At 44.7% G+C, this 57,671-nt stretch carries 51 protein-coding genes and 1 pseudogene (1 of these 52 only partly in view); 28 read left to right on the top strand and 24 right to left on the bottom strand.

The window, feature by feature from the left end:
- The 14 genes from R7Q09_RS13400 to R7Q09_RS13335 form a co-directional block, all read left to right on the top strand.
- On the top strand, nt 1–160 hold the 3' end of the coding sequence (locus tag R7Q09_RS13400; RefSeq protein ID WP_005375265.1) for a polysaccharide biosynthesis/export family protein. 374 nt of this gene lie to the left of the window's left edge; 160 of the gene's 534 nt are visible here — the last part of the coding sequence; its start codon lies beyond the left edge, outside the window; its stop codon occupies nt 158–160.
- 15 nt (nt 161–175) lie between these two features.
- Nucleotides 176–2,356: a GumC family protein gene (locus R7Q09_RS13395; protein ID WP_171342490.1), complete on the top strand. Its 2,181-nt coding sequence runs from the start codon at nt 176–178 to the stop codon at nt 2,354–2,356.
- Entirely contained in the window at nt 2,334–3,143 is an 810-nt protein-coding gene (locus R7Q09_RS13390; RefSeq protein WP_005375261.1) for a putative capsular polysaccharide synthesis family protein, read from the top strand. Before R7Q09_RS13395 ends, R7Q09_RS13390 begins: the two co-directional genes overlap by 23 nt.
- Nucleotides 3,144–3,145: 2 nt before the next feature.
- Nucleotides 3,146–4,198 (top strand): glycosyltransferase, encoded by a 1,053-nt coding sequence (locus tag R7Q09_RS13385; RefSeq protein WP_005385849.1) that lies wholly within the window; start codon nt 3,146–3,148, stop codon nt 4,196–4,198.
- Nucleotides 4,164–5,411 (top strand): O-antigen ligase family protein, encoded by a 1,248-nt coding sequence (locus R7Q09_RS13380; protein WP_025768520.1) that lies wholly within the window; start codon nt 4,164–4,166, stop codon nt 5,409–5,411. The genes R7Q09_RS13385 and R7Q09_RS13380 overlap by 35 nt, the downstream gene beginning before the upstream one ends.
- A gap of 20 nt (nt 5,412–5,431) precedes the next feature.
- On the top strand, nt 5,432–6,265 hold the full coding sequence (locus R7Q09_RS13375) for a putative capsular polysaccharide synthesis family protein (RefSeq protein ID WP_005375258.1): 834 nt from the start codon (nt 5,432–5,434) through the stop codon (nt 6,263–6,265).
- Nucleotides 6,262–7,293: a glycosyltransferase gene (locus R7Q09_RS13370; RefSeq protein WP_318071156.1), complete on the top strand. Its 1,032-nt coding sequence runs from the start codon at nt 6,262–6,264 to the stop codon at nt 7,291–7,293. Before R7Q09_RS13375 ends, R7Q09_RS13370 begins: the two co-directional genes overlap by 4 nt.
- A gap of 8 nt (nt 7,294–7,301) precedes the next feature.
- Entirely contained in the window at nt 7,302–8,609 is a 1,308-nt protein-coding gene (locus R7Q09_RS13365) for an oligosaccharide flippase family protein (RefSeq protein WP_021707644.1), read from the top strand.
- 2 nt (nt 8,610–8,611) lie between these two features.
- Nucleotides 8,612–9,007, top strand: a complete 396-nt coding sequence (locus tag R7Q09_RS13360; RefSeq protein WP_053350073.1) for a VanZ family protein — start codon at nt 8,612–8,614, stop codon at nt 9,005–9,007.
- Between the two features lie 67 nt (nt 9,008–9,074).
- A complete protein-coding gene (yqfB, locus tag R7Q09_RS13355) occupies nt 9,075–9,395 on the top strand; it encodes a N(4)-acetylcytidine aminohydrolase (protein WP_005385855.1) in 321 nt (106 codons plus the stop codon).
- A 50-nt stretch (nt 9,396–9,445) separates the two neighbouring features.
- Nucleotides 9,446–10,045 (top strand): TetR/AcrR family transcriptional regulator, encoded by a 600-nt coding sequence (locus R7Q09_RS13350; RefSeq protein ID WP_005385858.1) that lies wholly within the window; start codon nt 9,446–9,448, stop codon nt 10,043–10,045.
- Nucleotides 10,046–10,195: 150 nt separating this feature from the next.
- Nucleotides 10,196–11,230, top strand: coding sequence for an NADP-dependent oxidoreductase (locus tag R7Q09_RS13345; RefSeq protein WP_053350072.1), 1,035 nt, complete (start codon nt 10,196–10,198; stop codon nt 11,228–11,230).
- Nucleotides 11,231–11,244: 14 nt separating this feature from the next.
- The gene (locus R7Q09_RS13340) at nt 11,245–11,862 is read left to right on the top strand and encodes a glutathione S-transferase family protein (protein ID WP_005375238.1); all 618 of its coding nucleotides are present in this window, start codon (nt 11,245–11,247) and stop codon (nt 11,860–11,862) included.
- Between the two features lie 290 nt (nt 11,863–12,152).
- Entirely contained in the window at nt 12,153–13,592 is a 1,440-nt protein-coding gene (locus R7Q09_RS13335) for a catalase (RefSeq protein ID WP_318071157.1), read from the top strand.
- A 195-nt stretch (nt 13,593–13,787) separates the two neighbouring features.
- On the opposite strand, the gene R7Q09_RS13330 is transcribed toward R7Q09_RS13335, so the two are convergent.
- From R7Q09_RS13330 to norV, 4 genes are all read right to left on the bottom strand, one after another.
- Nucleotides 13,788–14,666 (bottom strand): NAD(P)-dependent oxidoreductase, encoded by an 879-nt coding sequence (locus R7Q09_RS13330; protein WP_017821261.1) that lies wholly within the window; start codon nt 14,664–14,666, stop codon nt 13,788–13,790.
- Between the two features lie 184 nt (nt 14,667–14,850).
- Nucleotides 14,851–15,189 (bottom strand): DUF1971 domain-containing protein, encoded by a 339-nt coding sequence (locus R7Q09_RS13325; protein WP_005375231.1) that lies wholly within the window; start codon nt 15,187–15,189, stop codon nt 14,851–14,853.
- A gap of 42 nt (nt 15,190–15,231) precedes the next feature.
- A complete protein-coding gene (gene norW / locus R7Q09_RS13320; RefSeq protein ID WP_318071158.1) occupies nt 15,232–16,380 on the bottom strand; it encodes an NADH:flavorubredoxin reductase NorW in 1,149 nt (382 codons plus the stop codon).
- Between the two features lie 10 nt (nt 16,381–16,390).
- The gene (norV, locus tag R7Q09_RS13315) at nt 16,391–17,893 is read right to left on the bottom strand and encodes an anaerobic nitric oxide reductase flavorubredoxin (protein ID WP_318071159.1); all 1,503 of its coding nucleotides are present in this window, start codon (nt 17,891–17,893) and stop codon (nt 16,391–16,393) included.
- A 190-nt stretch (nt 17,894–18,083) separates the two neighbouring features.
- Between norV and norR the strand changes: the two genes are divergently transcribed.
- From norR to azu, 4 genes are all read left to right on the top strand, one after another.
- Entirely contained in the window at nt 18,084–19,616 is a 1,533-nt protein-coding gene (norR, locus tag R7Q09_RS13310) for a nitric oxide reductase transcriptional regulator NorR (protein ID WP_262631743.1), read from the top strand.
- A gap of 398 nt (nt 19,617–20,014) precedes the next feature.
- Nucleotides 20,015–20,533 carry a hypothetical protein gene (locus R7Q09_RS13305; RefSeq protein WP_005375218.1) on the top strand — a complete coding sequence of 173 codons (519 nt, stop codon included), beginning with the start codon at nt 20,015–20,017 and terminating at the stop codon, nt 20,531–20,533.
- Nucleotides 20,534–20,800: 267 nt separating this feature from the next.
- The gene (locus R7Q09_RS13300) at nt 20,801–21,451 is read left to right on the top strand and encodes an HAD family hydrolase (RefSeq protein ID WP_005385872.1); all 651 of its coding nucleotides are present in this window, start codon (nt 20,801–20,803) and stop codon (nt 21,449–21,451) included.
- A gap of 335 nt (nt 21,452–21,786) precedes the next feature.
- Nucleotides 21,787–22,239, top strand: a complete 453-nt coding sequence (gene azu / locus R7Q09_RS13295) for an azurin (RefSeq protein ID WP_005375211.1) — start codon at nt 21,787–21,789, stop codon at nt 22,237–22,239.
- A gap of 226 nt (nt 22,240–22,465) precedes the next feature.
- On the opposite strand, the gene R7Q09_RS13290 is transcribed toward azu, so the two are convergent.
- The 6 genes and pseudogenes from R7Q09_RS13290 to R7Q09_RS13265 form a co-directional block, all read right to left on the bottom strand.
- The gene (locus R7Q09_RS13290; protein ID WP_005375208.1) at nt 22,466–22,816 is read right to left on the bottom strand and encodes an ethanolamine utilization protein EutQ; all 351 of its coding nucleotides are present in this window, start codon (nt 22,814–22,816) and stop codon (nt 22,466–22,468) included.
- Nucleotides 22,813–24,129, bottom strand: a complete 1,317-nt coding sequence (locus R7Q09_RS13285; RefSeq protein WP_005385877.1) for an NAD(P)/FAD-dependent oxidoreductase — start codon at nt 24,127–24,129, stop codon at nt 22,813–22,815. Before R7Q09_RS13285 ends, R7Q09_RS13290 begins: the two co-directional genes overlap by 4 nt.
- Nucleotides 24,130–24,141: 12 nt before the next feature.
- Nucleotides 24,142–25,425, bottom strand: a complete 1,284-nt coding sequence (locus R7Q09_RS13280; protein WP_318071165.1) for an NAD(P)/FAD-dependent oxidoreductase — start codon at nt 25,423–25,425, stop codon at nt 24,142–24,144.
- A pseudogene (locus R7Q09_RS13275) lies at nt 25,414–25,575 on the bottom strand (rubredoxin); the annotation flags it as partial. The pseudogene R7Q09_RS13275 and the gene R7Q09_RS13280, both read right to left, overlap by 12 nt.
- A gap of 142 nt (nt 25,576–25,717) precedes the next feature.
- A complete protein-coding gene (locus R7Q09_RS13270; protein ID WP_053303840.1) occupies nt 25,718–27,154 on the bottom strand; it encodes an aldehyde dehydrogenase family protein in 1,437 nt (478 codons plus the stop codon).
- A gap of 1 nt (nt 27,155) precedes the next feature.
- Complete coding sequence (locus tag R7Q09_RS13265; RefSeq protein WP_318071160.1) at nt 27,156–28,343, bottom strand: aromatic ring-hydroxylating dioxygenase subunit alpha; 1,188 nt, start codon at nt 28,341–28,343, stop codon at nt 27,156–27,158.
- A 318-nt stretch (nt 28,344–28,661) separates the two neighbouring features.
- Here R7Q09_RS13265 and R7Q09_RS13260 point away from each other — a divergent pair, with 318 nt between their 5' ends.
- The gene (locus R7Q09_RS13260) at nt 28,662–30,461 is read left to right on the top strand and encodes a BCCT family transporter (protein ID WP_318071161.1); all 1,800 of its coding nucleotides are present in this window, start codon (nt 28,662–28,664) and stop codon (nt 30,459–30,461) included.
- Between the two features lie 31 nt (nt 30,462–30,492).
- Here the strand turns inward: R7Q09_RS13260 and R7Q09_RS13255 are convergent, their stop codons facing one another.
- The 6 genes from R7Q09_RS13255 to R7Q09_RS13230 form a co-directional block, all read right to left on the bottom strand.
- Nucleotides 30,493–31,419: a LysR substrate-binding domain-containing protein gene (locus R7Q09_RS13255; RefSeq protein ID WP_005385892.1), complete on the bottom strand. Its 927-nt coding sequence runs from the start codon at nt 31,417–31,419 to the stop codon at nt 30,493–30,495.
- A gap of 247 nt (nt 31,420–31,666) precedes the next feature.
- Nucleotides 31,667–33,031, bottom strand: a complete 1,365-nt coding sequence (locus tag R7Q09_RS13250; protein ID WP_138939312.1) for a TrkH family potassium uptake protein — start codon at nt 33,029–33,031, stop codon at nt 31,667–31,669.
- Nucleotide 33,032: 1 nt separating this feature from the next.
- Entirely contained in the window at nt 33,033–33,686 is a 654-nt protein-coding gene (locus R7Q09_RS13245; protein WP_005375180.1) for a potassium channel family protein, read from the bottom strand.
- Nucleotides 33,687–33,837: 151 nt separating this feature from the next.
- Complete coding sequence (locus R7Q09_RS13240; protein ID WP_015313541.1) at nt 33,838–34,536, bottom strand: response regulator transcription factor; 699 nt, start codon at nt 34,534–34,536, stop codon at nt 33,838–33,840.
- Nucleotides 34,533–35,567, bottom strand: a complete 1,035-nt coding sequence (locus R7Q09_RS13235) for an ATP-binding protein (RefSeq protein WP_318071162.1) — start codon at nt 35,565–35,567, stop codon at nt 34,533–34,535. Before R7Q09_RS13235 ends, R7Q09_RS13240 begins: the two co-directional genes overlap by 4 nt.
- Before the next feature lie 237 nt (nt 35,568–35,804).
- Nucleotides 35,805–37,658, bottom strand: coding sequence for an ABC transporter ATP-binding protein (locus R7Q09_RS13230; RefSeq protein WP_042521744.1), 1,854 nt, complete (start codon nt 37,656–37,658; stop codon nt 35,805–35,807).
- A gap of 145 nt (nt 37,659–37,803) precedes the next feature.
- On the opposite strand from R7Q09_RS13230, the gene R7Q09_RS13225 reads away from it, so the two are divergent.
- The 4 genes from R7Q09_RS13225 to fhuB are packed head-to-tail and all read left to right on the top strand — an operon-like array spanning nt 37,804 to nt 43,627.
- Nucleotides 37,804–39,906 (top strand): TonB-dependent siderophore receptor, encoded by a 2,103-nt coding sequence (locus tag R7Q09_RS13225; protein ID WP_213914765.1) that lies wholly within the window; start codon nt 37,804–37,806, stop codon nt 39,904–39,906.
- Nucleotides 39,907–39,957: 51 nt separating this feature from the next.
- Nucleotides 39,958–40,743, top strand: a complete 786-nt coding sequence (locus tag R7Q09_RS13220; RefSeq protein WP_005375174.1) for an ABC transporter ATP-binding protein — start codon at nt 39,958–39,960, stop codon at nt 40,741–40,743.
- The gene (locus R7Q09_RS13215) at nt 40,734–41,663 is read left to right on the top strand and encodes an iron-siderophore ABC transporter substrate-binding protein (protein ID WP_052767716.1); all 930 of its coding nucleotides are present in this window, start codon (nt 40,734–40,736) and stop codon (nt 41,661–41,663) included. The genes R7Q09_RS13220 and R7Q09_RS13215 overlap by 10 nt, the downstream gene beginning before the upstream one ends.
- Nucleotides 41,660–43,627 carry a Fe(3+)-hydroxamate ABC transporter permease FhuB gene (gene fhuB, locus R7Q09_RS13210; protein ID WP_258497757.1) on the top strand — a complete coding sequence of 656 codons (1,968 nt, stop codon included), beginning with the start codon at nt 41,660–41,662 and terminating at the stop codon, nt 43,625–43,627. The genes R7Q09_RS13215 and fhuB overlap by 4 nt, the downstream gene beginning before the upstream one ends.
- 95 nt (nt 43,628–43,722) lie before the next feature.
- Here the strand turns inward: fhuB and R7Q09_RS13205 are convergent, their stop codons facing one another.
- The 8 genes from R7Q09_RS13205 to R7Q09_RS13170 all read right to left on the bottom strand — a co-directional run bounded on the left by R7Q09_RS13205 (nt 43,723) and on the right by R7Q09_RS13170 (nt 52,623).
- Nucleotides 43,723–44,571 carry a mechanosensitive ion channel family protein gene (locus R7Q09_RS13205; RefSeq protein WP_005375171.1) on the bottom strand — a complete coding sequence of 283 codons (849 nt, stop codon included), beginning with the start codon at nt 44,569–44,571 and terminating at the stop codon, nt 43,723–43,725.
- A gap of 95 nt (nt 44,572–44,666) precedes the next feature.
- Nucleotides 44,667–46,007, bottom strand: a complete 1,341-nt coding sequence (locus R7Q09_RS13200) for an HlyD family type I secretion periplasmic adaptor subunit (RefSeq protein ID WP_005383906.1) — start codon at nt 46,005–46,007, stop codon at nt 44,667–44,669.
- Nucleotides 45,982–47,700 carry a type I secretion system permease/ATPase gene (locus tag R7Q09_RS13195; protein WP_005375169.1) on the bottom strand — a complete coding sequence of 573 codons (1,719 nt, stop codon included), beginning with the start codon at nt 47,698–47,700 and terminating at the stop codon, nt 45,982–45,984. The genes R7Q09_RS13200 and R7Q09_RS13195 overlap by 26 nt, the downstream gene beginning before the upstream one ends.
- A gap of 152 nt (nt 47,701–47,852) precedes the next feature.
- Nucleotides 47,853–48,443, bottom strand: coding sequence for a calcium-binding protein (locus R7Q09_RS13190; RefSeq protein WP_005375168.1), 591 nt, complete (start codon nt 48,441–48,443; stop codon nt 47,853–47,855).
- A gap of 206 nt (nt 48,444–48,649) precedes the next feature.
- On the bottom strand, nt 48,650–49,306 hold the full coding sequence (locus tag R7Q09_RS13185) for a LuxR C-terminal-related transcriptional regulator (RefSeq protein WP_031777174.1): 657 nt from the start codon (nt 49,304–49,306) through the stop codon (nt 48,650–48,652).
- A 228-nt stretch (nt 49,307–49,534) separates the two neighbouring features.
- Complete coding sequence (locus R7Q09_RS13180) at nt 49,535–50,203, bottom strand: LuxR C-terminal-related transcriptional regulator (protein WP_021707603.1); 669 nt, start codon at nt 50,201–50,203, stop codon at nt 49,535–49,537.
- 246 nt (nt 50,204–50,449) lie between these two features.
- Nucleotides 50,450–50,650: a restriction endonuclease subunit S gene (locus R7Q09_RS13175; protein ID WP_005375165.1), complete on the bottom strand. Its 201-nt coding sequence runs from the start codon at nt 50,648–50,650 to the stop codon at nt 50,450–50,452.
- 56 nt (nt 50,651–50,706) lie between these two features.
- Entirely contained in the window at nt 50,707–52,623 is a 1,917-nt protein-coding gene (locus tag R7Q09_RS13170) for a methyl-accepting chemotaxis protein (RefSeq protein WP_017821859.1), read from the bottom strand.
- Nucleotides 52,624–52,933: 310 nt separating this feature from the next.
- On the opposite strand from R7Q09_RS13170, the gene R7Q09_RS13165 reads away from it, so the two are divergent.
- From R7Q09_RS13165 to R7Q09_RS13145, 5 genes are all read left to right on the top strand, one after another.
- Nucleotides 52,934–53,890 (top strand): AAA family ATPase, encoded by a 957-nt coding sequence (locus R7Q09_RS13165; protein WP_005383914.1) that lies wholly within the window; start codon nt 52,934–52,936, stop codon nt 53,888–53,890.
- Between the two features lie 13 nt (nt 53,891–53,903).
- A complete protein-coding gene (locus R7Q09_RS13160; protein WP_064354905.1) occupies nt 53,904–54,830 on the top strand; it encodes a DUF58 domain-containing protein in 927 nt (308 codons plus the stop codon).
- A gap of 37 nt (nt 54,831–54,867) precedes the next feature.
- The gene (locus tag R7Q09_RS13155) at nt 54,868–55,344 is read left to right on the top strand and encodes a DUF4381 domain-containing protein (RefSeq protein WP_054574933.1); all 477 of its coding nucleotides are present in this window, start codon (nt 54,868–54,870) and stop codon (nt 55,342–55,344) included.
- Entirely contained in the window at nt 55,337–56,341 is a 1,005-nt protein-coding gene (locus R7Q09_RS13150; protein WP_318071163.1) for a VWA domain-containing protein, read from the top strand. The genes R7Q09_RS13155 and R7Q09_RS13150 overlap by 8 nt, the downstream gene beginning before the upstream one ends.
- Nucleotides 56,334–57,671: VWA domain-containing protein (locus R7Q09_RS13145; RefSeq protein ID WP_318120777.1), on the top strand; the 1,338-nt coding region annotated here is incomplete at its 3' end. The genes R7Q09_RS13150 and R7Q09_RS13145, both read left to right, overlap by 8 nt.

Below are 57,671 nucleotides of genomic sequence, written 5' to 3'. Positions count from 1 at the left end.
AGAGAAGGCCATCGCTCTAGCAGGCGGCTTGACCGACAGAGCCTCACGCAAAGGCATTAACCTAACCAAGCATAAAACGGGTCAAACGATGGAAGGGGTCAGTATGCACCGCAACGTTGAACCTGGTGACATTGTATTTATTGACCAGAGCTTCTTTTAAGTGACAGGGAATCAAATGAACGGGACTCATCCAAATAATCTCCAGATGAACAAAGTAGAACTGATTCGTTTTGGCCATCACTTCAAAGCGATTAAAAAGAATTGGCTAAGCATCGCAGCATTCACGCTTCTGTTCTCATTAACTTGTACTTGGTATATCTACTCCAAAGCATCGATATACCAAGCTACAGCTACGCTACTCATCCAAGAGGAGCAAAAAAGCGCCCTTTCAATCGAGGAAGTATATGGCGTCGACACGACAAAAAAAGAGTACTTTCAAACGCAAATCGCCATTTTAAAATCGAATCATATTGCAGATAAGGTCATTAGAGAGCTGAACCTCACCCAATTACCTGAATTCACAAGCTCAGGGGGGTTAAATAAAAAAATCGACCAAATAAAGTCGATTCCTTTTGTTCAAGACCTACTGAATGTGGCACCAAGCCCAAAAGAAACCGCCCAGTTTTCAGAGTCCTATTATCAGGCACTTCAAGCTTTCAGAAGTAAACTCGATATTGAGCCAGTACGTAACACCCAATTAGTCAGAATTCGCTTTCGTTCTACCGATCCTAAGCTTGCGACGACAATCGCCAACGCGGTCGGCCAAGCCTACATTGACGCAAATTTTGAAGCCAAATTGGTCGTTACACAAAATGCGGCTACTTGGTTGACAAATAACTCTCAAAAATTGGAGGAGCGATTACGTAACTCGGAGCAAGCGCTGCAAGAATTCTTGTTAAAAGAAGGGTTGATCGATATAAACGGTATTGATGAAATTTACGCAAATGAGCTAGAAGAACTCACTCGCAAGCTGAATATCGCTGTTAATAAGCGTATTGAAGCGCAGACGTTAATCCAATTGTTACGACGTAAATCTTCGCAAAGTTTAGACAGCTTGTTGTCAATTGATGAATTCGCTAATCAAGCGCAAATCCGCGATCTAAAATTGTCGGAAGCACAGGCAGCCAAAAATCTCTCTGAACTAGCACAGCGCTACGGACCTAAACATGATCGAATGATTCAGGCGAAAGCGCAGCTTGCTGAAATTCAATCTAGAACCCAGCAACTCATCCGTGACATTTCCTTCAGTAAGCAACAAGACCTTCTTGCTGCAAAAGCGCAAGAGGACATGCTTCGCGCAGAACTCGATAACAAAAAGTCAGACTTCCAATCGTTAGGGTCACAAAAAGCGCGTTACGAACAGTTAAAACGCGAGGTTGAATCCAATAAGGCACTCTATGAAGCGTTCTTAAATCGTGAGAAAGAGACCAACGCCACCAGCGACTACAAGAATGTCACTGCTCGCTTTACTGATAAAGCCATCATTCCTCTATTCCCGGTGGCACCACAACGAATCAAACTGGTACTAATTGCCACCTTTTTTGGCTTTGCCATTGCTTGCGCTCTAGTCATCATCTTAGAAACGATGCGAGAAGTTATCCGAAGCACAGCCGATGTGCAGGAAAAACTTGGTGTTACGTGTTTAGGTGTGATTCCTATGGTCAAAAAACGCAATTTGCGTAAAAACGGCGTCAGTTATACCGCGTATTTAGATGATGAAGAAAAGCTATTTAGTGAAGCTTGCCGCTCCGTCAGAACCTCGCTTCTGCTCAGATTAACCAACACGAAGCAAAAGATATTGCCCTTTACCTCTGCTATTCCAGAAGAAGGAAAAACATCAACCAGTATCAATATGGCGGTGTCGTTTTCAAAAATGGAAAAGGTATTGATCATCGACTGCGATTTACGTCGACCTTCCATAGCAAAGCGATTCGGTATTGCTGAATCAAGCCCTGGCTTAACGCATATCCTGACGATGGATACGCCAATCAAAGATTGTGTTACACATATAAAAGAAGCCAACTTAGATGTATTACCAGCCGGCCTAATTCCGCCAAACCCACAGGAATTATTGGCTTCTGATCGCTTTAAAAAGTTGCTCGAACATTTTCAAAATAAGTATGACCGGATCATTATCGATACACCGCCCCTACTGTCAGTGAGTGACGCACTTATTCTTGGTCAGTATGCCAATGGTCTGATCACCGTCATTCGCTCAGAATCGACAAAATCATCACTGGTTAACCTTGCGTTATCTAAACAAATACAACACTCAGTTCCATCTCTTGGCGTCTTAATCACACAAGCCAAGGCCAAGGAAGGAGAGACGCTTTATGTCCAGAAATACGCCTACTAACGTAAACCTATCTTGGTACCAAACGTTGAAAAGCCAAGAACAGCCGGTATTGATCTATCAAATGGGCAAAGTAGGTTCGAGTGCATTAGAGCATTCCATTCCTAACTCGATTCACTTGCACGACCTTATGACCGTCGATGCGCAAAAACAAATATCCCCCGTTAGAGCGCAATTGCATAAGCCTCAGATCAATGCGTTAAAGCGACGACTAAAGCGTATAACGATGAGCCATATGTTAAAGCGCAAGAAAAAAGTTCGAATTATCTCGCTGGTGCGTGAACCGATCGGACGAAATGTCTCAATGTTCTTTCAAGCACTTCCTTTTTGGATGGCGGACAAATATCTAAAGGATGACAGCGCAATACGTACCGAACGACCGCAATTACTCCAAGAAGCATTTGATAAGCACATGAATCATCAATATGCGCTGCAGTGGTTTGACAACGAGATCAAACAACTAACAGGGATTGATGTGTTTAACGAGTCTTTTAATCACGAAGTAGGCTATCAAACATACCATAACAATAACTTCTCACTGTTGGTCATTCGAAGTGACAAGCTAACGAAGGCTAACTCCGCAGTTGAAGACTTTTTAGGTTACCCCGTGGATGTTGTTTATGAAAATCAATCAGACAACAAATGGTACTCGCCACTAATGAAAGAATTCAAAACGCAATTTCAACCTACACCCGAGTACGTTGAAGAAATGCTGAATTCTAAATTGACGAAGCACTTTTTCTCAAATGCAGAAATCACCGACCTTAAACAGCAATATCTGACCAATTAATCATGAAAACAAAGATTCTACATATTATTAATGATCTTTCTCAGAACGGCGGTGCTCAGAAGTTCTTAGTCGACCTTGTTTTAGAACATAAGCCTGAATACGAAATCAAAATTTTGGTCTTGTGTGATGAAAATGATTACTTACCAATGCTATCTGCCCAAGGTATAGAGTGTTTTAACTGGCGCACATTGTCATTGAGTGAGAAATTCTCTTTGCTGCGTTGGCCGGATGTCGTTCACGGGCACCTCTACCCTTCCATTTACCTAGCGCTATTGGCGGTAGGTAAAAAACGAATCCAGACTGAGCACTGTTCTTATAACCGTCGACGTGACTATCCGCTGTTTAAGTTCATGGAATACGTCTTATATTGGGGCCACGACTTGACGGTCAGTATTAGTGAAAAAGTACAAGATGAACTGGTGAAGTTCATGCCTCGTTACCAACACAAATATCACGTGGTGCACAATGGCGTTGACTTAAAAAGGTTTTCTATGACGCCAAGATGCGCCAGCCACCTAATCGACAAACCAGTTATCAAGATTGGAATGGTGGGTCGACTTCACCAACATAAAGATCATGAAACGCTTATCCAAGCACTTATCCATTTACCAAGACGATACGAACTCCACCTTGCGGGAGATGGAGAAAAAAAATCGTCACTGCAAGCATTAGCAACAAAAATCAACGTCGCGCAACGTGTTCACTTTCATGGCGTAGTTTCTGACGTTCCAGCCTTTTTGAACGACATGGATATTTACGTGCAATCGTCGCACGTCGAAGGCTTTGGTTTGGCGGCGGTTGAGGCGATGGCAGCAGGCTTACCCGTACTATCGTCGGACGTACCTGGTTTGGATGACGTCACCGGACGTGCCGAATATTTATTTCAAGTTGGTAACGTCACTGAACTGAGCCAAAAAGTGCTCCAGCTGTGTGAAAGTGTTGAGCGGTATGACGCTGCAAGTCAATACTCAGTCAATAGGGCCTCTCTCTACACCATCGATAAATTTCGTGAAGGTTACTATGGAATCTACCAGCAGCTTTGCGCCAACAAATAGTTCCGCGCCATCGAGCCATCGAGCCTCATTGCTTGCAGCATGCCTATTAGCATTGTTCTTTATTCCTATGAAGTTTCGTGCTGGAGGAATAGCGCTAGCCCCATCTGACATCGCAAGCCTTTTGTCCATTGGTTTTACTGCATTAGTGGTATTGGAAGGAAAAGCTGAAAAACTCATGCATCCCTGTATGGGGTTCCTCATATTGTTCACTGGGTATGTGTTCATAAATGGTCTGCTAAATCGCGTCCCTTTAATGCCGCTAGTTATAGAAACTGTGCAATGGTTAGCGATTTTGTGCCTACTGAGCCTAATGTACGCCTATGGCGTGTTTGATGACGAACGGGTAATGGTTTATTTCACGTATCTGTTGTTTTTCATCTGTACGCTCGTTGCCTTATGGCACTTTGCTCAGGGCTATCAAAGCGGGTTTAAGTTACTCGGGGTAAGTAAATACGGGTTCGGTGTACTGTGCTCGCTACTGTACCTTTATCGAGATAAAATTCGCGCTTTCCACCTTTTGATGCTCGTAGCTTTAGTATTACTGGTGTTGTCACAAGAAAGAAAAGCGCTACTTGGTTTTTGTCTGCTTTTCTTCTTTGACCAACTGCTCGTAAAAAACTTAATGAGAAAATCGCTCAGCGAAACGTACACGTGGACAATTTTATTAGCCTTGAGCTTCATTGTGTTTACTGCCGTCACAACCACACTCTACGTTGGGTTTGAAACGCTAGCAGACACATTGGAAATAACCCAAGAAGACGTCTTATTTGCCAACCAAAGTGAAGCGCGCTGGGTATCGAATCTTCATAGAAAACTTTTACTTGCCAATGGGCTAGATATTTTACTTCAACACCCAGTGTTAGGTGTCGGCGCGAAAATGTTACCCAACTTTATGATCAGTTACTTTAACTATGATGAGCTGGCGATCTACACCCACAACTTTGTGTTAGATACCGCAATTGAATACGGATTGCTTGGTATCGGTCTGCTGTTTGGTGGTTATTTTCTTTTTATTCGCTTTTGCTTCCGCAGCCTTAATGAAAACAGAAAAAGCCTATTACTTGCGATATACGCCCTCATCATGGTGTTTTTCGTTGCGGTAAACACCACCATAATTTTAATACTCTTGTTACCCGTCATGATCAGCATGAGCAACGACTCAAGGGCCATTGCTCATACTTTTCCGGTAAACCATCACCACGAATATGAATAATCAAGGATAGGATAGGATAGATGAAGTATTCAATCTCTCGACAATTTGAAAAGAACCGAGAACTCCAAGCTGATAATTTTGTTTTAGTTTACCAAATGGGCAAAGTTGGCTCCTCATCAATTGAGCACACGCTAGGGGAGAAAAATATCCCGAGCTATCACATCCACACCTTTGATGATCACGAAGAATTTCACATGTATCACAATAAAAAAGACGTGAGTAAATTCTTCGACTTCCGAAACCGCGCACTCTATCGCTTAGTGCTCAAGCAGCGAAAACGTATCTTACAAAAACGCGAGCAGATTAAAATCGTTACTCTGGTCCGCGATCCAATCGCAACTGTCTTTTCTCGCTTCTTTCAAGATCTCCATTTGCAATTTATCGAAGGCAAAAAGAACGATGCAATTCACCGAGATATGGAAGTCACGTATCAGCACCTCGAGCATTGTTTTGATAACTATATCAATCTCAACTATTTTGCGGACTGGTTCGACAACGAGTTAAAGCGTAATTTCAATATCGATGTGATGCGCCAAGAGCTGGACAACACTCAACCTTTCTTCACATTCCAGAACGATCAGGCCAACGTCATGCTAATCAAATGCGAACAGCTCAGTTCTCTTGATAAAGAAATCGGTGAGTTTCTTGAGTTGCAAGACTTCGTGCTGAAAAACAGTAACGAAGCGAAAAACAAGTGGTACTCCAATATCCACCAACACTTTAAGAATCACTACGACTTCTCAAAACTGTTCTATATGTACGATCTTCCCTTGTATCGCCACGTTTATTCAGAGCAAGAGCGTGATGCTTTTAAACACAAATGGATGCAAACACCAGGGACAAAATCATCATGAAGAAAGTGCTCCATGTTACAGAAGCATTTGGAGGTGGCGTTCAAACTGCTCTCTATAGTTATGTTCACTCATCCAGAGACGAGCCTTATCAGCATTTCTTGCTAGCCAGAGCCCGAGAAAACGACTTGACCAATGAGAACAACCACCACATTTTCGTACAGACAAAGTGGGTAGAAGGCGGCTTGCTTCAATTTATTCGCGATGCAAACCACATGATTGCATCACTTGGTCCCGACGTCGTGCATTTGCACTCGAGTAAAGCAGGATTTCTCGGCCGATTTCTAAAGCTTGGCAAGGCACGCTTGGTTTACACACCGCACTGTTATGCCTTCGAACGTGAAGATATCTCAGAGCTTGCACGCCAGATCTATAAAGCACTAGAGAAAGTAAAACTGAGCAAAGTTGATGTGGTTGCAGGCTGTAGCCAACGAGAGTGTGACCTAGCCATTAGCATTGGTGCGAAACGTGCCGAACTGCTCAACAACTACGTGTCTTATCAAAGTGAAGATCGTATAGAGCGAAACAAGCAAGAAGCGCTGAAGCTCGTTGTACTTGGTCGTGTCGCGCCCCAAAAAGATCCTCAGTTTCTTATCAGCACATTGCAGTTCCTTAATCGGTATGCGCTTAACCGCCCGATAGAGATCACATGGATAGGTGGCGGTGACCAAGTACTCGAACAGAAATTACGTACTGAAAATGTGGATGTAACGGGTATGCTGCCTCGCGATGAGGTAGTTGAAAAGCTCAAGGGTTCAGACCTTTATCTACACACTGCAGCATGGGAAGGGATGCCGTTAACCATTCTAGAAGCATCCAAGTTACATCGTCCTATGGTTATTCGGACCATCGGCGCAACCAAAGATCTCAACTACCCGTTTTTAGCGCTCACACCTGAAGAAATGGCCAAGCAGATCGCGCATTGTGTCAATCATTATGAAGAGATCGATTTTCGCCAGTATACAGCAGAATTAAACGATGCCTTCAGTGAAGAAAAGCAGCGCCTCGCACTCAATAAACTTTACGGTTAAATGCCCCTATGTTTCACACTGTTCAACAAAAATTACTGTTGATGCCCAGCGGTAAAAAAAGCTTGTTATCTACCGGATTAAAAACCGCAATCACGCGTGTGTTGAGTGCGCTATTTGCTTTTTTACTGACTCTGATTGTATCGAAGACCAGTGACGCTTCGACGGCCGGTCAATTTTTCTTTTTATTCAACCTAGTCTCGCTACTCGCTATCGTTTCTCAGCTAGGTTTTGATGTCTCGTTAGTTCGTTACAATGCGATCGCTTTTAATAACAAAGAGAAGCTTGAACAAAGCCAAAACTATAAAACCGCACTTTATCGAAGTATGGCATTTTGCTTGCTCGCCATAGGCGTTTTGTTGGCAGGGTTTAATCTGTTTCCAGAACAGCTAAACCAGACTCAATCACCAATGTATGCGATTACTTTATGCTTGCTTTGCATACCTTTCTTGGTGCTTGCGCAAACCAACAGTCGGGTGCTTCAAGCATGTAGAAAAGTTGTATCATCTCTGTTTGCGTTGCAGCTTGGGGTAAGCATGTTGATGGTCATTTTTGTCTTTGCCCTAGACTATATCGGTCAGCAAAATATCAACAATCTAATGACCGCACTGCTTTTAGCGAGCATAGGTGTCGCGGTCATATCTAGTGCCAATTGGCTTGGCTCAGATCAATATCAAACATCGGCTTTCGTACCAAACAAAAAAATGGTCTCTTCTGCCAAGCAAGTCTGGGTTGGCAGTATCTTCACGAATGTTCTTCAATGGGGAAGCCTTGTTATTACGGGCTTTTTTATCTCAACAGCGGAACTCGGTTTGTTAGCCGCAGCCCAACGTACATCACTACTGATTGGCTTCGTGCTGATTACCATTAACTTTGTGGTCGCCCCGATGTTTGCCTCTCTCTACAAAGAGCGTCAAATGCGCAAACTGCAGAACCTGAGCCGCTTGGCGTGCCGAGCTAATGTTGGTTTAGCGATTGTACCCGTAATTATTTGCACCCTCTTCCCCGAGTTTGTAATGCAGTTTTTTGGTGAGGAGTTTCTCGCCGCGGCGCCACTATTAGTCGTCCTTTCTCTGGGGCAGTTAGTCAATGTTGCGACTGGTTCAGTAGGTTTTTTATTATTAATGAGTGGTCATGAGAGAACCATGAAATACATTACAATTTCCTCCGGTACGGTGTCCATCTGCCTACTTGTTACGCTTTGCCAAATGTTTGGGGTGATTGGTGCAGCGTGGGCAATGGCAATTGGCATGGCTATCCAGAATTTAGCTGCACTGTACTTTGTAAAACGTTACTTAGGCTTCTTTCCAATAGGTTAATTATGGCTTTAATACTGGCACGCACGAGTTTTGTTTTAGTCCTGATGCTAACCGCTTCACTCTCTTTGTGGAAAAGCTCTGACCTACACCATACTGCTTACCTGCAAATGGAAACCTACTTAGGCGGATCAAGTACGCTTCACTTTACTTTCAGTTTATTGATCGGCTTTTTATCGGTCTTCACGTTCCCTTCTCTGGTGAGCTCGAATAAAACCGACGTTTTTGGGATTCGTCTTTTGCTACTGCTGTTGGCTATCGTTTCAATGGAAGAAATAAGCCAACTTTTTATTCCAAATCGATCATTTAGTTTTGATGATCTCAGCACCAACTGGATAGGCGTTATCTCAGGTTACTTTAGTGCCAAGTTAATTCGCTTCATCCGCACTCGATCGTTCTAGTAATACAGGAATCTCTGGGGGATTTGGGTATATAATTACGCCAAACAACCAGACTAACGAGTACATCATGCCATCTCATCCAACCAAGATTACTTTTTTTGAATTCTTAACCCCGTTGATCACGTCAGGCAAAAAGACGATAACGATTCGAGATGAATCAGAAAGCCATTACGTTCCCAATACAGAAGTCGAAGTTTTTACCTTAGAAACGGATCGTAAAGTCTGCGATATCAAGATACGTTCTGTAGAACCACTTCACTTTGAAGATATTAATGAGTTTCATGCAGAACAAGAAGCCATCGAACTACCAAAACTCAAGCAGTTAATTCGAGAAATCTACCCAAATACCGACACGCTCTTTGTTATTGAGTATGAGCTGATTAAATAACCCACAACAAATACTAGACGACTGGTCTAATTCATTCTATAGTACACTCCATGAACGCAAAGACGAATGACACACGCCAACATATTCTCGACGTCGGATACGAGTTGATCGTAAACCGAGGGTTCACGAGTGTTGGTCTTTCAGAGCTATTAAAAAAGGCCGCAGTGCCAAAAGGCTCGTTTTATCATTACTTCAAATCCAAAGAACAATTTGGTGAAGCGATGATTCAAGACTACTTTACTAAGTATTTTGAGCGTTTAAACGCACGCTTTACCAATACTGAACTGAGTGGCTACCAACGCCTAATGAGCTATTTCGAAGAAATGGTCAAAGTAGAAGACGACGTGTGTAATGCGAACAAATGTTTATTGGTTAAGTTAAGTGCAGAAGTCTCCGATCTCTCTGAGTCAATGCGCTTGGCATTACGCCAAGGAGCAGACAAAACCATTCAAGCGATAGCGGATTGCATTGACATCGGCATTCAAGATGGCTCAATCCCCAATGGTGACAGTGCGTTATTAGCAAGGCAGATATACTACCTTTGGAATGGCGCTAGCTTGCTGAACAAACTTTATCAAGATCAGGCAGCATTGACGCAAAGTCTGACCTATACTCAACACTTACTGCAGAATACACGCACTTGCCCATAACGGGCGGCGTGGAAGAGAATGAACACCCTACACACGTTTCACTGTCAGAAAAAGCGTCAGTGTTAACACAGTAAACCTTCCCGCTTTAAATAAGCGGGATATTTTGAAATAAATACTAGACGACCGGTCTAATCAACAAGTGAGATAGATATGACTAACGCAACAAATCGCAGAATCGTACTCGCGTCACGTCCCCATGGTGCACCGACACAAGAAAACTTTCGTTTAGAAGAGGTAACGAAACCGACTCCGAAAGAGGGTGAAATGCTATTGAGAACGGTTTATTTATCTCTAGATCCATACATGCGTGGTCGCATGAGTGATGCCGAATCATACGCTGACCCTGTTGCAATTGATGACGTAATGGTCGGTGGTACAGTTTGTCAGGTAGAAACATCAAACCACCCAGATTACGAAGCGGGTGAATGGGTTCTTGCCTACACTGTTGGCTGGCAAGACTACGCTATCTCAACTGGTGAGATGGTCATTAAACTTGGTAAAGAACCGCAAAACCCTTCTTACGCGTTAGGCGTTGCAGGTATGCCAGGATTTACCGCGTACATGGGTTTACTCGACATTGGTCAGCCAAAACCAGGGGAAACCATCGTGGTAGCAGCTGCTACGGGGCCTGTAGGCGCAACAGTTGGTCAAATTGGTAAAATCAAAGGTTGCCGAGTTGTTGGTATAGCAGGCGGAGAAGAAAAATGCCGTTACGCTAAAGAGGTGCTTGGTTTCGATGAGTGTATTGATCACAAAGCTGAAGACTTTGCAGAACAACTGAAAAATGCCTGTGACAAAGGTATCGATGTTTACTTCGAAAACGTAGGTGGCAAAGTATTCGAGGCTGTAATGCCACTTCTGAATACAAATGCGCGTATCCCACTTTGTGGTTTGATTTCTCAGTACAACGCGACAGAGCTGCCTGAAGGTACCGACCATCTTCCATTACTAATGGGTAAGCTCCTGACCAAACGAATCAAGGTGCAAGGCTTCATCATTTTTGATGATTACGGACATCGTTACGGTGAATTTGCGCAAGATATTAATCAATGGTTGGCAGAAGGAAAGATCCAATACCGCGAACATCTAGTACAAGGACTGGATAATGCGCCAAAAGCATTCATCGGTCTGTTGGAAGGTAAGAATTTCGGCAAGCTTGTAGTACAGATTAACGACCCATTATAAAAAGGGATATGTAAATGATTAAACTTCACCACCTCAATCAGTCTCGTTCAAAGCGCATCATTTGGTTACTTGAAGAGCTAGATGTAAATTACGAGATTGTACCCTATGTCCGTGATTCCGTGACCTTCATGGCACCGCCAGAACTAAAAAGTGTTCACCCATTAGGAAAGTCACCTGTTCTTGAAGATAACGGCGAGATTATCATTGAGTCAGGTGCAATGACCGAATATTTGATTGAGAAATACAGTGACGGAGCCTTTGCTCCTGAGCGTGGTACAAAAGCACACACAGAATATTTGCAATGGATGCACTTTGCAGAAAGCTCTGCAATTTTACCTATGCTGCTAAAAATCTTCGTAAGCAAAGAGCCAAATGAAACTCAGTTTTTATCAGGCTATGCCGACAAGGAAGCAATGAATGTACTAGGCTACTTCGAGCAATCCTTAGAAGGCAAAACTTACCTAGTAGAAGAGCGTCTGACTGGCGCTGACATCATGATGTCTTTCATTGTCGAATTGGTTCAAAAGTTTGGTTTAGTTAATCACTTCCCTAATATTGAACGTTATGGGAAACAGCTCGCGACACACCCAGCATTTGCAAAAGCTGAACAACTTGAAGTGAAGTACTCTTAATTACTTCCCCCCTTTCGCCCCTTTGATGACACGTAAAACTTCATTTAAGGGGCGATATTACTAGCATCGCAGACACGCTAACTGGATAGCGCTCCCCCCAGTCAATCGCTTTCGAGAACGCCGATTGTTATGTCAATCAAGCTAATGTAGTAAATTTCTGATTCTAATATAGTTTCGACCATAGTCACCATCTATTGAATTGATAAGCAATATCAGTTTTCTCCCCCAGCTTTTCCGTAATAACCTCCTCTACAGTTTCTAAGGTATTGAACCCTGGAGGGGGAAGAAAAATGACAAACAAGAAATTGACTACAGCAGCAGGCTGCCCTGTCGCACATAACCAAAACGTTATGACTGCAGGTCCTCGTGGCCCTCAACTATTACAAGACGTTTGGTTCCTTGAAAAATTGGCACACTTTGACCGCGAAGTGATCCCTGAGCGTCGTATGCACGCAAAAGGTTCTGGTGCTTACGGTACGTTCACAGTAACGCACGACATCACAAAATACACTCGCGCTAAGATCTTCTCTGACATCGGCAAAAAAACAGAACTATTCGCTCGCTTCACTACTGTAGCTGGTGAGCGCGGTGCAGCAGACGCAGAACGTGACATCCGTGGTTTCGCACTAAAATTCTATACTGAAGAAGGTAACTGGGACTTGGTTGGTAACAACACACCAGTATTCTTCCTACGTGACCCACTAAAATTCCCAGACCTAAACCACGCAGTAAAACGCGACCCTCGCACTAACATGCGTAGCTCTACCAACAACTGGGATTTCTGGACATCACTACCAGAAGCATTCCACCAAGTGACTATCGTAATGAGTGACCGTGGTATCCCAGCTTCTTACCGTCATATGCATGGTTTTGGTAGCCACACATTCAGCTTCATCAACGCAGAAAACGAGCGTTACTGGGTGAAATTCCACTTCAAAACTCAGCAAGGCATCAAGAACCTGACTGACCAAGAAGCAGAAGCGATCGTAGGTAAAGACCGCGAAAGCCATCACCGTGACCTTTACGAAGCGATTGAGCGCCAAGACTTCCCTAAATGGAAGATGTACGTACAGATCATGCCTGAGCTAGAAGCGGATGAAGTCGACTTCAACCCATTCGACCTAACACGAGTCTGGTCTCAAAAAGACTACCCACTGCTCCCAGTTGGCGAGTTCGAACTGAACCGTAACCCAGAAAACTTCTACGCAGAAGTTGAGCAATCAGCGTTCAACCCAGCTGCAGTAGTACCTGGTATCGGCTTCTCTCCAGATAAAATGCTACAAGGTCGTCTGTTCGCTTACGGCGATGCTCAGCGTTACCGTCTAGGTGTGAACCATCATCAAATCCCAGTGAACGCACCTCGTTGCCCTGTTCACAGCTACCACCGTGATGGCGCAATGCGCGTTGATGGCAACTTTGGTTCAACACTAGGTTACGAGCCAAACTACAAACAAGAATGGGCAGAGCAACCAGATTACTCCGAGCCACCTCTACGCATCAATGGCAACGCTGATCACTACGATCATCGTGTAGACGAAGACTACTTCAGCCAAGCGGGTGACCTATTTCGTCTGATGAGCGAAGAGCAACGTCAAACTCTGTTCGATAACACAGCTCGCGCAATGGACGGTGTGCCAGAGTTCATCCAACAGCGCCACGTTCAACACGCATACGAAGCGGACGAAGCGTACGGCAAAGGTCTTGAAATTGCACTAGGCTTAAACAAGTAAGCGAACGCTGCAATCATTACACTGTGTGATTAAAAGACATAAAAAAGGAGGTGCCCTACAGCACCTCCTGATTTCAAATCACTAATCCTTAATCACTAGTCACAAACCATGCTCAAGGAGATTCATTATGATTAACTTAGATTTCTTTAAGCTCTTTGATACCAAAGAACTGTTTATCTATTACTGATTCATCAACTACTGATTTTTAGCTACCGCTTTGATCAGTACTGATGTATCCATGCGACCTAAACCATCACGTTGAAGGTCTGCGTATTGCTCATCCACTTTCTTAGTCAGTGGAAGTTCTAGACCCACTCGCTCAGCTTCTTGCAGACAGAAACCTAAGTCTTTGCGCATCCAATCAATAGCGAAGCCAAAATCGAACTTGTCTTCAGCCATCGTATTTGCTCGGTTTTCCATCTGCCAAGAACCTGCAGCGCCATGCTTAAGCGTTTCTACAACTTGAGCGATGTCCAAGCCTGATTTTTGTGCCAGCAACAAAGCTTCACTCAGACCTTGTAAAACGCCTCCAATACAGATTTGGTTTACCATCTTACAGCGTTGACCCTGACCGTTTTCACCCAGTAGCGTCATCTGCTTCGCGTACACATCCATCGCCGGAGACACACGGTCAAAAATGCTTTGTTCACCACCACACATGATGGTTAGAACACCATTTTCTGCGCCCGCTTGACCACCAGAAACTGGCGCATCAATGAAGTGATTGCCGTACTTAACACACGCTTCAGCCAACTCAACCGCTAGGTCTGCAGAAGTCGTTGTGTGGTCCACTAACACTGCATCCGCTTTCAAGCCAACCAGAATGCCTTCTTCACCGTAAACAACGCTACGAACGTCATCATCATTACCCACACAGGTAAAAACAATGTCACAGCCTTCTGCCGCTTCACGTGGTGTTTCACAAGCCACGCCTTGGTATTCTTCAGCCCATTTGTCGGCTTTCGCTTTTGTGCGGTTGTATACTTTGGTTTCAAAGCCCGCTTTACTTAGGTAACCAGCCATTGGGTATCCCATCACTCCCAGACCAATAAATGCTACTCGTTGTTTTTCCATTGCACGCTTCCCTTAGTTCACCTGACTGAAATGTTTCGTAACATGCTACTAAAGAATTGAAATCATTACTCGTGATTTCTCTTTCCTCAGTCTCGATGATCCTGCATTGCAGTCCGTTTATTGCGCCTTCTACACCCCTTTACTTGACGATTAGCGTAACAGTCAAAGCACTTACAAAGGTTCACTACTGCTTAGCGTGGAACATCGCTTGCCCACTCTTGTCCTTGTTCGACCAGAAATTGATGTTGAACTGAGCATCATCGCTCATCTCAATGCGGTGCCAGTACTGCGGTGGACTTGTAGCAAACTGGCCTGCATTAATCACCACCACTACTTCTGCTTCTGTGGCATTTTCATCAGCAAAGCCGTAGTAAGTCACTTGCCCTTCCATGACGCACAGCTGCCCAAACACACCCTCAGCGGTATTGTGATGAGTCAGTAGCGCTGGTGGCACATTGTCTTTAGTGAAGAAAGGCGTTGAACGTTGAACAGTCCAGTCTTTAGGAATTCGTAGATGCGACATAATAATACCCTCTCTAATTACAATTCTTTTCGTTTAAATCGGTTAAGCCTGACCGGCTTGAGACAACTCTCGAAGCAATGGAAATGCTTGCGTAACTTGTTCTCCCGTCACGACGAAGCCCATGAGTCGGCTATTTTCATCTTCTGCTTTCGCGGCAATGCCAGTTTGAGAAATCTGCACGCTCCAGTTCGTCACCGAACTAAAATCGCCTGCCAATTGAATTGGGTAGCTCGGCGTTTTGACCTTTACCATCATGGGCGGTAGTTTCAACTCTGCTTCTTGCCCCAGTAGTTGTTTGCCCAAAGCATTGGCACTTAGCACGATCGGTTGGAGGTACGGCATCATTCGACCTTGGATCTCAGCACAATCGCCTAATGCGAACACATTGGCTGCTGATGTCTGTAATCGAGCATCCACCTCGATGCCTTTATTGACACTCAACCCACAAGCCTTCGCTAACCAAGTGTTAGCACGTAAACCCGCAGCTGAAATCACTACATCGGCTTCGATCGCTTCACCATTGCTCAAGCTTGCCACCAGCGAATCATCTGAGTGATTGATCGCAACAACCCCAGTCTCCAACACAAGTTGAATACCTTGCTGCTTGAGTTGGTTTTCAAGCGGCAATGCGACGAATTCAGGAATCAAGTTAGCGAGCAAACGGGGATTTGGCTCAACCACCGTAACTGCTTTACCACTGGTTGCGAGATCCATGGCGATCTCAACGCCGATCAAACCACCACCCATTACTAGAATTCGTTTCGCACGACTGATTTGCTCTTCCGCTAATTGATATTCTTGTAGCGAGTTCAGCGTTATCACCTCAGGTGCAGCATCACCAGATATTGGCGGCACGAAGGCTTTCGCGCCTGTCGCAAAAACCAGTTTGGAGTAAGGATAGGTTTGGCCGTTGGCGACCACTTGCTGAGCTTGCACGTCGACATGCTCAATCATGGTATGGGCGAACAGTTCGATGTTGTGTTCCTGTGCAAACGCCTCACCACTCTTAACCACTAAGTCTTGGGCGGTTTGCTTGTTACTGAATACATGACTCAAATCGGGCTTGTTGTATTCCGCACCGTCATCAGCAGTAAACACTTGCAGCGGAATATGTACATCCATTCGACGCACTGTTTTCACTAATTGGTAAGCCGCAAAGCCGCTACCAATAATCACAATAGGTGCTTGCATATTCGCCCTCTTACCCGTTGTATTCGACAAAGACGTCTTTACCCAAGTGACATTCTGGGCACAAGAAGTAATCTGGCACTTCAGACCATGCCGTACCCGGTTCAACGCCTTGGTTAGGCTCGCCTTTTGCTGGGTCGTATACCCAATTACAAACGGTGCAAACCATGCATTGACAATCTGCGGGATGCGCCTCGGTATTAGGGTTGCTAGGAGCAGCATCGACTGCCGCTTGTGTTGTCACAGGCGCAGCGGGTTGTGATTGAACTTGTGGTGCAGACGCCGCAACCGCCGGAGCAAGAACAGGACTTGTCAGGTCATGCTTCGCCCACAATTTCGCGATGTTCTGACCATGTTCACGGCACTCACGCATCGCTTTACCATCTGGTCGCCATTTTGTTTTCAAACTCACTGCGGTTTCAAAGCCTGCGTCGGTCAATCGAGCATGGATACGATCCACCGCACCACCATTCCAACCGTAGCTACCGAATGCAGCGGCCTTCTTCGCTTTAAAGCGCAGACCAGTAATTTCTTCTAGCATGCCTGCGATCTTCGGCATCATAACGTTGTTCATGGTAGACGAACCAACCAAGATGCCTTTTGAGCGGAATACGTTGGCGAGAATTTCATTCTTATCGTGCTTAGAGACATTAAAGACTTTGACCGCCACACTAGGATCGACATCGTGAATGCCTTGCGCGATTGCATCTGCCATCATTCGGGTGTTATTTGACATAGAATCGTAGAAAATCGTAATGCGATCTTCTTGATAATTGTCTGCCCACGCCAAGTATTGCTCGATGATTTGAACCGGATTATCGCGCCATACAATACCGTGTGACGTTGCGATCATGTCGACAGGCAAATTGAAACTCAGCACTTCTTTGATTTTAGCGGTTACCAAGCTGCTGAATGGCGTTAGGATGTTTGAGTAGTAACGCAAACACTGTTCCATCAACTCATTTTGATCCACCTCATCATTGAACAGGCGTTCATCGCAGTAGTGCTGACCAAATGCGTCATTGCTGAATAACACTGCATCGCCAGTTAGGTAAGTCATCATGCTGTCTGGCCAATGCAGCATCGGCGCTTCCACGAAGACCAATTGCTTACCGTTACCAATATCGATGCTGTCGCCCGTTTTTACGGTTTTGAAGTTCCACTCAGGATGGTGGTGATGACCCACAATCGAATCAATCGCCGCTTCTGTACAGTAAATTGGCGTGTTCGGAATCTTCTCCATTAATGCCGACAATGCGCCTGAGTGATCTTCCTCTGCATGGTTTACCACGATAAAGTCGATAGACTTAAGGTCGATTTCCATCTCTAAATTTTGGATGAATTGTTGACTGAATCGATGATCGACCGTATCAATCAATACGGTTTTCTCTTCACGAATTAGATAACTGTTGTAGCTGGTACCTTTTGTCATTTTGTATTCTGTACCGTGGAAGTCTTGAACTTCCCAATCGCGTTGACCTACCCAGTGGATGTTGTTTTTTACGTGAATTGTCATAATTACTACCTTGAATGACGGGATAAACAAAAATAATTTCTTCTTGTATTGCACTGGGCGTGCCAACTTTTAATTACTATACATTTCAATATCTTAATTAAAATCCAACTTTGACAAGTGTCATTTAGACACAGTTGAAAATTGTCATTAAGACACTACAATAGTCATATTGACACAATCGGTATTGGCTATGACTTCTTTAATCGCGCAATGGCTACACATCACGCAAGACCTTAACTCGGCGCTCACTCAACAGGCTCGCTTCGATACGTTGTTAACCACGATTCGAGATGTATTGAAGTGTGACTCTTCTGCCCTTCTTTTGTATGAAGACCAGCACTTTAAACCTTTAGCAATCAATGGATTGGCGAAAGAAGTGCTTGGACGCCGTTTCTCCATTGAGCAGCACCCAAGATTAGAAGCCATTGCCCGAGCAGGCGACATCGTGCGCTTTCCCTCTGACAGCGACTTACCTGATCCATACGACGGCTTGATTCCAAACCACGATGACAAACTGCATGTCCATTCCTGCATTGGTTTACCTCTACTGATCGACGATCAACTGATTGGTGCCATTACGATTGACGCCTTCGATCCCAACCAATTTGATGGGCTACGCAACCAAGAGTTACGTTTTGTCAGCGCATTGGCAGCAGGTGGCTTGCACACTGCACTCCTACTAGAACAGCTCGAGACACAAGCGAGCCTGCCACGCGACTCTTACGCCGAGAAACGCACCTTAAGTAATGAAATCATTGGCAACTCTAAGGGGATGAAGAATCTTCAAGAGCAGATTGATGCAGTCGCCGATACGGAATTGTCTGTGCTAGTGATGGGAGAAACGGGCGTAGGTAAAGAGTTGGTTGCCAGCGCTATTCACCATCGCTCTAGCCGCTCTAACAATACCTTGGTTTACCTCAACTGTGCGGCGCTGCCCGAATCAGTCGCGGAAAGCGAGTTGTTCGGACATATCAAAGGCGCATTTACGGGCGCGATCAGCAATCGTAAAGGTAAGTTCGAACAAGCCGATGGCGGCACACTGTTTTTGGATGAAGTCGGCGAACTGTCGTTAGAGCTGCAAGCCAAGTTACTTCGAGCTCTACAATATGGAGACATTCAACGTGTGGGTGATGACCGCCATATTCGAGTCAACACACGCATTGTCGCCGCAACTAACCGTATATTGCATGAAGAAGTGACTGCTGGTCGCTTCCGAGCCGACTTATATCACCGCCTAAGCGTCTTCCCGCTTCATGTTCCACCTCTTCGTGAACGTGAAGACGATGTGGTGTTGTTAGCGGGCTTTTTCGCCGAACGCTTAAGAAGCAAATTGGGATTGAACAGCATTCGTTTGTCTCCCACTTTGGTGCAGGCACTCAAAGACTATTCATGGCCAGGCAACGTGCGAGAGCTTGAACATGTCATTAAACGTGCTGGTGTTTTGGCAAAGGCGCGTACTCACGCCATGGACATTGAGTTAGTTGAGCAAGATTTTGATATTCGAACGCCGAATCAGAACATCAAGAACGTTGAAAAAACGGAACAAAAATCTCGGCTTGAGCTACCAGAAGGCGGATTAAAGCCTGCCACAGACGCCTTCCAAAAAGCGATGATTGTTCGAGCTCTGGAAAAAAACCAAGGCAACTGGGCAGCAACGGCACGTCAGCTTGAATTAGATAACGGCAATTTGCACCGATTAGCAAAACGGCTGGCGATAAAATAGACACTAACGAATATCACCTAATATGGCATATTCATCGCCAAATAAAGAGCCGATGCCCAACCGCTCACTCAGCCCACTATAAGTAGTGAGCTGAGTGCTCAGATAGAATAGCCACCTAAGTTTGACGGTATTTTCTTCTAAATTTTATTGTCTTGAACCACCTCACAGATTTAATAACCCTTAACAATAAACACAATAATAGTTAAGGTATTTTTATGAGCCAGATCTAATAAAATTAAATATATAGTATTTATTTTAAGAATCTAAACTTTCAAAGTTCATCATAATAAATACAACCTCTATGTATACACTTTACCTTCAAAAAACATCAAAATATAATCCCTTCGATAAAAACACTTAAATGAATTTAACTGTATAAAAGTGAGGAGAATAAAAATATGGGATATGGGGCGACAGTATATTCATTAGATACTGAAAAGGTTTTTAACGTACTAAAGAATGAGCGTAATCCAGAGCTAGAAAAAGCCATCATGGAAAGGTGTCAAGACTCCTTTAAAGTGATTAATGAAATGCTGGAAAGTAGTGGCGAAAGCATCCGAGCTGAAGAGCTTCTTATGCAAATGTTGTCTGAAGAGATAAAATACAGTCACTTGGGTTACGCCTATGCTTACTTGCTTGAAGCTATATGTAAGATAACTGGTTATTACTTATCCAATAACTCTTGGTATCCTTGCGATGTAAACGATTTCTGCGATATTCCATTCACTAATACCGATTATCCTATAAAATTCCCATTCCCTGACGATTTCCCTGTTGTTTTTATGATAAAAAATCAAGATATTCACCAAGATAACGTTGACTTCGGAGGCTTATCAGAGCAACAAATATCTGAAGTCAAGAGCTGGTACACTCATGCAGTCGTAAACAATCGTGATTTGGTATTATTTTATTATTAATTTTAACTATTAATAAATTATCCAATAGTTAAAATAACAATAGAATATTAATAAAACTCTAGCTTATATTAAGATAGAGTTTTATCTATTTAACTGAATTTTATAATTTTAAAAACATTATATTTCACACCTAATTTATAGACTCTGTGTATAGTGTGTTCAGAGGCAATGTGAACTCATAGGATCAAAATCAAGTTCTAATTTTTAGAAGAAAAACCGATCTGCTTGTGTCAAAATGCTCCATCCCAACCAAAAAGTCTTAATGTAATGAACTACCAAGCTGCTATTTTTGATATGGATGGTTTGCTCCTTGATACTGAGCGCGTCTGTATGCATATTTTCCAAGAAGCATGTGAAGCCCAGAACCTACCCTTCTATAAAGATGTTTACCTTTCAATCATTGGTCGCAATGCAGCGGGCATTGAAGTGATTTTTCGTAAAGCTTATGGGGATGATCTTGACCGCTTACACCAAGAGTGGCGCGACCGTTACGACGCTGTGGTTAAGCACCAAGCTATACCGGTAAAAGAAGGGGTGATTGAGCTGCTTGAGTGGTTGAAAGGCCAAGGGTTGCCAATTGCAGTCGCCACTTCTACAGCAAAAGAAGTGGCACAGAAGAAGTTGGAGTTAGCGGGCCTAAGCAAGTATTTCGACAACTTAACGACAGGCTGTGAAGTGTCACACGGCAAACCTGATCCAGAGATCTACCTGCTTGCAGCAAGTCGTCTAAGCGTAGATCCAACCAAATGTCTCGCCTTTGAAGATTCAAATAATGGCGTACGTGCTGCGGTAGCAGCGAACATGATCACTTATCAAATTCCTGATCTGGTTGAGCCTTGTGACGAAATAAAGCAATTAGGCCATACTGTCGCACCTTCACTGCATGATGTGTTGCACACGTTAAAACAAACTCGCTAGGTTTACTTGTCATCTGTTCTCTAGAAGCTCAGCAATTTAGCTGAGCTTCTTTCTCGAAACCTCTCCAATACCTTAAAACCAAACGATTCTTCCACCCGTTTAGCGAGATTAATTTCACCTTAACTCTGGCTAATCACGACTTTTGATTTAACTCACGCAATCGCATGAAATAAGGTATTTGAGTGATCAAATAGCGGAACTGACCAGTACAAGCTTGCAACAAAACGTCAATATACCGATTGAAGCACGTTTTTGGAGTGAAAATTGGCTGATAATGAGAACTATTGGATAAGATCAATCCAAGTCAGCCTAAAATACAAAATGGAGAGTGTTATATGTCTTTACGTTTATTAGCAACAACCTTCGCATTAGTCGGAATGAGCTTTGGTGCCCAAGCCAGTGCCGAGTGTGAAGTGTCATTAGATGCTAACGATATGATGCAGTTTTCTACTAAAACATTGAGCGTACCAGCCACTTGTAAAGAGGTAAAACTGACGCTGAATCACACAGGTAAGATGCCAGCGCAATCGATGGGTCACAACGTGGTCATCTCTGACACAGCCAACCTACAAGCAGTCGGTACTGATGGCATGGCAGCTGGAGCAGAAAATAACTACGTAAAACCAAATGATGATCGCGTCTACGCTCACACAAAAGTAATTGGTGGCGGTGAAAGCACCAGCATTACGTTCAGTACTGAGAAAATGAAAGCCGGCGGTGACTATTCATTCTTCTGTTCATTCCCGGGTCACTGGGCAATCATGCAGGGTAAATTTGAGCTAAAATAAAAGATTTAGCCAAGCCAAAAGAAGACTCATTATAGGGAAGCCAAGGCTTCCCTTTTTGATAGATAAAATAGCAATTGAGAAAGGTCTAACACGTCTGGAAACGTGACCAAGAAACATAGCAAGTAAGAAACCCTTGCTCCATTGAGATTAAGTTCTTTTACGAAAACTCATGGGTAAAAATCGGATTTTTGTTTTGCCTTTCCGAGACACTACTAAATGATAAAAGTCATTCAATACCATGTAACTCTTTCCAGTTTCCTGGATGAACCACATAGCCGAACAGAGCATGCCCACCATAAACCAATTCAGTTCCTTCCGGTATCCACAGCATCTGACCTGGGTGCACAAAATGTGTTTCACCATTTGCGGTCAGCTCGAAACAGCCTTCAATCACGAAAATAACTTCATCATAAAGCACTGTCCAAGCCACTTTAGCGCCTTCCCATTTAGCAAAGCCTACGCCAATGTTTGGTGAAATTTCTGGGCTTAACGCCCTGGCAACATACGCCATTCCTGGCGTATCACCACGAACATTGAAATCTAGACTTTTACTATCAACAAGTTTGACTTGCTTCATAATTCACTCCGGCTTTGCCATTTTGCTAATTGGATACGCGTTTTTACTCCCAAACCTAAAAAAGGCTCTGGCGGATTCAAACAAGGCATTCCTGTCACTTGCTGTATGTCATCTAATGATTTAGATGTCGCACCAACGACATAGTCAGCTAACAGTGTTCCAGAAATGGTTCCCCACGCAGCACCAACACCATTGTCACAAGCGCTAGCATAAACACCTTCATCTAATTGACCGAAAAAGTTAGTAAAGTTACGAGAGATTGCATACACCCCACCCCATGTGTGAGTAAATGGTACGTCGGCCAGCTCGGGATAACGCGCCAGAAAGACCTGACGATGATCGTCGCGAATTTGTTCTCTGACTTTATCGTTCATGCTTGAGCCATATTTCGGCACGTGTTTGTAAGTATTGCGGATCAAAATACGTCGATCGGCGGTCATACGTAACGTCGTTCCCGCATGATCAGCTGGAGTTAACCCCCAATTCAGCTCACCTCCGTATCGTTGCATTTCTGCGTCGGTTAATGGACGCGTCCAGCTTGCAAACGTCATCACTGGAAGTAGTCTGTTTTTAAGATAACCAAACTCCCGAGTAAAAATGCTGGTCCCAAGCAGCAGTTCAGGGGTTTCAACAGAGCCACTATCTCCATGTAATACCCAGCAACCGTTTTCTTTACTGAGCTTGCGGATTGGCGAGTTCTCTAACACCTCGACGTTCTCTGGAAGGCTTTCCCCTAGCCCACGCACCAAAGCAGCAGGTTGCATTAAATAACCACCTGGCGTGTAAATTGCGCGGCTGTAGTAGTTTGTTCCCAAGACTTTCGCCAGCTCACTGCCATTAACATGGAAGTATGGTTCGCCAAGGTCTTTCATTAGGTGCTCAAAGTGATCGAGATACGCTTCACCGCGCGCCCCTACGGCTCCTTGATATTTGCCCTTTGCTGACCACTGACAAGAAATACTGTGCTTCGACACTAAAGTGTTTAGCTGAGCAATCGCAGAACGGTTGAGTGATAATAACTTTTGCTTGTGCTCAGGGTCGGGATGCTCAAGTGAAAACTTATGAGGCAAATCGATAACAAAGCCCGAATTTCTTCCTGAAGCCCCTTGGCCGATACGTTGCGCATCAATCAGTATAATTCGTGCATTAGGCATAAGTTCAGCTAAACGTCTTGCCATAGCTAGGCCTGCGAAACCGGCACCTAACACGGCATAGTCAGCACTTTGTTTACCTTTTAACGCCGATTTTTCTGGAATACTTGGCAACGCATGGTACCAACCACACGTCACGTCATCATTGGGTAAATGAATCATCTTTTTTCTCCGCTACGCTGCTGACAGTTTCAATGACAATTGATCTAGCCAAGGGCCGCGTAATGACTGTACTTTTCTTCCTAGCAACGCAAAACCGAGCATTGCTCCTTCTGGTGAATAAAACGCAGCGGTCAATTCATCTGCTTGGTTCTCGATGTACCATTGTCCCTGTTCTTCAGCGGCTACCGGGAAAATCGTGAGTGGAAGAATCGGCGTTTTTACAATCACTGGAGTTGGTGTTAACGAGATAGGGGCGACATCGCCTAGCAAGCTTTTCGCTACAGAAGGGATCATTTGATTAATCGGTGCAATATAGGGCTGCCAACCTTGCTCAGTTTCAACACAATCACCTAGCGAGTAAATATTCTCATCACTCGTCTGGCCGAATTGATTCACTTTAATGCCGCGGCCCACTTCGAGCCCTGCTTGCTCAGCCAGAGAAACATTTGGCTTGAGTCCAACCGCGCTTAGCACTAGGTCTGCTTCAATCTGCTTGCCACTGTTTAGATGTAAAACCACACTAGATTCCGACCTTGGCTCGATTCTGACGATACTGTCTTGCAGAGCCCATTGCACGCCTCGATCGGCAAGTGCGCTTTGTAATGATTCACCCAACTGTTGCGGGATCAAACGCTCCATTGGCCATTGACCCAACCCGATAACTGTCACTTCATAACCGCTTTCGATCAGGTCATTCGCAAACTCACAGCCAATTAAGCCATCACCTAGGATCGCGATGCGCTTTTTGTCTTGCAGCTCAGATCTGAAACGGCGGTAGTCAACTAAGTCGTTCACACTCATAACCCAAGAGCGATCGCCCTCAATTGGGATTTCAATCGGTGATGCACCTGTTGCCAGTACCAAGCGGCTGTAGGCGTATTTACCGATGGAGGTATGTAGAGTTGAATTGGCACGATCGATCTGTTCAACACGCGTATGCGGGTAAACGCGGATATTGAGACGGCTTTCCCACTCCAACGCGCTTTCACTTTGCAGCGCGTCGCCGTCTTTGTTCATGACCAACGCATTAGACAATGCTGGTTTGCTGTACAAAGCGCCATCATCAGCGGTAAAGACAGTGATCGGAACCGTCTCAGATTGCGCTCTAAGTGCCGCCGCCAACTGGTAACCACTGTGGCCACTACCGATGATAACGATAGGGTCATTTGAGAATACAGGTTGAGTAACTTCAGATGGAAGAGGCTGAGCAGTATTTGGCTGAACAGACGCTTCTACCGACGCCGAAGACACCGCTGCAACCTCTTCTAGTGGCGCATCGTCGGTGATTTCGATCATTTCAAAATCGGCCTTACCCACTAAACAGTCAGGACATAACCAGTCATCCGGTACATCTTCCCATGCTGTTCCTGGTGCAATACCATCGGATGGCCAACCTTGTGCTTCATCATAGATTAAGCCGCAAATAATACAGAGCCACTTTCTCATCACTTATACTCCAACTACCTTGTTCAGAATTTCCGTGTTTACAAACCGCTGTCAGATTTGTTGTGATTCCATCAACCTCGCCCTAGCTTGTGGTCTGAAATCCAAGCCGGTACGAGGTGATGAAAATACAGTTACACGGTAGCTATACGTTGCTGTCTTGCTGCAAACGAATGGCAATATTGCGTGTCTGGACGTAGCTATAAATCGCTTCTTGTCCTTTTTCTCGCCCAAACCCGGACAAGCCCACGCCACCAAATGGTGTTTCGATGCCACCAGCAAACCATTCATTGATGAACACTTGTCCACCACGCAGTTGCTGTGCCACACGCAATGTTTGGTTTAGGCTTTCACCAAAGACACCAGCGACCAGGCCAAAATCGGTGCCATTCGCGATTTCAACGGCCTCTTGCTCGGTTTCAAACGGTGTAATTACCAGTACAGGGCCAAACACTTCTTCTTGAGCAATACGCATATCTGGTGAGGCTTCAATCACCGTCGGTGCCACAAAGTAACCCGACAAATCAGGGGCGTAGCCACCCGTTAGGATGTTCGCGCCGTCGGCTTTTGCTTGTTCTATCATTTCAAGCACGCGCGCTTGTTGATCAGCCGATACCAACGGTGTGATGTCCGGCTGGCTTTCGCCTTGGCCAATGGTTAGGCTTTTTGCCATTTCCACAACCGCCGCTTTTACTTCTTCATAACGCTCTTTTTGAATCAGCAAACGAGACATTGCCGAACAAACTTGACCAGCGTTAAAGAAAATACCGACCTGAACGCTTTTCAAAAGTGTTTCGAGGCTCGCATCTTTCAGCGCGATAGCAGCCGATTTACCACCCAGCTCCATCACCGATGGAGTAGCGCGTTGCGCTGAATCTTGCAGGATGCGTTGGCCAGTTGGAACAGAACCCGTAAAGACAATTTGATCGACCTCTTGGTGCTGCACCAAATGACTGCCAACGACTGAGCCTTTGCCACATAGCAAGTTAATCGTGCCTTTTGGGAAGCCCGCTTTTTCAATCGCTTTAATCAACAACGTCATGGCAAGTGGAGAAATCTCTGGCGATTTGATCACCACTGCGTTACCTGCGGCTAATGCAGGTGCCAATGAGCGTGCACAAATAGAGACAGGGAAATTCCACGGCACAATCTGCACTGACACGCCAAACGGCACATATTGAGTGAAGTCGACATAGTCTTTACCCAACGGAATTGACGTGCCTTCCAGCTTGTCGGCCATGCCAGCGTAGTATTCGAAGTAACGTGCCGACTCTAAAAACTCATCTTTGGCATCTTGCAAAGATTTCCCATTTTCACGACAGGCAACTAACCCACCTTCATCAACCATTTCACGAATAGCTGCGGCGGCTTTTAACATCCACTCGGTTCTGACGGCGGGACGAACGTCCGAAAGAAGACCTTGATAGACCACTCGACGTGCCGCTGCCATTGCGCGATCGGCATCGGTGATAGTGGCTTCTGCAATCGTCGCATACGCTTCGGCTGTGCCAGGGTTCATGACGGTCAGCGCTTGCTCTGAATCGCACCACTCACCATCAATATAATTAAGGTAATGCATCATATTACTGCTCCAGTGCCGCTTTCACTTGCTTTGCCAACCAGGTTTGGAAGAAATGCGTCGGAACATCCATTTCTGGTGAGAACACACCACCACCAAAGCCAGGTGAGTAACGACCTTCCTGCATGCCCTCGACCGCTCCAATATCTTCGCCGAATACGACTCGCCATGACTCAACGGTAGCAGTACGGCACGCAGCGAACTCATCTTTCGTTGCTTCATCACCCACATAGAAAACACGTAGGTGCTCAACACTCTTATTCGCAGTGATTGGTTCAATCATCATCGCAAAGGCATGATCGGCTTGAATACCAAGCAACACGTTTGGAAAGAGTGCAACATATTCTGCATGACGCAGTTTATCTTCTGGCCAGTTTGGAAATTTAGGTAAGTGTGTTCCTGCAGTATCAGAGAGGTTGTATGCGAGACTACCTTGGCCAGCAAAACGCTCTGCAAACATGATGCTGTAGTGATCCTCTAGGCGAGAATAACTGTTCAAACTCGGATGCACCCAAGGTAAGTGGTAAGCTTCACAGTAGTTTTCTACGGCAAGCTTCCAGTTACTTTTCACTTCTATCTCTAAGTTGCCACCCATGTTCACGCGGCGAAGAAGCCCTAATCCTTCTTCACCTAAGAATTGCTGCCAACGTTGCTCTAGCGGCGCGATATGCTCTTCAAAGCTTTCTGCATTGCCCGATAAGTTGACGAACACCATGTCCATCCAAACGGCTGAACGAAGTGGCTTAAGGCCATGTTTTTCACACTTAAATCGGTCATCTTTGTGTTTTGCGATACCACCAATGTGTGGTGTGCCTTTTAGATTGCCGTCAAGATCGTACGTCCATGAATGGTAAGGACAGCGAATCATGCCTTGAACTTCGCCTGCCTCATGCACCAGCTTCATACCACGATGACTACATACGTTGTGGAAGACTTGGACTTCACCTTGACGATTTCTCATCATGAGTAGTGGAAGATTCATGAAATCAAGTGGCATCACATAGCCATTTTTAAGCAGGTCTGATGCAAAACCAATGCATACCCAAGTGTTACCAAACACCTGATCACGCTCAAAAGTAAAATACTCTTCGCTGGTGTAGGCCTGATTCGGCATTCCTGTTGCTTCACTGATTGGGTTCAGTACATTATCAACAAGTTCAACAGGAATAATGGTTTGGTTGACATTGCTCATATTCTTATCTCCGAGAGTCGAGTTGCATCCAGTGCGTACAACATCGTGTTGTGTTAGTGGAGATGATTTTGATTAACAACCCGGCAACAAACAAACGACTTTTTCGCCGGGCTTGGATGAGTTTTTGTCATTCATGCATTGATCTCGAACAAAAAATAACCTTTTAATTAACAATGATCTTCTTGTCATGATTAATACTCATTAACCGATGAGTATTAATCAGTTGAAACACAAAAGCCCTCTCTCTACTCTCTTTCAAAAATTAACAATAACGCAACAAACAATAACGCTAAAACAAACGCACTGTGAGGGATGCCTATGAGAGCAACATCTGGGATATTGAAAGGACTCAATCCGACTGTGACTATCGCATCAAAGATCGTCGTTATCGGTTTTGTACTTTTCTGCGCCATTCTCGCCAACCAAGCGGGCCAATACTTCGAAACGATTTCCGGCATTTTGCTACAGAATATGAAGTGGTTTTACATCGGACTTGTTTCACTCGTTGTCGGGTTTCTTCTTTACCTTATGGTTAGTCGATATGGGCATATTCGTTTGAGTAAAGATGACGAAAAACCAGAGTTTAGTTATTTGTCTTGGGTATCCATGCTTTTTTCCGGAGGCATGGGGATAGGCTTAATTTTCTGGTCGGTCGCCGAACCGATGTGGCATTACGCTGACAACCCATTTACTCAAGGCCTGACCAATGAAGCCGCAACAACATCAATGAAACTGACATTCTTTCACTGGGGTCTACATCCTTGGTCTGTCTTTATCATTGTTGCACTCGCATTAGCTTACTTTTCCTACCGTAAAGATCTGCCTTTTACCCTACGCTCTATCTTGTACCCTTTGATTGGTGATCGTATTTATGGGCCTATCGGACACACGGTTGATATCCTAACAGTCGCGGTGACTGCTTTCGGTATCTCTCAAACCTTGGGGATGGGAGTTATCCAAATAAACTCTGGTTTGAATCAAGCCTTTGGTCTAGATATTAGTTTGGGGATTCAACTCTTTATTATCGTTTCCCTTTGTACTTGTGCGGTTGCGTCGGTGCTATCTGGTGTAGGAAAAGGTATTCGCCGTTTATCAGAATGGAACATGCTGCTCTCACTCGCACTCGTGCTAGTCGTACTTTACATTGGTCCAACTCGCTATATCTTAAATACGCTACTCGAAAGTACGGGGCTTTATGCACAAAACATTGTCGGTATGAGCTTATGGAGCGATGCACAGAATGACTCTGGCTGGCAAAACTGGTGGACGGCTTATTACTGGCCTTGGTGGATGACTTGGGCACCTTTCGTTGGCATGTTTGTGGCTCGTATCTCTAAAGGACGCACAATACGTGAACTTATCGGTGGCGCATTAATCGTACCTACGCTAATCACGTTTTTATGGATTTCAGTATTTGGTGGTGCAGCGTTGAAGGTAGAGCAAGACGCTCGTGTTGCTCATCAAGAGCAAGTCACTGCGGCACAAGAAGCCAAACAGACACCACCTGCGGATTTTTCTGGCGGCCCGATTCTTGAAGCGACTAAAGCTGATACGACACGCGCTTTGTTTACGCTATTCGACAACCTAGATACAGGTATGTTTGGTAAACTCCTTAGCGTGCTTGCGTGTCTATTGCTCGGTACTTATTTCATTACCTCCGCAGACTCGGGTACCTTGGTTCTATGTACCCTCGATGCCGCTGGGCACAGTGAGCCTCCTACCTCTATACGCGTATTGTGGGGGATCATGATCGCAGCCATTGCGGGAGTACTTCTATACGCAGGAGGGTTAAAAGCAATGCAAACGGCCTCCATTATTGCCGGTTTCCCTATCGCCATTTTTATCGCGGTGATGAGCTTAACGCTGTTCCATAGTATTCGACGCGAACCTAAGCCATGGGCAATGCTGCCTGAGCATGTTCACCCAGAGCAAGAGAAACTTGATGGTCCTGTTGAACCGCTTGTTGAAAGCAAAGCTGTGGCTTCCGAGCCTATCGCTTCAAGATCCTCACAAAAAAGTGATTCCACACTCAATCAAGGACCAGTACTAAGTTATTGCGTCGTTTCATCCAATCAATTAAAACAAAGCGGGAACTGGTACTCCCGCTTTTTAACATGACCAAACTCTGTTATTTTCTCTGCTTATTGATTTAGGCTAAACCTCGATCACCCACCTCATCTGGCAACTGTTGCAAAAGCCACTCTCTAAAACGCTTGACGCTTGCTGGGATTAAACCTCTATTTTTAGGTTCAAGCATAGAGAAATTGGAAGGTGTTGAAAGCACGTGTTCGACTGGCCTAACTAAAGCACCGCTTTGTAAATAGTCGTCCACTAATGACCCCCAGGCTAACGCGATTCCCTGACCATTAATTGCCGCTTGTAACAGCATTGGATAGTTATTGATGTTCATGCGATTACGAGGCGAAATATTTGGCAATCCTACACTCGCAAACCACTGCTCCCAATTCACCCAATCTCTTTGAGACTCTTCCAGATAGAGTAACGTTTTATTGAAGATTTCTTCTGGCTCACTAGGCTGGCCTATTTTCTCTAAATAAAGCGGGCTACACACAGGGAATACTTCTTCTGAAAATAGCGTTGTCACATCCATTTCCGCAGGTGGAGTGCGACAATAAAACAAGGCGAGATCGCAATCTAATCGGCGTAAGTCCAACACATTATCTGAGGCCAATATTCTTATATCGATGTCATCATGTTCATTTTGAAATTGAGCAACCTTAGGCAACAACCACAAGGCTGCCATTGCATTTGTCGTCGCAACCGTGATCTTTTGTTCGCCCTGCCACTTCTTCACTTCACCCGTGATTTGAGCAATATCGAGCAAAGATTGGCTGACAGCTTGATAATATTGAAGACCTGTAGGCGTTAAATTAATGCTTCGATTGGCTCGCGTGAACATAGCCTTGCCTAAGTATTCTTCTAATTGTCTAATTTGGCGACTGATAGCACCTTGGGTCACGTTTAGCTCGTCAGCGGCTAACGTAAAACTCAAGTGCCGCGCCGACGCTTCAAACGCAACGAGGCTATTTAAAGGTGGGAGGGGTTTGATTTTCATGTATCTTCCAGTAAGGCAGTATTGTAATTATTTTTATTCCCGGCAATCTTATGTTGCACGTGGATAATGCCATTCTGGACAACACCCCAAAAACGACAATTTATAAATGATAAAAAATAGAGATGAATCATAAATTGTTGTGAGAGAGACTGCCGTATACAGTTTCGTGGCTACAACGAGCACAAAAAGAGGAGCAGTTACTCCTCTTTTGCCTAGCCTTTTGCTCACTTTCTTCGAGTTAGCCCATTTACCCTATTGCCAATTTAGTGCTCGCGTAACGCGCTTTTTTCTTTCTTGGACTGGCTAAGAAGTACGCCAAAGTAAGGGGGCCTAATCGTCCCATAAACATCATGAAGATGATCACTAACTCACCCGGTTCGGATAAACTGCCCGTTAAGCCTCGCGACAAACCAACCGTACCCAGTGCCGAGACTGCTTCGAACATAATGTCTAACATAGACGCTTTCTCTGTCAGTAACAGCGTGAATATGGCAAACCAAGTCACCCCCACCGAGATCAGAGTCAGCGCCAATGCCTTGCTGATGGTCTCTTTGGGAATCTCGCGTTGAAAGGCATAGGTTGCTTCATCGCGACGCAAATAGCTGTAAGTTGCCAAGACCAATACCATAAATGTCACAACTTTAATGCCACTTGCCGTACTCAATGAACCACCGCCGATAAACATCAACACCAGAATGATCGCCGTTGTGGCATCTTCCAACTGATCGATAGCTAAAGTATTGAACCCCGCCGTTCTTGGCGTCACCGCTTGAAACCACGATGCCCACCATTTCCCTGCTTCGCTCAAAGGGGCAAGCGTGTTGGGGTTGTCATATTCAATCAGGTAAATCGCGATAAGTGCCACCACGTTAATGGTCACCGTGCCTAAGATCATCATTCGACTGTAAACGGTGAGTCGGTGCCAACGGCGATTGCGTTTTAAGTCAATCCAAACCGAGAAGCCTAAACCACCAATAATGAACAAACTGGTAATGGTGAAGTTAACGATCGGGTCGTCCACGTAAGGCATTAAGCTATCGGCACTCAACGCAAAACCTGCATTGTTAAACGCACTGATGGTGTAGAAGAAACCATGGAACAAACTGGTTTTCCAGCCCAGCTCTTCACTCCAATAAACGCTCAAAATAGTGAAACCAATAAGTTCAACGAGCAGAGCGAACATCAATACAGATTTAGCGGTGGCAATGAGTGTCGATGAATCAGTTTGGTTGAACGCCTCTCTCGCGACGGCTCGCTCCAAAAAGCCAATTTTTCCGCCCAGAGCCAGCAAGGTCACGATGGCAAACGTCATTAAACCTAGGCCACCACATTGAATCAGGAAAGCAATAACCACTTGCCCAAAAGGCGTAAACGCCGTGCCCGTGTCCACCACAACTAATCCCGTCACCGTAATGGCCGATGTCGCAGTAAACAGGCTTTGAATCCAAGTGATGGGCTCTGTGGTGGCAATCGGCAGTTTGAGTAAAACTGTGCCGAGCATGATCAAGCACGCAAAGCTGAGGCTAAGTATCAGCGGCGGTGCGCCCAACAGTTTTTTGCCCGCTTTGGGTTTTCGCTCGATTGGGATAATAGAGGGATGCCACAAAACCATGTTACACCAACCTTGGAGCGACGTATTTCAGCTCAGCGCGACTACCACAAAGCAACAGCGTGTCGAACTCATTAAGCACAAACTCATCATTGATATTGGTGTAGACGGCTTCTTCGCGCTTCACCAAGATAGGCTGAATGTTGTAACTGCCTCGGCTGATCAACTTAGAAAGCGGCGTATCGTGCAGATTGGATTTAACGTGGATTTCCACCACATACAAGCCATGCCCCATTTCTAAATAGTTGTTCACCATCGGATAGTTGAGTGCCTGCGCGACTCTTACGCCCATCTCCTCTTCCGGATGAATAATGCGTTGTACACCAAGCTTAGACACGATGGTGTGGTGTGCTTTGGTGCTCGCTTTGACCCAAATGGATTTCACACCCAGATTTTTCAGCGCCAACGTACACAACAAACTGGCTTGCATGTCTTCGCCAATCGCCACCAACACCACATCACTGTTCGCTAGCGCTAACTCTCTGAGTGCGCCTTCGTCTGTTGCGTCACATATGACCGCTTGCGTTAACTCTTCGACGTATTTCTCGACGATTTTCGGGTCGCTATCCACCCCCGTTACGGTGTGTCCAAGATGAATAAGTTCTAAGCTAGCGGCAACGCCAAATCGCCCTAAACCAATTACTGTAAAGTGAGCCATATCAATCCCTAACTGTGTTTTATGTATAGAAAATGCTAATGCGTTAAGGACTAGGCTGATTTTCCGTCACGAAAAATAGGCAACACGAATCCTGTTCGAGTGCCGATAACCAGCACTAAACCTTGGCATTAACGTTGATTAAATTTGGAATTTAGTGGTGCTTGGACGTCTCAAGCACTAAACGATAACCCAACCCCGGCTCGGTTTTTAAAAGTCGCTGTTCGTCAGCACTATCGTTCAGTTTTTTGCGTAGTTGACTCACTAACACGCGTAAGTAGTGAGTATCTTCGACATGACTTTTTCCCCAAATCACCGCTAGCAAATGAGTTTGCTCAATGAGTTTTCCCGGCTTGAGAATCAACTGTTCAATGAAAGAAAATTCTTTCTTGGTGAGTGGAATTTCCCTCTGATCCAACCAAAATTGGTGGGTGCTTTTGATGATTTTGACTCGGCCAGCCACCAGCTCATCAGCGATGGATTGCTCATCCACCAAATCTCGAACCAGCACTTTGATGCGCGCGATGAGCTCTTTTACGCCAAAAGGCTTGCTCAAGTAATCATTCGCGCCCGCTTCTAAAAGGCGGATTTTTTCCTCTTCTTGATCGCGAGCTGTCAGCACTAGCACTGGCGTTTTATAGGTCTGACGAAGCGTCGTGAGAAACTCCGTCCCATCGCCGTCGGGCAAGCCTAAATCTAGCAGAATTACGTGCGGAGAATGCGCTTCGAAACACGCTTTGGCTTCTGCAATGGTACTCGCGCCAATGTAATCAAACCCTTCAGCAGACAGCGAAATTCGAATAAAGGTATGAATGCGAGGCTCATCGTCCACGACTAAAACTTTGTAACTCACGCCTGCTCTGCTCCTTGATTGAGTGGAAGTCGAATGCGGATCAGCGTCCCTTCTGATACTGGCATAGATTGAATCTCTCCTTGGTGCGCGGTGATGATGCCTTTGGCAACCGCGAGTCCCATTCCGGTGCCTGAATCGGCCGATTTGTTGTTCGCGCCGGAATAGAAAAGGTTGAATATTTTTTCCGCATCTTCAGCTTTGATGCCAATCCCCATGTCCCGAACATCAATCACGCACGACGAACCCTGCTTAGAAAGTGAAACCTCAACAGATTCATTCTCTGGTGAAAATCGCATGGCATTATCCAACACATTAAAAATCGCTTGTTCGATTAGCGAACGACTTACTGATAAATAACCAACGGAATCATCCATATTCATGGACACTTTCTCGGTGTAATTCGGCAAACGAGAAACCGCATCCCGCACAATATCTGCAATCAGCTCATCTTTTTTGGTAATTTTTAATGTGCCATGCTGGAGCTTAGTCGCCTGTAAAAGGTTCTCGATATATTGGTGCAAACGGTGGCTTTCTGAAGTCGCACTGTCGAGCAATTCTTTGCGCTCTAAGTCATTGAGCTTGGGCATGTACTCGTTGAGTGTGGTCAGTGTTCCAATAATGGTTGCTAGCGGCGTGCGTAGGTCATGGGACACCGATAGCAGGATGCTGTTTTGCAGCTTGGTTTGTTTTAACTCTCCCTGCTGGCGACGATAAAGATCCGCAAAGGTGCTGGTGATAAAAGCCACCACCATAAACACGACTAAATTAAAAATGTCTTCCGGACGAAACATCTGCAAAGAGTAACGAGGCGTCGTGAAAAAGAAGTTGAAGCTCAACGCTTCGATCACCGCCGCCGCATAAGCGAATCGCGAGTTGCATTGAAACGCCACTACCACGACCGCTAACTGTAAAATCAGCAGGACTGCGGCTGTAGAGCCAAACAGTTGGTCTAACAGCCATGAGACGACAACCGCACCAACAATCACGGTAGTAGAAAAGAGAAAGGTGTTATCTCGCCATTGAACAAACATAAAATACATCAACCAAAATTCGATGTAGAAAACTTTAGCAAAAGCCCATTCGGAGTTCGCGTAAAAAAAGCGTAAAAAATTCAATAACGACAGTGAGTTATAAACATAATCATCATTAAGTTAGCCTAACTCAATGAATAATCACAAGTTAACGTTGCCCATTAACGCCTACTTACTCGGTATAAACGACAGACACAAAAAAGAGGAGCATTTGCTCCTCTTTCGTGTAGCGTCATATTAGATGACTTGCAGTTGAGCATCACCTTGCTCAGACAAAAATCCGCCGGTTTGATGCTTCCACAACTGAGCGTAAACCCCACCCAATTGCAGCAGCTCGTAATGCGAGCCTTGCTCAATGATTTTGCCGTCATCCATCACAATCAAACGATCCATCGCGGCAATCGTTGATAAACGGTGAGCAATCGCAATCACTGTTTTTCCTTCCATTAGTACTTCAAGGTTTTCTTGAATTGCCGATTCTACTTCTGAATCAAGTGCAGACGTTGCTTCATCCATGATCAAAATTGGCGCGTTTTTCAGCAGCACGCGAGCAATCGCCACACGTTGACGCTGACCACCAGACAGCTTCACACCGCGTTCACCCACTTCAACGTCATAGCCAACGTTACCTTGCTCGTCTCGTAGAGATTGAATGAAATCATGGGCATGTGCTTTCTCAGCAGCTGCGATAACGGCATCCATTGAAGCATCTGGATCACCGTAAAGAATGTTCTCTTTAATTGAACGATGCAGCAAAGAGGTGTCTTGCGTGATCATACCGATGTGTTGGCGAAGCGACTCTTGTTCGACTTGAGAAATGTCCTGCCCATCAATACAAATCTTACCGCTATTTACGTCGTAAAAGCGCAGCAACAAGTTGACCAACGTGGACTTACCTGCCCCAGAGCGACCGACAATGCCGACTTTTTCGCCCGGTTTGATAGTCAGATTCAAGTTCTCAAATACCGCCTTCTCGTCACTGTAGTTAAAACCTACGTGATCAAAGCAGATCTCACCTTGGGAGATTTGCAAAGGCTTAGCATTTGGTACGTCTTTCACTTCAACATCGTTTGAAATCGTATTAATACCGTCTACTACTGTACCGATGTTTTCAAACAGTGCGCTAACTTCCCACATGATCCACTTCGACATACCTTGTACGCGCAATGCAATACTGATGGCAATCGCAATAGCACCAATTGTTACAGCGTGATCTAGCCATAGATAAACCGAAATGGCACTAATAGACATCAGCAGCAAATAGTTGATGGCATCCACACTAAACAGTAAACAAGTCACCATGCGCATTTGGCGGTAAACCGTCACCAAAAATTGCTTCATGCTGCTTTCTGCGTATTCCAACTCTCGTTGCGAGTGCGCGAATAGCTTTACGGTAGATATGTTGGTGTAAGAATCGACAATGCGCCCAGTCATTACAGAACGAGCATCCGCTTGCTCTGTCGCTACTTGTTTCATTTTAGGGATAAAGTAGAACTGGATAACCGCGTACATTCCTATCCAAATCACAATAGGTAACATTAGCAAACCATCGGCTTCGCCCATCATCCAGAGCATCGAAAGAAAATAAACGCTGATATAAACCAGTACATCCACCAGCTTCATGACCGTTTCTCGTACCGCTAACGCACTTTGCATCACTTTGGTCGCAACTCGGCCTGCAAAGTCACGCTGGAAAAATCCAACCGCTTGTTTTAGCAAGTAACGGTGAATCAACCAACGGATAGACATCGGGTAGTTACCCAATAACGTTTGGTGCATCACCATTGAGTGGACAAAACCGAGAGCTGGCATCACAACCGCCACTAAGAACAGCATCATTAGCATGCGATCACCCTGGTCTTGCCAGAATGTTGCGCGATCTTGATTAGAGAGAATATCGACGAGCTCGCCCATATAACGCAACAGCGTCACCTCAGTAATGGCAATAAGCGCACTGAACACAGCCATAACGAGTAAAGGGGCTTCAAAGCCACGAGTGTAAAAACGACAAAAGCCAAATAGCGTCTTCGGTGGCTTTTCGGTTTCCATCTGGGGAAAGGGTTGGGTCAGCTTTTCAAACCAATTGAACATAACAATGACTTTAGGTACCGCGAATGAATTTGCGAACGTTTTACTATCTTTTGATACAAAAGTCAGTAAAATACCGAAACAAAAGCTCAAATGATAATAATTACAATTAAGCTTAGCGTTAATCATAATTATCGGGAATAGATTTATGCAAAAGAATAACTCACTGACCATCGCTATCCGCAACGCGTTGGTTTGTGCTTTAGCACCTACAGCAGTGGTTGCATTCACAGCACAAGCTCAAGAAGACGTCGTACAAGATGACGTGATTGCCATGGAGACCATAACGGTCACCGCGCAAGCACTTAAAGTAGAAACCCCTGCAGCAGAAACGCCGCGCAGCGTATCTATCATTTCTGAAGATGAACTTCGTGTTCGTGCACCGAAAAAGCTAGATGAAGCATTACGCTACACGTCTGGTGTAACCGCTCAGCCTTATGGCGCAGACAACGACACTGATTGGTTCAAAGTTCGTGGATTTGATGCAGCGACTTACCTAAACGGCAACCGCCTATTCCGCGATGGTTACTACACATGGTTGGTCGAACCTTACGGCCTAGAAAGTGTAGAAGTCGTTAAAGGTCCATCGGCTATTCTGTTTGGTGAATCGGCACCAGGCGGTATCGTGAATGCTGTTCAGAAAAAACCAACGTTTACGCCTCAAGGCGAAGTAAAAGTCGAAGTTGGCAACAACCAACACCAATCCGTAGGTTTTGACATTGCTGACGAAGCAAACGACGCAGGCACTGTGCGCTATCGTTTGGTTGGCTTGATGACAAGCCAAGACGGTGAACTGGACAGCACAAATAACGAGCGTTTCTACCTAGCGCCAAGTGTCGAGTTCGACATTTCTGACCGTACAATGCTGACCGTTTTGGCAACTTACCTTCATGATGACGGTGTACCAACTAACCCATTCTTCCCGGCAGCAGGTACTCTGATTGGTTCTAACTTTGGCAAAATCGATCCTTCGACTAACCTTGGTCAACCAAACTACGATAAATACGAACGCACGCAGTTTTCTCTGGGTTACTTACTAGAGCACGACATCAATGACACGTGGTCACTCTCGCAAAACCTCAACTACGGTTCGAATGAGTTGTACTTGCGCAGCTCTTACGCGTTCTCAAACAACGATCCAGCGAAAGAAGAGTTAACGCAAGGCATCGTATTCCGTGACGGAAAAAACCAGAGCATCACGTTCGATAACAATGCTGTCGGCAACTGGATGACAGACAACGCAGAGCACACAGTGCTTATCGGTATGGATCTGCAATTCCACAAAACCGATGGCGACGAGCAAGACAACTATGCATTTGGCACTATCAACCCGTGGAACCCAGTTTACGGCAACTTCACCCCTCTTGATCCTGCCAACAACGTGAAACGTGAGATTGAGAAATCTCAAGCAAGTCTCTATTCACAATACCAATTGAAACTGCATGAACAGTGGATTGGTAACATCGGTGCTCGTTACGACTGGGTGAAAACAGAAAACTCTGGCAAAGGCGCTACCGTTGATCAAAGTGAATCTCGTGATGATGGTCAGCTCTCTCTAAGTGCGGGTGTGATGTACCTTGCAAACAATGGCCTGTCACCTTACGCAAACTACTCTCAGTCGTTTGAAGTGATCAGCACTATTGATGCGGCAACCAATGAACTTTACAAACCGCTGGAAGGCGAGCAAGTAGAAGTGGGTGTAAAGTATGAGCCAAGCTTTATGGATGGCTTTATCAACCTTGCATGGTTCGACATCACGCAAAAGAACGCGTTGGTCACTAACCCATCAACATGGATTGCGACACAAACAGGTGAAGTGACATCTCAAGGTGTTGAGCTAGAAAGCACGGCGCAGCTAACAGACGATCTAAAACTGATGGCAAGCTACACCTACACTAAAGCGAAAACAGATGAGAGCTTTGGCCAAGGTAAAAAACAAGCCGCACTTATTCCTGAGCACCAAGCTTCTGCATGGGTAGACTACAGCGCCTACAGCCTGATTCCAGGCCTCAATATCGGTACTGGTGTGCGCTACGTAGGTGAGTCAAAAGATAACCCTAAGAGCTCGAACCTAACGGTTCCTTCAGTCACTCTTTGGGATGCGTCAGTCACTTACGACATCACTTCACAGTGGCAAGCACAGCTAAACGTGAACAACATCCTAGATAAAGAGTTTGTTTCAGGTTGCGATTACTGGTGTTACTACGGCCAGTCTCGCTCTGTTATGCTAAACGCAAACTACCGCTGGTAATTGTACTTCTACTCCCCTCTATTGAGGGGAGTTTTCTCCTAAGAGCCATCCATGTTTCAACTGTCTAATATTGAGATCGTGCGAGGTGGACGTCAGATCCTCGGCATCGAACAACTTAACATCCCAACAAATGAGCTAACGGTCGTTTTAGGCCATAACGGTTCAGGTAAGTCGACACTGGTGAACCTGCTTTCTGGTCAAATGTCGCCAGATAAAGGTACGGTAACACTAAACGATACTTCCCTTTCATCACTTAAAACCAAAGAGTTGGCAAAACAGATCGCCTATTTGCCACAAAAGCTGCCCTCTTCAGCTGGTTTAACGGTCGAAGAGCTAGTGCGCTTAGGTCGCTTTCCGTGGCGTGGGGCACTTGGTCGTTGGAAAACCGAAGACAAACAGATCATCACGCAGGCTATGGAACGAACAGGGGTTACACCTTTTGCTCAAGCTTTGGCGGATGACTTATCGGGCGGTGAGCGCCAACGTGCTTGGGTGTCTATGCTACTGGCTCAACAATCGCCAATTTTAATTCTCGATGAGCCAACCTCGGCGCTCGATGTTCACCATCAGTTTCAACTAATGGCGCTGCTGGCAGAACTGAATCGAACCGAGAATGTAGGCATTATCGTGATCCTGCACGATCTGAACTTAGCACTGCGCTACGCCACCCACATTGTTGCGCTCAAAAAAGGTAAAATTGCCTTCGAAGGCAACGCCGACATGTTGTTAGACGAGGCACGCCTTTCTAAACTATATGAGTCACCAATTAAGCTGATTGAGCACCCAAGCCCGGCTAACACATTAGCGAGCCAAAAGGTGGCTGTTGTATGCGCATAATGGCTCGTTTACTTACCGTGGTTACACAATCTGCTTTTCTCCTCGCATTTTTTATGACCAATGCACATGCAGTCATCACCGTTACCGATGAATATGGTGAGCATAGTTTTGAGCACGCGCCACAACGCGTTGTTGCCTTAAACTGGGACATCTTAGAACAAGTTTTGGCGCTAAACGTAGAACCAATCGCAGCCCCAAATTTACCAGGCTACCGCCAATGGGTCGTCAATCCAACTGCACCAGAGTCAATTGAAGATATTGGAACCCGAGCAGAGCCCAACTTAGAAAAAATAGCCAGTTTGAAACCAGATGTCATCCTTGCTGCGTCTCCACAGCAAGACTTGATTCCGTTACTCAAACAAATTGCTCCGGTAATCTATTTACCTAATTTTTCTGAAAATGAGGCCGCAGCTGAAACGGCCATTCGTCACTTTCGTACGCTCAGCAAGCTATTCAATAAAGAGGCACTTGCTGAACAGAAACTGGCAGAATTAGATGCTTCATTTGCGCAGATGCGCCAGCGAATTCGCCACTATTACTCTGCTCCACTCAGCGTTCTTGTGATGCGATTTTCAACCCCGAATACTGTATTACTTGCAACCGAAAACTCCACCACTGACTACGTGGTTAGAAAACTGGGATTACAGGCTCCAATTAAAGAGGACCCACGTGCGTGGGGAGTAAAGCAAGATCGAATCAATCGGCTTCAGGGCCTCAAAAACAGCTACGTTCTCTACGTACAGCCTTTCCCAGAAGAACGAAAACTGAAAGAGTCGCCACTTTGGCAAGCGATGCCGTTTGTGAAAAAGCAGCGGGTAAATTCAGTCAGAGCAGTGTGGGCGTATGGCGGTGCCATGTCTTTGCAATACACCGCTGAAGCGATTACCGACAGTCTAATAGAGTTGGCACCAGAACAATGAGAACGAAACATTATATTGGTTATCTGGCGCTGATTACGTTACTTAGCGTCTTTAGCCTACAAATTGATACTAATTTATCACTTTTCGAACAATGGCAATTATTAACAAAACCAGAGGTAGCAACCGAGTTTCGTGATGTATTCTTTACGCAAGCGCAGCTTCCTAGGTTAAGTATGACCCTGCTTGTTGGTGCCATGCTTGGTCTCACCGGCAGCTTAATGCAGCAATTAACGCAGAATAACCTCACCTCGCCGTTGACTCTTGGCACCTCTTCTGGTGCTTGGCTTGCATTAGTCGTGGTAAATATTTGGTTCGTCGATTGGGTAGCCGATTACTCTGCATTAGCCGCAATGGTGGGGGCTTTAGTGGCGTTTGGCCTGATCGTATCAATTGCAGGTGTGCGTAACATGACAGGTTTGCCGCTGGTCGTTTCGGGGATGGTGATCAATATCTTGCTCGGTTCTATCGCCACAGCCATTATTATTTTAAACGCCCAGTTCGCACAGAATATTTTTATGTGGGGAGCAGGAGACCTTTCTCAATACAGCTGGGATTGGTTTGAGTGGTTATTGCCTCGCTGCGCTATCGCAATCGTAATTTTGATCGTCGCACCACGTATTCTGACCTTAATGAAACTGGGACAAGAAGGCGCAGCAGCCCGAGGCTTAGCGGTATTACCCGCGTTTGGTGCATTAATGGTGATGGGTATTTGGCTGGTATCTGCCTCAATCACCGCAGTTGGTATTATCAGCTTCATCGGATTACTGACACCCAATATTGCCAGAGCGATGGGGGCAAGAACACCGCGCGACGAATTGATCAGCAGCATGCTTTTGGGCGCAATGCTACTAATCATCACAGACTCTGCCGCTATCTCGCTGAGCTTATGGTTAGAGGAAACCATTCCTAGCGGCGTAGCGGCTGCAGCTATTGGCGCTCCCGCTTTAATTTGGTTTACTCGTAAAAAGCTGACGGCAACCGATCAACTTAACCTTTCAATGAGCCAAGGAAAAACGGCGCTTTCTAAACGCGCGGTATGCAGCATTGCGCTATTCAGTCTGGTTGGGATTCTAGCTTACTCATTCGTTACCCATGGTATAAACGGAATTCAATGGTCTGTGCCAGGTGAGTTCCAATGGCAATTGCGTTGGCCGAGAATGTTAACCGCACTTTCTGTCGGTATTGCGCTATCCGTTGCCGGAATCATTTTGCAACGCATTGTTTATAACCCTCTGGCAAGTCCCGATATTCTCGGTGTGTCTTCCGGAGCCACGTTTGCCATTATTACGACAGGAGTCATCGCTGGGTCGCTTCTCTCCGCATTTAGCTGGGGTATCGCTTTTTTCGGAAGTATGTCCGTATTGATGTTATTGCTGATTATCGGTAAACGAAGCCATTTTAATCCATCTAACTTCGTGTTGTCCGGCATCGCACTAACGGCACTATTAGAAGCCCTCGTTCAATTTTCGCTAGCTCAAGGTTCTGGTGACAGTTACAAAATTTTATTGTGGCTAACTGGTTCTATTTATCGAGTCACAGCCGACACCGCACTGATGCTATGTTTGGCCATAATAGTTCTGGTTGCCGCTGTATTCTCGATTTCTCGTTGGCTAACACTAATTTCCATCGGGCGACAATTCTCAAATGCACGAGGGCTTAACCCTACCGTAGCCAATACTCTTATGCTCACCATCGTTGCTTTGTTATGCGCCTTTTCTACCGCTACAGTTGGTCCAATATCTTTTGTTGGCTTGGTCGCTCCCCATATGGCGATGATGTTAGGAGCAAGAAAAGTGAAAGAGCAACTGTGTGTCGGTGCCTTAATTGGCGCAACCCTAATGTTGTGGGCAGATTGGCTAGGACAAATCGCTATTTATCCAAGTCAGGTCGCAGCTGGCACGTTGGTCGCTATTATAGGCAGCACTTACTTCCTATTTTTAATGCTGAAGAGTAAATTCAGCTAAGTTGGGAATATTGTTACAGCCTAAAAATACGCTAAGAAAAACAAACCCCGCTATTTTGATAGCGGGGTTTGAAATTAAAGGCGAAGTACGATGCTCTATTCTTCTCGCACTACAGGAAAACGTTGCTCATAAAGTTCCATAAAGTCCTTACGAATTAAGTGCTCTAAGTGGTTCGCTTTATCGGTTGGGCAGAAAATCATCACGTGCAGAATTTGTTCACCATTAATGTTGCTAGAAATATGCATATGTGGCTCAGAACCAGGAAGGTCAACACCGGCATGTTTTTCAATCATCGCATTGTAACGATGTGCAACATCAGCAAAGTAACTGCAATGTTCTTCAATTTTATCAGTTAAAATCGGTAACAGTGGATACAAATTGACGAAGTCTTTCACCACTACAGAAAAGTTGTGGTAAACGTACCGCTTCATGAAGTTGAGGTTCTTTACTGGATAGGTAAAGAACATACTATTAGGCAATGTCGCTGTTTTGCCGGTGTAATGATATTGCCCATGATGCAGGTCGATCTCTTGAATCACCGTCGCCATCATATTGTGCTCAATCACTTCACCGCATAACTTCCCGACCTCAATCCAGTCCCCAACGCGAAAAGAACGTGAACTTGCTCTTTGAATCGAACCCGTAAAACACAAAATGATTTCTTTGGATGCCACTACAATGGCAACGGCAATCGCCGTTACACTCAGAGCAAACTCGTTAATTTCTGATTGCCATAAAATAAATAAAATCAGTAATGTAACAGCAAAGGTGCCATTTTTAGTTCTGGACATCCAACTACGCTGATCTTCTGAGAGAAAAGCGTGATCACCACGAATCATCGATAAAATTGCACGACGAATTAACCACATAATCGCAAAGATCAGTGCGGTAAAAATCAATTTATGAGTGAGAAGAAAATCGACAACTAACTGCACTTTCTCCATTCCACGGCTCCCTCGAATAAAAATACGGCCCAGTAACAGCTAACGATAACAAATTATTTTGTCTGTTGTCCGTGCTCACTCAAGTCTTTTTGAAATTACTCCTCTCTGAAGGCGCGATTCATGCTTTCTGTAATTGGCTTTATTAGGTAGCTCAATGGCGTTCGTGGCTCAGATAAAATAAGCACTTCGGCATTCATGCCTGAGGTTAAACGATGTTTTGTCACATCTTCCGGTGAAATTGCAATTCTAGCGAGATAAAAATCTTCTTGGTTTTCTTGCGAGAGCTTATCGGCAGAAATCGTCAGCACTGTACCGTCTAAAGGTGCCAACGTCCGTGCATTCAGAGCGGTCAGACGAACATGCGCTTGCTGGCCTGGATTCACTAAATCAATATCCTGAGGATTAACACGAGCCTCGACTAACAACTTATCGTCTTGCGGGACCAGTTCTAGTAACGTTTCACCCGACCCAATCACACCTTTTTCGGTAAACACTTGCATGTTGACTACGCGACCAGAAATAGGTGCGTTGATCGTTGTTCTTGCGACAATATCTTGAGCGGAGCGATATTCTTCCCGAATTGCGACAATTTCCGTTTTGGTATTTCGTAGTTCCTCGACAATCTCATTCAGCCTTTCAAGCTTCAACTCTTCAATTTGCGCTAGGTTCTCATCTAACCTTTTTCTAACGGTGAGCGATTGCCTGTCTAACTGGCTTAAGGTACTTCTCACCTCCGCTGCTAAGCGCTTGAGTTGAAGTAAAGTAGATTTTCCCGAGAAACCTTTTTGCACCAAGGCTTGGTTGCTGTCTATTTCTTCAGCAATAAAGTTGAGTCGTTCCGTCTCAATCACTTTGGTTTGCTGAAGGTTTTCAAGCTCTAAATTTGCTCCAGAAATACTCTGCTCAATGATACTCAGTTTACTATCAAAGAATCGCTTTCTCGCTTCAAAGATCTTGTTTTGAACCAGTTGTGCTTCTTGGACGATATCGACACGGGGAATGCTTTCAAGATCATCAGACCATACAATCGTTGGAAGCTCGTCAAGCTCCGCACTTAAACGGTTTTCCTTTGCTAGAGTATGGATAAAACGACCACTTAACGAGTCCAACTTAGCCATAGCTTGACGCTTAGAAAGTTGAATTAATAACTGACCTTTTTCGACTAAATCCCCCTCCTGTACATATAGCTTTTCAATAATACCGCCTTCTAAATGCTGAATTTCTTGTCGCTTAGTGAGAACTGACAAATCACCATAAGCAATCGCTGCACTTTCTAATTTGGCTGTTGCAGCCCAGTAGCCAAGACCTCCAAGAAAAACACTTAAGGTCACCACACCAAGTAAAATTGGTTTTCGAAAGCTTAGTCTCGCTTTGGGGCTAAAACGATATACGATCTCGGTAGAACTCTGATTAACGGTTGGCAGTTGATTGCTCATTTCTTACCCTTGGGATATCTGTTCTTTCTTCGCCCATCAAACGTTTTAATACTTCATCTTTAGCGCCGTATAACTTGACTCGGCCGTCAGCCAAATACAACAGCCTATCCATTTGTCGTAACGTACTCGGATTGTGGGCAATGACGATAATCGTTGTACTCTGTGCTTTTAAATGGGCAATCAAACGTTGATACGCAGCCTCTCCCTCACCATCGAGGTTGGCATTCGCTTCATCGAAAATCACAATAGATGGGTCGCCATAAACGGCTCTTGCAAGAGCGATTCTCTGCCTTTCCCCCCCAGATAAACCGCGGCCATTTTCACCAATAATGCAATCATAGCCTTTGTTTTTCTTGAGTATTAATTCATGACATCCTGCTAGTTGCGCCGCCTTGATAACTTTAACCGGGTCTTCTTCTTTAAAGCGCGCGATGTTCTCTCGAATTGTGCCAGGAAATAACTCCACCTCTTGAGCGAGATACCCAAAATGCACGCCGCGATCTTCAGATGCCCATACGGAGACTTCCATTCCATCAAGAGTCACTTTACCCGCTAATGGCTTAACCGTACCTAATAACAGCCGAGCAAACGTCGATTTACCCGTACCAGAAGGGCCAATCACCCCAACAGCAACACCCGGAGGAATCGATAAGCTGATCGATGAGAGCACTGGTTCGGTTGCTCCAGGATGGCGATAGGCTAGTCCGGTAAGCTCATAGTGTCCTTTTGGTTTAGGCAGTGGCATATCTGATTCATCTTGGCGCACGATCGCATCGATTTCTTTCAACCTTTTATAGGCGCCTTTAGCAGACATCGCACTTCGCCACGTGCCTATCGCCTGCTCCATCGGCGATAATGCCCGACTCATTAATATGGAGCTCGCGATCATCGCCCCTGCCGTTATCTCATGTTGGATTACTAACCATGCACCACCTCCCAGTAAAAATATCTGTAGTGATCCACGCACAAACTTAGAAAAGTTAGCCATGTAGATAGACTTACCTGCAACTCGCTCTTCAAGCACATTCACTTCACTCACGCGCGACTGCCACTTCTCTAAAAATGCATTCATCATCCCCATTGCGAGAATTGAATTGGAGTTTTGCGTGGCTAATTCAGCGTTGTTGATATGAGAAATCGCTCTGACTTCGCTCTCTTGCATTGTTTTACGCGTCATCAGCTCATTAAGTAGACCTAGGCTAAACAATACGATAGATCCAAGTAACGCGATGTGACCTAGTATCGGGTGCAATAAATACACAAATAAAATAAACAGCGGTGTCCAGGGCGCATCCAACAGTGGATAAGGTGCTTGACTGCTCAAAAAGCTTTTGATGTTCTGAATGTCTCTCAGAGTTTGCGAGGTATAACTCTTCCCGGTATGTGATTGATATTGAATCGTGCGCTTGAGCATGAAAGCGGAGAGTTTTGTGTCCATCCAATAACCAAAAGATTTACTCATTTGTGCTCGTGCAATGTCGATGATGGACATGGTTAACAGCGCGACAATTACGATGACAGTGAGCAAGAATAAAGTATCGGTTGAGTAGGAGGATATCACCCGGTTGTACACTTGAAGCATGTACAGCGGAATCGAGAGAACCAATAAGTTGATAAAAAGGCTAAAAACGATCAGCAAGCCCGCAAGCGTGCATAGTTTTTGTTTCACTTCTTTGAAAACCGTTTTTTGCACGACTACTTCCGTTTAACGTGAAAATTGTAGGCGCCAGAAATACTAGCGCCTAGCTTAAGGTAACCTCAAATCGCTCTAGAGTGTCCGATTAGTTCACCTCTGCATGGCAGAGCCACGCAAACTAATTCCCATCCAGAGTTATTTTCAGTCGTTTAGATTACGAACAGATCAGCACCATAGGTGTTGATGTCAGTTTCAGTCACGCCAATAAGTTTCACTGTTAGATCAGCCCCATCGGTAAACACTGCATTCCCAACCGCATCGTAGCTAAAGCTTAAATCACCAAAATCAGTGACAGAGTCGCTAATGATGTGCAAAGAGTCTTCACCAATGGTGAAGTCAACAACTTTGGCTTCGCCATGGCCACCAAACTTATCCGTGAACACAAACTTATCGCCATTGCTGCCGCCAACTAAAACGTTGTCACCAGAACCAGCAACAAGAATATCTTCACCGACACCACCATTTAATTTATTGTCGCCCAGCAAACCCAACAGCAAGTCATTACCGGTACCACCGCCGAGGTAGTCGTTTCCTGTACCAGCCCTAAGGATATCATCTCCAGCACCACCAGTTAGGCGATCATCGCCGTCGCCGCCGATCACATAATCATTACCGCCACCGCCAACAAACGAGTCATTACCACCAAAACCGATAAACAAATCATCGCCGCCATCGAAATCAGCAAATTGGTTATTTACACCTGCATCGCCTAAATACGTGTCATTGTCACTTGCGCTCATTTTTATTCCCTCTTAGCTTATTAATTGAATAGACCTTCTGTTCCACGTCTGACTAGATTCGTCACGACATGAGAAGTCTAATAGTCAACTGAATAGGAATAAGTTTGAATATGGGATGATATTTCAGACTGACATTTTAATAATAAATATAAAATTTAGTACTTTATAGAGTATTTTCTTTTTATTACAGCAAGTTAATACTAGTACTACAGGTTTCTCTTAGCCCAACTTGTAGCTTGCGTACGGTTCTTTACTTCTAACTTTCTAAAAATATTGTATAGATGTGATTTAATAGTATGCTCGCTGATAAATAAAGAATCAGCGATTTCCATATTTGAACCACCTTCTTTCAACATTTTTAAAACCTGAACTTCACGCCGAGTAAGCTCAACCTCAATAGCAGGTTCGATAATGCTATTTACTTCTCTGCCTCGATAATAATTTACTAGCTGATCAAGTAATCTTCGAGACAGCCAATTATCCCCTTTTATTATTGCTTTTAATCCCTGACAAACCTTGTCCATTGAATCTCCTGGACCAAATATACCTTTTACATGAGGCCAAGAAGCGAGTTCTTCTGTGTCTAAGTCATAACCTAGATTAAGCATTATAGTTCCTAGCACTTTATTACTATCTTTTAAATAAACTAAAGTTTCGGAAGGAATCTCAACTGAAAAATCAACAAGCAAAAAGTAGCGTTCCGGAATGAGTTCATGATAACTAGGGTTTTTAGTATCAATGATCGTTATTTTAGTTTCTGTATTTTTAGAAAGCATTTCCTTAAAGTTTTCACTCTGTAAACTTTGTTGAGTGAGCATTAGGATTTCAGGCTTTTCCATATACTGTTCCATAATGTTTCTCATACTTTCAGTGACTTAACATTCTTAAATTAGTAGTTAATCGTCAGCACTTAGTTTGATATGTAAGTGCTAGTTCACAGAGTAAAGTTATTTGCTACTTTTTTAAATTCTAAAGTTATTAAAAAGAGAACCAAAAAAAGTGTTTCTCATAAAAGAAACACTTTTAACACATTCAGGTCACAGAAATTATTAAGAGTTTACTAAATTAGGCAACCTAATATTGCAATAGCATTACACCGTTAACGAGTTGTCTGAAATATTTTCCTTTGCCCAAATAAGTGCTTGAACTCTATTTTTCACATCAATCTTCTTGAAAATATTATGTAAATGCGTTTTTACCGTATTCTCGCTGACAAATAATTGTTCGGCGATTTGTTGATTGGACGCCCCCATGGAAAGAAAGGTAATTATTTGTTGCTCTCGTTTGGTCAGAATAGCGGAAACATTCTTATTTATAGGTTTGCAATGTCGACGAAGGTAAGTAATGTACTGCTGAGAAAACTTACGGCTGAACCACATATCTCCTTGAAGCACCTTACCAATACCAACTTGCAACGTTTTTATATCATCAGAGGTATAGAAAATACCGGCCAAAGTACGCCAAGCAAAGAGGTCTTCTGTCGATATGGATTGCTCACAATTAATTAAGATTTCAAGCGTGTCTTTCTGCTTGGCCGCTTTAAACTCCGCATAACGGCGAAAAATTTCATCCGTGATCACGCTGCAATCAACAATAATGGCTGATGCAAGAGATTCATGTAACACTCCGTGAATCAGATTATCTGGCGTGATTAGAGCAACACTAATACCGAGTTTGGTCTCCAATACATCTTTCAACAGAGATGACTGTAGACTTCCCTCCGTGATTAAAATAACGTTTCTTTTTTTTTGCTGCTCCATCCTGATCGCATTCCCTTGGTCGTTTTTATTGAAATACGCAATAGATTTAGATAGAGCTGTAGTATTGTCAAGTATGAAAATCACTAGTACTAATTAATAACTCATTGAAGTGTCAATAATTTTTAAGTGGCAAGTATGTGAGAGGTATTAGCATTTTTCAGACATTAAAAAAGGGAGTATAAACTCCCTTTTTGTGTTTGAGCAGGTGATTTAATCACGCACGTTAGAGGCAAAACACCACCTAACTTAGTGAATTGGAACTGCGTTTTTTTGGTTAAACTTACCAAAGTGTTGTTCTAACACTTCTGGCGTCAGCTTACCTTCCGCTTCCAGCTTTTTCAGCTCAGCGACGATCGCTTTTTGCTCTTCTAGCGACGGCAGTTTTACTTCTGGCTCCTGAGCGGTTTCTTGAGAAATTTGCTCTAGTTCTTTTTCGAAGTCATTCATAGTACTTACCTAAAATTAATGATTGAACTTTTAAACTTCGCCTATTCTATCCAACTCTATAACTTGAAGCTACCAACCATCTTGTCCAAACGAGAAGAGAGCGCTTGAAGATCGCGACTTGCATCCGCCAACTCTTCTGCTGTCGCGGTTGTCATTTCATTTATCGCGTTGATTTCTTCGATATTTTGATTAATGGTATGCACCACCGTGGATTGCTCTTCCGTCGCCGTTGCAACCTGTGTATTACGATCAGAGATGTCGGTGATTCGTTCAGAAATACTGATTAATACCTCGACTGCTTCATCGGTAGAAGTAACCCCTTCTATGGTGACCGCTTTGCCCGCTTCCATAGCACTTACCGCGTCTTGTGCGTCACTTTGAAGCTGATTGATCATGCGCTGAATCTCTTCTGTAGAATCAGCCGTGCGTGAAGCTAGGTTTCTTACCTCATCAGCAACAACCGCAAAACCACGTCCCTGCTCACCAGCACGAGCAGCCTCAATTGCAGCGTTTAGCGCAAGTAAATTCGTTTGCTCAGAGATGTCACGAATTACACCCAGAATCGAGCCAATATCTTTGGTTGTCGATGCCAACTGCGTAACAACAATATTGGTTGTTTCAACATCATCGGCTAGGCGGCTGATCACCTCTTTTGCTTTCATCACAACTTCTCGACCAGTTTGAGTGTTATCTGAAGCCTGATTTGCCGTATCAGCAGCGGTAGCAGCGTTCGATGCAATTTCACTGATGGTCGCACCCATTTGGTTGATAGCTGCAACTACTTGAATGGTTTGATCACGCTGCTCTTGGCTGTTGTCGTGTGTGGATGTTGCTTTCGTTGACACACTTTCTGCCGCTTGACTTAATGAGCCACTGGTTAAAGCAACTTCTTTCATCGTGGCATGAATCTTCTCAATAAATCCATTAAAGCCTTTTGAAAGCTGAGCAATTTCATCATTACCCTTAATTTCAATACGCTGCGCCAAATCGCCTTCACCTTGCCCAAGGTCGGTAAAACGATCGGCAATCAGTCGGATTGGTTTCGTAATGCTGTTTGCCAACCATACGCCCATGAGGATGAATACAACGGCAACAATGATGGTCGTAAACAGCATTTTTTTAGCTGTCGCATTCAGGTCTGCGAATACTTCATCAACGGGAACCACGCCAATAACAAACCAGTTCATTGAAGGAACATACAAACTAGAAACAAAAGTATCCTGCCCTTCAAACTCCACATTAATTAGGTTGAAGCTATTTTTGTTCAACAGCGCACTTGCGTCACTACCAAATAGTTTAGTGATAGAAGTTTGGTTCTTACCTTGTTGGCGGTGTATTTGAATCTGGCCTTGTTCATTAGTGAGGAACACGTAACCCGTATCTTCAATTTTAAACCCATTGAGCAAAGCAACCATGTCTCCCATAGATTTAGAGAGACCTGACATTGATGTACCATTAAGATCTTGGAAATTGGCAAACATTTTCACTTCGCCATTTGCCTCTTGGAACACACTCACGGACGTTTCTTGACCAGACGACGTAAATCCAAAGAACCAAGCATCTTGCGTTCGGTTAAGTTGACGTAAGAATCCGTTTTGATTCCAGTAATATGCCGTTTGACGATTCGCTACCGACGCATCATTAAGACCATACTGTGATTTAACGTTATTGAGCTGCTGAACCAACTGAACTTCTACTGACGGATCACGGTCTGTATTAGATAGGGCTTCAACAATAAATTCGTTTGTAGCCAGCTGTTTTGCCGCTTGTTGCATTTCGACAACTTCGCGGTCAATTTCGGTATTGATTTGCTGCAACATCGCAGGTAGCTCGATGTCAATAAGACGATGGCTCAATACATCTCTCGCATGACGCTGAGCCATAACACCAACAATGATTGTTGATGCTAGAACAGCAAACGTAATGCCAAGTACAACCTTCTGTTTGATGCTCAAGGAATGAAGTTTCAACATATTCGGACCTTTTAAAAGAATCACTTGTTATTGGCCCCACAAGGGGAATCAGGTGCATATCTCATGACACGCACACCACGGAATCTTTATCGGCTCATATGTACAAAACTAGAGGCATTTCTCATTATATTATGAAAAATAAATGTAACACACTGTCAAATAAGCACTTTCAGAGATAGCACGTACTTGCAATTCTCTGTAGCGTCCCAATATTGAAAAGATAAATTGCAATAGAGCATTGGAACTTTTTTCACATGGAAAATGACCAATACTCAACACGAAAATCACATGGATACCGAGAGTCCAAAGCATGCATAAATCTAACTTCGAAACTCTTCAGCAATACTTAGAGTCGCAGATCATCGGACAGCAAGATCTGGTAAAGCAACTGCTTGTTGCGCTTCTTGCGGATGGGCATATTTTAGTTGAAGGCCCTCCTGGGTTAGCAAAAACCCGTGCAGTAAAATCACTCTCAGACTGTGTTGAAGGTGACTTCCACCGCATTCAGTTCACCCCTGACTTGCTGCCAGCCGATTTAACCGGCACCGATATCTTCCGTCCAGAAACCGGAGAATTCACTTTCCAGTCAGGTCCTATCTTCAACTCGCTTATTCTTGCGGATGAGATAAACCGTGCACCGGCCAAAGTACAAGCGGCAATGCTTGAAGCAATGGCAGAGAAACAAGTCACAGCAGGTCGTCATACCTACCCGCTGCCAGAGTTGTTTTTGGTTATGGCAACTCAAAACCCGATAGAGCAAGAAGGGACCTACCCCCTTCCTGAAGCGCAGCTAGACCGCTTTTTATTGCATTTAGAAGTGGAATACCCAGATGCAGAGCATGAGCTATCTATCTTGCGTATTAACCGCGGAGAAGCAAAGGGCGAAGTAAAGGTTGAACGCCCAATGTTAAGCCAACAAGATATATTCACTGCACGTAAAGAAGTGTTGGATATTCATATGGCGGAAACGATAGAGCAGTACATCGTCCGTTTAGTTATGGCGACACGTCAAGCCAACGAATATGACACTGAGTTGGACAAGTGGTTGTCAATGGGTGTGAGTCCGCGTGCCACCATCGCTCTTGATCGCTGTGCACGTGCGCACGCTTGGCTTGCTGGTCGTGATTTTGTCTCTCCGGAAGATGTTCAAACCATGGCTTATCCGGTACTGCGCCACCGTTTATTATTGAGTTACCACGCTCAAGCGGAAGGCATTACGGCAAACCAGGTCATCGATAAACTGCTAAACCTTGTTGGCAGTGCATAAACAGGTGAGTGATATGTCCGCTACACATTCATTACCACCTCATGCGAATGGGGTGACATTAACCCTTGAAGAGCTGCTCCAATATCGCACTCAATCTGTACGTTGGTTACCACCAGCACAGAGTCTCTGGTCGCAGATGAGTGGTAACCATACCAGTCGCCAAAAAGGGCGAGGTATGGATTTTATGGAGGTGCGCCAATATCAACCTGGCGACGATATTCGCAGCATTGATTGGCGAGTCACCGCTAGGACCGGTAAAGCACATACGAAGTTGTTTGCAGAAGATAAAGAGCAAGCGGTCATTCTTTATCTTGATCTAAGTTCTAGTCTACATTTTGGATCTAAGTATGTACTCAAATCCGTTCAATTGGCCCACTTTGCCAGTGTTCTAATTTGGCTAACTCTAGCTAAAAAAGATCGCATCGGCGCAGTGATTGATGACGGACATCAATGTCTTGAATTTCGCCCCTCTTCTTTACAAAGACAAGGGCTGCGGATTCTTAACGCCATAGTCGACATACATAATGCGCAAGTAACTCGTACTGCAAGCAACGACACTCGTACACTGCCGTATACACAAGTATTGGAGACACTTCATACGCTCACCCCAAAAGGCAGCGAATTGATTATGCTCAGTGACTTTGCCCACGTAACACCAACGGAACTGGCACAACTACGTCGACTCAAACAACACAATAGCGTAAGGGCCGTTCAGTTTTATGATCCGTTAGAAAGAGGCGAAACAGACTTTAGAGGTCAAGTGAAAGCTTCGGATGGGCAGCATAGTCAATGGTTTAACTTTGGCTCTAAAGGACAACGAAGAGAACTCGAAAGCCACTTTACCCAACATCAAGAAACCATTAAGCAGCAATGCCATTCAATAGCAATTCCATTTAACACGCTATCAAGTGGCTGGCCCTTAATTTCACAATTAAGCTAACAAACTGACAAGCAGTATTTATTAAGCAGTAATAATAATGACAACAAACAACCAAAGCCTAAACCTTGAACCTTTGATTTTGCCAAACGCACCGGATTGGTTTCCGCTCGCTTGGGGATGGTGGGTGGTGCTTGCAGCCACCTTGCTCTTCGTTTTCGGCATTTGTCTTTATGTGAGATGGCGTAAAAAACACTTACGCGCAAAAAAGACAGCATTAACACTTTTAACTCAACCTACCGCGCCTCATACCCCCTCTTCTGCTCTGGAAATATTGCGCCAGGCAGCATTGAGTTACTTTCCGCGTGAAGAGATCGCACCATTAACCGGAATCGCTTGGTATGAATTTCTCGATAGCCATACCAAAGAAAGTCGATTCGTAGACAAACAACATCAGTGGCAAGAAGCGTTGTATCAGAATTCTTCCCAAGGGCAGCATCAAAGCTTGGTAGACGATTGTGTCTTTTGGATAACCTACGCTTTGCCACCAAAGAAAAAGGCAAATAACCGTGACTGAGCAAACACTCATAACCGATCTTGCCCAATGGCTAAACATTGAATTTGTCTGGTGGTGGGCACTGTTTTTTTTGCCCATCCCATGGCTGGTATACAAGTTCCTGCCACAAGAATCTCAACAAGCCGAGATCAAATTGGCGTACTTACCAACCAATGAGAATCGCAGCAAGCCTAAGCAAGCGCTGCAAAAAGCACTTTCAATCGCGATCTGGGGCCTTCTTGTCGTCGCTTGTGCGCGTCCAGTTTGGTTTGGCGATCCCGTTGAATTCCAACCCAAGTATCGGGACTTGATGTTAGTCGTCGATCTGTCCGGTTCGATGCAGCAGGAAGACATGGAACTCAACGGCGAATATATCGATCGCCTCACAGCAGTCAAAAAAGTTCTGTCTGATTTCGTAGCAAAGAGAAAAGGTGACCGTCTCGGAGTTGTTTTGTTTGGCGACCATGCTTATTTGCAAACACCACTCACTGCAGACCGCAAAACCGTCATGCAGCAGATTAATCAAACCGTCATCGGCTTGGTTGGTCAACGAACCGCCATTGGTGATGGTATTGGTTTAGGCACAAAAACCTTTGTAGACAGTGATGCTCCGCAACGAGTCTTGATTTTGCTCAGTGACGGCAGCAATACTGCAGGGGTGCTCGAGCCGCTAGAAGCAGCGGAAATTGCGAAAAAACACAACGCCACTATTTACACCGTGGGCGTGGGCGCTGGTGAAATGATGGTAAAAGAGTTTTTCATGACTCGCAAAGTCAACACCGCAGCCGACTTAGATGAACAAACACTGACTAAAGTGGCAGAGGTGACAGGTGGACAATATTTTCGAGCGCGAGATACAGAAGAGCTCGAAAAGATTTATGACACCATCAACCAGCTAGAACCCGTATCTAGCGACACACAAACTTGGCGCCCTCAGTCTGAATGGTTTCCATATCCATTAAGCGCTGCATTTGTATTGTCGGTATTGTTATTCCTATTAAGGAGAAAACATGGCTGAGTTTATTTTCCTCAATCCTTATTGGCTTTTGGGGCTCATCGTGATCCCTATTGCACTCTTGCTTAATCACAAATTTAGAGCCCAAAAGTCCACACTGATTGCCCCTCACCTATCGCGGATGCTCGGACAAAACACGCAGTCTAAGCATTACTTCACTCTATGGGGTTTAGCTTGGGCAATAACTTGCATTTCATTAGCGGGGCCAAGCTGGCAGTCCAATGCTCGACCAAGCTTTGAATTAAACCAAAACCGTATCTTGGTGCTTGATATGTCTCGCTCTATGTTTGCTACAGACATCAAACCCAATCGGCTAGCACAAACACGTTATAAGGCGCTCGATTTGCTGCCTAAATGGAAAGAGGGAGCCACTGGACTTATTGCTTACGCTGGCGATGCCTATAACTTAAGTCCACTGACAACTGATTCCAGCACGCTTGCGGGCATTATCGAAAATTTGTCACCAGAGCTGATGCCTTTTCAAGGAGCAAACCTGCCTGCCGCGATTGAACTTGCGATCAACCAGTTTTCTCAAGCCGGCACGCAACAAGGCGATATCATCGTGTTAGCAGATGATCTTGATACGTCAGAGCTGTCTCGCGCGTTAGATTTAGTCCAAGGTACAAAGTTTCGCATTTCTGTTCTTGCCGTCGGGACTCCTAACGGTGCGCCTATCGCGCTGCCCGATGGCTCTCTGCTAAAAACGGCACAAAGCACAACCGTCGTAGCGAAAACAAACCTGAAAAACCTACAGACGCTAGCGAATAAAACTGGCGGTCTATTTGTTCCTATTCAGCACACCAACCGTGATGTTGAAAATATCGCGGCCTTTACTAATAACATTGGTAGCCAGCTTTCTGCGACCCAAAGCGAAGAAGTTAAAACTGATTCTCGTCTCAACAGTGGCTTTTGGTTACTGCCGTTGTTACTTCTTCCTGCGGCTTTACTGTTTCGACGCGGCCTGATTTGGATGGTAGTTGCGACTGTAGTCCCAGTAACGTGGACACCGCATGCAGAAGCTAATCCGTTCTTAAATGCCGACCAACAAGGAGCGGAACTCTACAAGCAAGGTGAGTATGAACAGGCGCAAAACCTATTTACAAACCCAAGCTGGAAAGGAGCCGCCAGTTATCAAAAAGGTGACTACGAAGCCGCTATCGAAGCATTTTCTCATGATGCCTCCCTTAACGGCCGCTATAACCTCGCCAACTCGCTCGCTCAAAATGGTCAATTAGAAGATGCGGCTGATTTGTATAAAAAGCTGCTAGAGGAAAAGCCTAACTTTGAAGCCGCGAAGAAAAACCTATCGGTTGTAGAAGAAAAGCTAAAACAG

Source organism: Vibrio sp. 2130-1 (assembly GCF_033339515.1).
The sequence above is the reverse complement of the archived record's forward strand: the minus strand, read 5'-3'. Positions and strand labels throughout refer to the sequence as shown.

Excerpts from the sequence above, each read along its gene's own strand:
- R7Q09_RS13395 (WP_171342490.1), top strand. The coding sequence starts at position 176 with ATGAACGGGACTCATCCAAATAATCTCCAGATGAACAAAGTAGAACTG.
- R7Q09_RS13390 (WP_005375261.1), top strand. The coding sequence starts at position 2,334 with ATGTCCAGAAATACGCCTACTAACGTAAACCTATCTTGGTACCAAACG.
- R7Q09_RS13385 (WP_005385849.1), top strand. The coding sequence starts at position 3,146 with ATGAAAACAAAGATTCTACATATTATTAATGATCTTTCTCAGAACGGC.
- R7Q09_RS13380 (WP_025768520.1), top strand. The coding sequence starts at position 4,164 with ATGGAATCTACCAGCAGCTTTGCGCCAACAAATAGTTCCGCGCCATCG.
- R7Q09_RS13375 (WP_005375258.1), top strand. The coding sequence starts at position 5,432 with ATGAAGTATTCAATCTCTCGACAATTTGAAAAGAACCGAGAACTCCAA.
- R7Q09_RS13370 (WP_318071156.1), top strand. The coding sequence starts at position 6,262 with ATGAAGAAAGTGCTCCATGTTACAGAAGCATTTGGAGGTGGCGTTCAA.
- R7Q09_RS13365 (WP_021707644.1), top strand. The coding sequence starts at position 7,302 with ATGTTTCACACTGTTCAACAAAAATTACTGTTGATGCCCAGCGGTAAA.
- R7Q09_RS13360 (WP_053350073.1), top strand. The coding sequence starts at position 8,612 with ATGGCTTTAATACTGGCACGCACGAGTTTTGTTTTAGTCCTGATGCTA.
- yqfB (WP_005385855.1), top strand. The coding sequence starts at position 9,075 with ATGCCATCTCATCCAACCAAGATTACTTTTTTTGAATTCTTAACCCCG.
- R7Q09_RS13350 (WP_005385858.1), top strand. The coding sequence starts at position 9,446 with ATGAACGCAAAGACGAATGACACACGCCAACATATTCTCGACGTCGGA.
- R7Q09_RS13345 (WP_053350072.1), top strand. The coding sequence starts at position 10,196 with ATGACTAACGCAACAAATCGCAGAATCGTACTCGCGTCACGTCCCCAT.
- R7Q09_RS13340 (WP_005375238.1), top strand. The coding sequence starts at position 11,245 with ATGATTAAACTTCACCACCTCAATCAGTCTCGTTCAAAGCGCATCATT.
- R7Q09_RS13335 (WP_318071157.1), top strand. The coding sequence starts at position 12,153 with ATGACAAACAAGAAATTGACTACAGCAGCAGGCTGCCCTGTCGCACAT.
- R7Q09_RS13330 (WP_017821261.1), bottom strand. The coding sequence starts at position 14,666 with ATGGAAAAACAACGAGTAGCATTTATTGGTCTGGGAGTGATGGGATAC.
- R7Q09_RS13325 (WP_005375231.1), bottom strand. The coding sequence starts at position 15,189 with ATGTCGCATCTACGAATTCCTAAAGACTGGACTGTTCAACGTTCAACG.
- norW (WP_318071158.1), bottom strand. The coding sequence starts at position 16,380 with ATGCAAGCACCTATTGTGATTATTGGTAGCGGCTTTGCGGCTTACCAA.
- norV (WP_318071159.1), bottom strand. The coding sequence starts at position 17,893 with ATGACAATTCACGTAAAAAACAACATCCACTGGGTAGGTCAACGCGAT.
- norR (WP_262631743.1), top strand. The coding sequence starts at position 18,084 with ATGACTTCTTTAATCGCGCAATGGCTACACATCACGCAAGACCTTAAC.
- R7Q09_RS13305 (WP_005375218.1), top strand. The coding sequence starts at position 20,015 with ATGGGATATGGGGCGACAGTATATTCATTAGATACTGAAAAGGTTTTT.
- R7Q09_RS13300 (WP_005385872.1), top strand. The coding sequence starts at position 20,801 with ATGAACTACCAAGCTGCTATTTTTGATATGGATGGTTTGCTCCTTGAT.
- azu (WP_005375211.1), top strand. The coding sequence starts at position 21,787 with ATGTCTTTACGTTTATTAGCAACAACCTTCGCATTAGTCGGAATGAGC.
- R7Q09_RS13290 (WP_005375208.1), bottom strand. The coding sequence starts at position 22,816 with ATGAAGCAAGTCAAACTTGTTGATAGTAAAAGTCTAGATTTCAATGTT.
- R7Q09_RS13285 (WP_005385877.1), bottom strand. The coding sequence starts at position 24,129 with ATGATTCATTTACCCAATGATGACGTGACGTGTGGTTGGTACCATGCG.
- R7Q09_RS13280 (WP_318071165.1), bottom strand. The coding sequence starts at position 25,425 with ATGATCGAAATCACCGACGATGCGCCACTAGAAGAGGTTGCAGCGGTG.
- R7Q09_RS13270 (WP_053303840.1), bottom strand. The coding sequence starts at position 27,154 with ATGATGCATTACCTTAATTATATTGATGGTGAGTGGTGCGATTCAGAG.
- R7Q09_RS13265 (WP_318071160.1), bottom strand. The coding sequence starts at position 28,343 with ATGAGCAATGTCAACCAAACCATTATTCCTGTTGAACTTGTTGATAAT.
- R7Q09_RS13260 (WP_318071161.1), top strand. The coding sequence starts at position 28,662 with ATGAGAGCAACATCTGGGATATTGAAAGGACTCAATCCGACTGTGACT.
- R7Q09_RS13255 (WP_005385892.1), bottom strand. The coding sequence starts at position 31,419 with ATGAAAATCAAACCCCTCCCACCTTTAAATAGCCTCGTTGCGTTTGAA.
- R7Q09_RS13250 (WP_138939312.1), bottom strand. The coding sequence starts at position 33,031 with ATGGTTTTGTGGCATCCCTCTATTATCCCAATCGAGCGAAAACCCAAA.
- R7Q09_RS13245 (WP_005375180.1), bottom strand. The coding sequence starts at position 33,686 with ATGGCTCACTTTACAGTAATTGGTTTAGGGCGATTTGGCGTTGCCGCT.
- R7Q09_RS13235 (WP_318071162.1), bottom strand. The coding sequence starts at position 35,567 with ATGTTTGTTCAATGGCGAGATAACACCTTTCTCTTTTCTACTACCGTG.
- R7Q09_RS13230 (WP_042521744.1), bottom strand. The coding sequence starts at position 37,658 with ATGTTCAATTGGTTTGAAAAGCTGACCCAACCCTTTCCCCAGATGGAA.
- R7Q09_RS13225 (WP_213914765.1), top strand. The coding sequence starts at position 37,804 with ATGCAAAAGAATAACTCACTGACCATCGCTATCCGCAACGCGTTGGTT.
- R7Q09_RS13220 (WP_005375174.1), top strand. The coding sequence starts at position 39,958 with ATGTTTCAACTGTCTAATATTGAGATCGTGCGAGGTGGACGTCAGATC.
- R7Q09_RS13215 (WP_052767716.1), top strand. The coding sequence starts at position 40,734 with ATGCGCATAATGGCTCGTTTACTTACCGTGGTTACACAATCTGCTTTT.
- fhuB (WP_258497757.1), top strand. The coding sequence starts at position 41,660 with ATGAGAACGAAACATTATATTGGTTATCTGGCGCTGATTACGTTACTT.
- R7Q09_RS13205 (WP_005375171.1), bottom strand. The coding sequence starts at position 44,571 with ATGGAGAAAGTGCAGTTAGTTGTCGATTTTCTTCTCACTCATAAATTG.
- R7Q09_RS13200 (WP_005383906.1), bottom strand. The coding sequence starts at position 46,007 with ATGAGCAATCAACTGCCAACCGTTAATCAGAGTTCTACCGAGATCGTA.
- R7Q09_RS13190 (WP_005375168.1), bottom strand. The coding sequence starts at position 48,443 with ATGAGCGCAAGTGACAATGACACGTATTTAGGCGATGCAGGTGTAAAT.
- R7Q09_RS13185 (WP_031777174.1), bottom strand. The coding sequence starts at position 49,306 with ATGAGAAACATTATGGAACAGTATATGGAAAAGCCTGAAATCCTAATG.
- R7Q09_RS13180 (WP_021707603.1), bottom strand. The coding sequence starts at position 50,203 with ATGGAGCAGCAAAAAAAAAGAAACGTTATTTTAATCACGGAGGGAAGT.
- R7Q09_RS13175 (WP_005375165.1), bottom strand. The coding sequence starts at position 50,650 with ATGAATGACTTCGAAAAAGAACTAGAGCAAATTTCTCAAGAAACCGCT.
- R7Q09_RS13170 (WP_017821859.1), bottom strand. The coding sequence starts at position 52,623 with ATGTTGAAACTTCATTCCTTGAGCATCAAACAGAAGGTTGTACTTGGC.
- R7Q09_RS13165 (WP_005383914.1), top strand. The coding sequence starts at position 52,934 with ATGCATAAATCTAACTTCGAAACTCTTCAGCAATACTTAGAGTCGCAG.
- R7Q09_RS13160 (WP_064354905.1), top strand. The coding sequence starts at position 53,904 with ATGTCCGCTACACATTCATTACCACCTCATGCGAATGGGGTGACATTA.
- R7Q09_RS13155 (WP_054574933.1), top strand. The coding sequence starts at position 54,868 with ATGACAACAAACAACCAAAGCCTAAACCTTGAACCTTTGATTTTGCCA.